Genomic DNA, 57,671 nt, shown 5'->3' with positions numbered 1-57,671 from the left:
GCCCTGACGCTGCCCAGCACGCCCAGCGCCCAGGCCGACCTGCTCCTGATCTCCTGGTCCCTGTCCTCCAAGGCCTGGATGAGCGGCTCTACCGCCGCCTCACCCAGCTCCGTCACCTTGTTCCACTCCCGCTGAGCGATGTAAAGGGCCGCTTTTTCCTCCTCTTCGTCGAGCCTCGGCCCTGCGCCGCCGGGCGCCATGATTGTGAGCTCGATCTCCCCGGACGCTGACGTCGTTCCCGGGAGCACGCGAGCCTCCAGCTCTTCCTCGCCGCCGGTCACCGCCGCCGGGGCCTCCTCCTCGACGTAAGCCGCCGGCGGTCTCTCCCCCTCTTCTCCCGACGCGATCTTCGCCAGGATCTCCTCCACCGCCTCGCGGATCTCCTCATCCGCCAGGGCCGCGTTGAGCGCCTCCGAAGCCGCCTCTCCGATCTCCGCCAGCGCCCAGGCGGCGCCGCGGCGCACCTCTTCGTCCCCGTCCTTGAGGGCGGCTACAAGCGGGCTTATGGCCTCCCTGTCCCCGATGACGCCCAGCGCCCAAGCCGCACCGCGGCGCACCTCCGCTTCGGCGGATGAGAGCTCGCGCAATAGCGGGGTGACGGCAGGTTCGCCGATCCTGCCCAGCGCCCAGGCGGCAACGCGCCTCACGTCTTCGTCCTCGTCCTTGAGGGCTCCCACCAGGGGCTCTACGGCCCTTGCGCCCCCGACTTCCCCCAGTGCGAGGGCGGCGTTCCTGCGCACGAACCAGTCCTTGTTCTCGAGTGCCCGCAGCAACACGTCCACCGCCCGGGCATCTGCGTATTCCTTGAGCAGCAGCACCGCTTCCCGGCGCACGTCCTCGTCCTCGTCATCCAGCAGGTGGAAGATGGCCTCCGGAGCCACCTTGCCCTTTTCCCTTAACGCAGCCGCCACCTGCCTCCTTACCTCCCAGCCCTCTCCCTTGAGCGCCGCAAGCAGCGGGCGCAGGGCCTCCTTGCCCAGGGCGGCGATCTCCTCCCAGCGCCGATTGGCCAGGAAGAATTGCATCTTCTCGGAATCCTCCTCGGGTCTCCACCCCAGCCTGTCCAGGACCAGGGCGGCGATCCTCCGCAGCCCTTCGTCGCCCTCCTTGAGATATCTGCGCAATCCGTAGACGGCCTTCTTGCTGCCGATGCTGACCAAGGCAGCTCCGATGTCCCGCCGCAGGCCCTCATCCGCCTCCTCCATGGCGGCCAGCAGCGCATCGACTGCGGCCTCGTCCTTGATGATCCCCAGCGCCGTGGCTGCGTCCCTGCGCGCCCCCGGATCTTCCTCCGAAAGTGAATTGATGAGCATCCTGACCGCGGAGGGGCCGATCTTCTCCAGCGCCCAGGCGGCTCCCCAGCGCACGTTGTCATCCTCGTCCCTGAGCGCCTGCACCAGCGGCCTTACCGCCCGGATGTCTCCGATGGACCCGAGCACCAACGCCACCTTGGTCTTCGCTTCCCCCGACTCCGTCCTCAAGGCCTGGATGAGGGAATCCACCACCGTCTTTCCCATCTTCTCCAGCGCCCAGGCGGCCTTCCAGCGCACATCACCGTCCTCGTCGTTGAGGACCTGTATGAGGGGGCGGGCGGCGGGTTTACCGATCTCTCCCAGCGCCCAGGCGGCACCCCAGCGCACATCCTCGTCCTCATCCCGCAAGGCCTCTATCAATGCGGCTACCGCGCGTGCCCGCTTCAGCTTACCCAGGGCAAGGGCGGCATTGACGCGCAGGTTGACGTTCTCGTTCTTCAGCGCGTGGATGAGGCCGTTGACATCTTTCTTGGCCTCCATCTTCTCGATGTTCGGCTTTCCGAATCTCGACTTCGACAACCTAAAGGCGCCCAACTGTGCTCTCCCCTCTTCTTCACGCCGCCGCGGAATCCTGCAACCCCGCGTGCTGAACGGCATACCGCCTCAACGTACCGTAACTGAGCATGTCGATTCCGTCCGGAATCGCCCGGTCCCTGAGTGTGATTCCCGCGTTTTAGCAGTTAAAACCCTGTATAACGCATCTATACTACTCTCTATTATATATCCAGGCGTGTCAAGCCTGCCCCGGGCGCGCCACGCTCTCGACGGGAGGCCTCGCTGGAGCCGTTTTCTCAACAAAGGCGGGCCACGGTGGATTCCCCGCGAGCAGGGGAGCGCCGCCTCCGCTCGCACACGGCCTCCGGCGCAACAAAGGAAGAGGGACCGAAGGGGTAGAAATAGTTGAAAAGTCCAGGTACGTCCCGGCTGCGGGACATCCGTTCCCGCGGTATCGCAAAGAGGCAAAAAAGCTGCTATAGTAGCAGAAAAATGCAGAAGGCAGTAGTATTTGATGGGTGAGGTGGAGAGAGGCTGCCCGCAACGTGGACTGGGCTTGTAACTGAAGGAGGAGATGGCAATGGCGATAAGCCCGATGGACATTCATCTTAAGGAGTTCGGCACCGTGGGCTCCGGGGGCTACGACAAGGAAGAGGTCGACGCCTTTCTGGACGTTATCGCCGACGACTTGGAGAAGCTGATCAACAGGAACAAGCAGCTCGAGGAGGCCGTGGCAGGGATGGAGCGCAAGGTCGCCCAGTTCGATGAGATGCAGAAGACACTGCAGACGGCCTTGATGAACGCCCAGAAGAGCGCGGGCAACATCCTCCAGGAAGCACGCAGCCAGGCGGCGGCGATCATCAAGAAAGCCCAGGAAAGAAGCGACCGCATCCTCGAGGACCTCGAGCGCGAGAAATCCCACATCCTCTCCTCCTTCTCCACCATCAGGGATCAGATCGTGCAGCAGATAGCCCCCATGCGGGAACTGCTGCTCAAGAGCCAGAGCCTGCTCATCGAATACGAGGAATATGCCACTAAGGCCGACCTTGCGGCGGCCGCGGAATCATCCGAGGGCGAGAAAGAGGCCGCCGCGGAGGAGGTTCCGGCATCCGAGCCGGCGGTCAAGGCGGAAGAACCTGCGGCGGTAGAGGAAGCTGCAGGGGAGGAGGAGGCGCCCGCCGAAGAGGCGGTGGCCGAGGCGCCGGCGGAGGAAAAAGGAAAGTACGTCTGGGAATAGAGGCCTCTGTGAAGGCGGGCGCGGGAGATGCGCCCGCCTTTTTCTATTTGCGCATGAGGCTGCAAGGAGGGCACGGCGAGACCGCCGGGGCCGGCGTGAGGCGGCGTTACACGGGGAGATATCATCTTCCGCCATCTCGGCGGACACCAGAGCTACGAAGCGCTGCGACCCCTTACCCCCGTGATAAGGGGTCGAGTCTGCCGCTTCTAGACCCCGGCCGAACTCCTGGCTCCCTGAGGGCGGGCGGACCGGTGAGGCCGCCGGTCCTGGACCTGAACGATGAAGGTCGGGGGTAATCGCAGACACACCCTCACCTCACCCCACCGGCATCGTACGCGGCACCTGAGCTCGATGGCCTACGGACCTGCCTGAGCCATATCCCGCCGAACCTCGGCATGCTTGTCCCGCCCGTTGCATTCACACGGGATAAGGCAAAGAAGAACGTGGGGTCGGGCTTGCGGGCGAGCCCTGGAAGACGATGAGGCCTACAGGTATTTCAAGAACATCTTCACCGCGCGCGCGAAGAGGGCATCGTTGATCCGGCGGTTGAGGCGGTGCAGCCAGTCCCCGAGATAGGTCTCGGGACAGACGGGGACCACGCCCCGGTTCTTCTCCACGGCCTTCACCGCCGCCGCCGCCACCCGGTCCGGGGTGTAATGGCGGCGCCGGTAGATGCGGACGATCTTCTCCTGGAGCTCTCGGGGCGCGGAGCGTTCGGTCCTCGATACCAGCTTCGCGGCCCGGGTGATGGGGGTATCGACCACGCCGGGGCAGACGGTCGAGACCCCGATGCCGTGCAGGGCCGCCTCCGCGCGCAGGGTCTCCGAGAACCCCACCACGGCGTACTTGGTGCAGCAATAAGCGGTCAGGAAGGGAAGCGGGGCAAGACCAGCCCCGGAGGCGGTGTTGACGATATGCCCACCCCCGCCCTGGGCGATCATGCGCGGGTAGAAGAAGTGGCAGCCGTGGATGACGCCCCAGAGGTTGACCCCCACTATCCAACGCCAGTCGTCGAGGGTGACGTCCTCGAAAAGCCCTCCCACCGCCACCCCGGCGTTGTTGCAGAGCACGTCCACCCGGCCGAACTCTGCGTAGACCTCCTCACACCAGCTTTCCACCTGCCCCGGGTCCGAGACGTCCACCACTCGGTGGTGCACATCCGCTCCCATCCTCTCGAGTTCCCCCCGCAAGTCCAGCAGACCCTTTTCGTCGATGTCCGCGACGGCCAGGCGTGCCCCCCTCCTCGCGAATGCCAGCGCCATCTCTTTACCTATGCCGCTGGCCGCCCCGGTGACCACCACCGCCTTGCCGCGTAGATCGCGCATTCCAACCGCCTCCCCGTTTTCCCTTCCGTGCCTTGCACTCCATGATAACCCGATCGCCCCCTGCCGCCCACTGGGGGGTGATAAAACCACCGGGTTCCATTAAAATCGCCCTATGGGCCACCGGGAGGGGGTGAAGCCGTCGGGCACGCACCCCTTATCCTGCTCGAGTAGGGGCCGACGCGGCTTGATGCGCAGGCGGCAAATGAAGAGAGGGAGTGAGCGGGAGATGAAAGTGAAAGGACCGTCGCTTGTTTCGTTGTTTGTGCTGCTCCTGGCCAGCCTGTTAATGGGCTTCCATCTCTTTCCGGGGAGCGCGCACGCTGCGCCCCTTCCCGAGGTCTACAAGGCGGCCGTGGACGCCAACGGGGGGGACGTGGCGCCGGGAGACATCATCAACTACTTCATCACCATGGTAAACCTCGGCGACACCGCCATCGCCGACACCGCGGGCAACGAGCTCGAGGACCCCATACCCGCCAACACCCTCTATGTGCCGATCTCCGCCCGGGTGGTCCAGGGAGGAGGAACCGTTGCCTACGATTTTGCCAACACCAGGGTGACCTGGAATGGAAGTATCCAGCCGGGCGCCGCGAACGCGGTGGTGATCTCCTTCAGCGTGGCGCTGTCCGACACCCTCTCTCCGGGGTCGGAGGTGGCCAACCAGGGGGACTTGCACTGGGACGCCGACGGCGACGGCGTCAAGGAGAGCGTCGAGCCCTCCGACGACCCGCGTACCCTCCAGGTAGATGACGACCCCACGCGGGTGGTGGTGGGACAGTCGTTGGGCAATGTGTCCGCCTGGAAGACGGCCGCGGACCCCAACGGAGGCTCGCTCCTGCCGGGAGAGGACATCCGCTACGACCTCATACTGGGGAACGCCAATCCGGCGGCTCTGCAGGCGCGCCTGCAGGACCCCATACCCGCGCACACCTCCTACGTAGCGGACAGCGCACGGGCGCTGGACATCAACGGGGAACCCGTGGGCGAGATCTCCTACCAGGCCGCCACCGGGCTCCTGTCCTGGAACGGGGAGATGGCCGCCACCAGCTTCGTCTTCATCTCCTTCCGGGTCAGGGTGGACGCCGGGATACCGGGAGGCACGGTCATCTCCAACCAGGGTACTTTGCGATATGATTCCGACGGCGACGGCAGCCCGGACAAGGAGATGGTCACCGACGACCCCAGGACGGCAGACCCCGACGACCCCACCCTGATCACCGTCGCCTCGCAGACCTTGCAGACGTGGTACCTCGCTGAGGGCTCCACGGACGGAGGCATGGAGACCTGGCTGCTGGTGCAGAACCCCGGACAGCAGGCGGTGCACGTGAATATCGTGCTGCAGACGGGAGGGGGACCGGTGGTGAAACCGGACCTCACCAACGTGGAGATCCCGGCCGCCTCCAGGCGCAGCTTCAATCTCGGGAGCTTCACCACCGATTACGACCTCTCCACGCGGGTGGACTGCCTGGACGGCGAGGTGATCTGCGAGAGGGCCATGTACGGAAACGGCAGGACCTGGGCTCACGACTCCATCGGGGTAACCTCGCCCTCCGCCACCTGGTACCTGGCCGAGGGCTCCACCGGCGGGGACATGGAGACCTTCGTGCTCATCCAGAACCCGGGCACGGAGGCGGCCACGGTGAACGTGAGCTTCCAGACCGACAGCGCGGAGGTCGAGCCCGCCGAGCTGCAGGGAGTGGGCATCGCTGCGGGGACCCGGCGCACCTTCAAGGTCAACGATTTCGTGCCCGACAGCTACAACGTCTCCACCCGGGTGGAGGCCACCAGCGGCGAGGTGATCTGCGAGAGGGCCATGTACGGAAACGGCAGGACCTGGGCTCACGACTCCATCGGGGTAACCTCGCCCTCCGCCACCTGGTACCTGGCCGAGGGCTCCACCGGCGGGGACATGGAGACCTTCGTGCTCATCCAGAACCCGGGCACGGAGGCGGCCACGGTGAACGTGAGCTTCCAGACCGACAGCGCGGAGGTCGAGCCCGCCGAGCTGCAGGGAGTGGGCATCGCTGCGGGGACCCGGCGCACCTTCAAGGTCAACGATTTCGTGCCCGACAGCTACAACGTCTCCACCCGGGTGGAGGCCACCAGCGGCGAGGTGATCTGCGAGAGGGCCATGTACGGAAACGGCAGGACCTGGGCTCACGACTCCATCGGTCATACGCGGTGAGCGCTCGTGCATGCGACCGCGCGGCAGGTTTCCGCTTTTACCGGAAGGGCCGAGAAGGCGGTGCCCGCCTGAGCCTGTGACCGAGGCTTCAGCGAGGGATCGCGGAAACATGCGTGTGTCGGATCCCGACCCGGGGCAATAACCCCTCGCCGCTCGCCGCGGAGCCGGCAGGTCGACCCGCGCCTCACGGGTACCGGATGAGTGATGATCGCGAAGGCGCCGCCGCGGGATGAGCGGGGTTCCCGTCTCCAGGCTCGAGATCAGCCCTGCTTCAGTCGCTCGTCCACAGGATCCCTGGCGTCGCGCACCTGGTTCACGCCGCGCCGGATTACGAAGGTGGTGGTCATGCCCGCCGCCACCAGGTTGCCCTCCTCGTCCCTGACCTCCGCCTGGCCCACGCCCGTGAAGCGCCCTTTGTGCAAGGCCCTCCCCTCACCGTAGAGCACTCCCTCCTTGACGTTGGAGATGTAGTTGATGCGCTGGTCGAGGGTGACCGCCGCCTCGTCCGGCTCCAGGAGGGTGCCCACGGCTATGGAGCAGGAGGAGTCCAGGAGCGCCGCGATCACTCCGCCGTGCAGGATGCCGTAGAGGTTCTTCAGCTCGTCCTTCACCGGGAGCCGAAGTCTCGCCCGGCCCTCGCCCGCTTCCACCACCTCCATGCCCAGATGGCGGTAGAAGGGGGATTCGTTGAGCAGCTTGAATATCCTCTCCTTTATCTCCTCCCGGCTCAGTTCCTCGCCCATGTGAAGCGACCCTCCTTGGTTCCCGGCCCGTTATTACCAAAATATGCTATTGTACTGTCTTTTTTCTTTCTTTCCTTCCCATACAGACCTCTGCGGTTCGGGCCTCTCCCGACCCGCTGGACCCGGCTCGCCTCCTTCGATGGCGCCGGCACCGATTCCCGGCGAAAGCCGCACCTCGATCATCTCCAGGTTGTCGAAACTCAGCGGATACCTGCCCGCCTCTATGCCCCGGATGATCTCTGTCACCCTGTTGTTCACCGGGGTGGGGACTCCCGCCTCCGTCAGATTATCTCCTGCAGGGGGCGCACCTCGATCATCTCCAGGTTGTCGAAACTCAGCGGGTACCTGCCCGCCTCTATGCCCCGGATGATCTCTGTCACCCTGTTGTTCACCGGGGTGGGGACTCCCGCCTCCGTCAGATTATCTCCTGCAGGGGGCGCACCTCGATCATCTCCAGGTTGTCGAAACTCAGCGGGTACCTGCCCGCCTCTATGCCCCGGATGATCTCTGTCACCCTGTTGTTCACCGGGGTGGGGACTCCCGCCTCCGCCGCCTTCGCCTCGAGGTACCCGTTGAGGGTCTCCACCTCGCAGGGGACGCCCTTCCTCAGGTCCTGGAGCATGGAAGCCACCTGCTCGCGTGAGCGCTCGTAGACCATGCGGATGACGTTCACGGCGTTCTCCTCGCTCTCCCGGATCACGTCGATGATGAAGTTCGGGTCCACGCCCTTGATGGGCTGCATGGTGATCCCCAACGCCCTGGCGGTGAGCAGGGTCTCCACCATGATGGATATGGCCGCCACCGTGGCTTTGTCGTTGTCCAGGATGTCCCCGTAGGTACAGTTGAGGGCGCTGCTCAGTCCGCTCATGGAAACGTTGACCATGAGCTTGGTCCAGCGCGTTCCCACCAGGTTGTCGGTGATCTCCGCCTTGCCCGCGTGGTCCAGTATCCTTTTCACCGCCCGGATGCGATCGGTCATGGATCCGTCCATCTCCCCGATATCGTAGGTCATCTCCTCGGGCGCGTAAGTGAGCTCGGAGACGCCGGGACCGATGAATGTCGCGCCCCATCCGATGGCGCCCCCAAGGGTCCTCTCCCTGCCCACCACCGACGCCACCTTCTCCTCAGGCACCCCGTTCTGCAGGGTGATGACCATGCTGTCCTTGCCGAGATGGGGAACGATCTCCGGCAACGCGCTGTCATCATACACCGTCTTGACCAGGTAGATCACCAGGTCGTAGGTCCCCTCCATGCCCCCTGGAGTGACGGCGCGGACGGGCACGGTGAGGTCCATGTGCCCGACGATCCTGGCTCCCTTCTCGTTCAGGGCCTCGACATGGGGCTCGTTGACGTCCACCAGCACGATGTCCTCGCCCGCTCTGGCGATCAGGGCCCCGATGATGGTGCCCATGGCTCCGGCCCCCACCAGTGCTATCCTCATCTTTTTACCTCCTGCTCTCCTGAAAAAGGCGGCTCTCTCCGCCCCGTCTTCAGCTGCCCTGCCGCGGGCTCTCTTCCCCGCATATCACCCTCCTCCGACATTATAACCCCCACCGTCCCCCGCGGGCGGCACGGGACCGCACGGCGGCACGAGATTGACCCCCGGACGGCGCTTGCCCGAGAATAGGTAGAACGCGCCGATCTCCGCGCCCGGGTCCCCGGTGCGCCGTTGTGGGGTGCGGCCTGGAGAGGAAAAAGCGTGAGGGGAAGGGAATAGAGCATGACAAGCAATACCGCCCGCGCGGACGAGAGGCTCTTCAGACGGGATTTCGTGGCCGTCTGCCTCGTCAACATGCTGGCATTTTTTTCTATCTATCTCGTCATCCCCATCCTCCCCGTGTTCTTGGAGGAACGCGGCTACTCCAACGCCCTGGTGGGCGCGATAATGTCCATGGCCACCGTAGCCGCACTCCTTCGCCCCCTCTTCGGACGCATCGCGGACCTGAAGGGACGAAAGGCCGCCCTGCTCTCCGGGACCTTCGTACTGGGTGCCTCCACCTTCCTCTACGCCGCCTTCTCCACCGCCCTCCCGCTCCTCGTCATCCGCTTTCTGAACGGCCTGGGGCTGGCGGCCTTCCACACTGCGGCCTACGCCGTGGTCAGCGACCTCGCGCCCGCCACGCGGCGCCTGCAGGCCATCGCCTTCTTCTACATCTCCGTGGACGTGACCATCGCCGCAGCCCCCGTGGTCGCCAGGACCATGGAGAGTGCCCTGGGGTTCACGCCTGTTTACATCCTCGCGTCATGCCTGGCCGTCCTGGCCTTTTTCTCCTCCCTTCTGTTGCGTGAGACCCGCGGCGCGGAGGAGCGCGCTGCGCGGGAAAAGCACCGCGTCAGGCTCACCCCGCTGCAGAGGACCGTCTTCCTCACCACCATGGGGTTCACCCTCACCTTCGGGACCCTCCAGACCTTTATCGTCCTCTCCTCGCAGAAAAAAGGCCTGGAGCAGGGAGAGCTCTTTTTCACCGTGTTCGCGGTGACCCTCATCGTCTTCCGGCTCGGGGTGGGAAGGCGCGCCGACTACTGGGAGCGGAGGAGCCTCATCCTGGCCTCCGCGGCGGTCACTCTCGCCGGCCTGGCAATACTTTCCTTTGCAGGCAGCATGTTCCATCTATTGTTGGGAAGCTTCCTCTATGCTCTGGGCTTCGCGTACCTACCCACCACCCTCTCGGCCCTCCTGCTCGACCACACCGACGCCGCGGATCGCGGGGCGGCCCTGGGGATCTTCATGGCGGTGTTCGATCTGGGCATCGGGTTGGGAGGCATAGCCCTCGGACCCCTCGCGGATCTCTGGGGATATACCGCCATGTACCTCAGCGGGGGCGCGCTGGCCTGCGTATGCCTGGCTCTCTTCGCGGCACGCACCGCCTCGTTGCGTGAGAGGATGCCGCGTTGAAAGGGACTCATCGCCATTGCGACCCGGCGCGTGGCACGGCCGGGAGGCCGCGGGAAGGATATCGCCGGTCGCGAAAGGGTATGAACGGCAGCCCGGTGGTATCCTCTTTAGTATGGGGTTTGTACGGTACGAAACGGGAAAAAGCCGTGGGGGATCTCCCCAGTCCCGGAGTGAAAGCGAGGTGAAATGCATTACCGAGAGGATTTCGCGAAGGTCAACGGCACCGACATATACTACCGTGAATACGGCGAGGGTGAGCCCCTGCTCCTGATAATGGGCCTCAGCGCCAATGATCATCACCGGCAGCGAGGACGTCCTCATACCCCCCGAGAACTCGCGCATCCTCGCCGAGGCCATCCCCGAATGCAGGCTGGTGATCATCGAGGGCGCGGGCCACGCCCTCCAGTTGATGTTCCCCCGCGAGGTGGCAAAGGAAGTGGTGGACTTCCTCTCCTGAGCGAAGACCCGGCCGATACTCCACCCGCTTCAGGCAGCCTTAAGGGCTATTTCAAAGATGACGCCCACCGGCTTCCTGGTCGCACCGCCCTCACTCCTCGCGCCTGTCCTGTACAAAACGCAGGGTGGCCGCCTCCTCCCAGGAAAGCATGGCCTCGAGGCGAGAGGCCCGGTCAGGTCCAAGCTTTCCGCTCCCCAGGAGGGAACCGAGCCTGCGGGGATTGATCGCGCTCGCCTCCTCCCAGGCCCCCCATTCCCGCAGCAGGCCTTCGATTTCGTCCCTCGCGGCGCTCCCGGCAGGCGGCAGCTTGGGCTGCCTGGAACGCGTTATCTTGAGCACGCCGGAACTGCCGCGCAGGTTGTCCGCCCCGTGAAAGGTCGCGAACTCCAGGATCTCCCCCCGAAGGGCCGCCAGCTTCCCCTCCGCCTCCCTTTTCCTCTCCGCCCAGAAAGCGAACTCGTCCACCAACTGCACGCCGTGGTCCGTTCCCAGCTCCCTGGCGGGCATTTCCGCGACCATGAAGATGTGTTTCCTCTTGGGGCAGTGTTCCTGGAACTCACACCAGTCGCATAGTACGCTCTCCCGGGGCGGGAACTCCTCCTCCGCCTCGATCCTGCGCACCAGCTCGGCGGCCTCCGCGGCTATCCTCTCCAGGTCGGCTCTCTCCCTGCGCAGGCGCAGCTCACGGTCGAAGACCAGGTAGTGCCATACGAGCTCTACCTCCACCGCGTCAGGAAAAGCTTCCTCCACCGCCAGCTGGTAGAGGCTGAGCTGGCGGTCCTCCTCTATCTCCCGGGCGATTGGGAGGGTACCGGAGGTCTTGTAATCATGGATCTCGTACCTGCCGCCCTCCAGGCTGTCCAGGCGGTCCAGAACCCCGGTGAAGGAGATGGTCGCGCCTTCCCTGTCGCGGATGGGGATGTTCACCTTGCGCTCCAGCCACACCGCGACCCCTGCGCGGAAGGGATGATAACGGCGGTAGTAATCGCGCAGGCAGCGCAGGCCTGTTTCGCGGTAGTCCTCGGCGCCGTATTCCCCGCTGACCACGAAGATCCCCTTATCGTATCCGGCATCCCAGCGCTCCAGGTAATAACGGATGAGCTCATCCTCGCCGGGAAGGCGCGACATCCTGAGGTCGCGGTAGAGCTTTTCCAACGCGGCATGCACCGTGGACCCCATGAAAGCCTCGATGCTCCTCCGACCCGTCTTCACCCTCTCGATATACTGCAGGCGGTATTTATACGGACACTTCTCGAAGGTCTCCAGCTGGCTGTGGGAGTAAACGGTCATTGTCCATCACCACCTCTCTATCTTTGGAACCAGATTACCAGTTGGCGGTGACAGATGCTCCGGTTGTGAACCAGGCGCGCCGGCAACGCCCCGAGAAAGCAAATATATAAACATAAAGTATACATTAATATTAGAAAAAGGGGTCACACCTCTCTCAAACCGGTTTATAAACCGGCTTAGCCTGGCGGAACCGGGGGCCTTCAGGGCGGCCTTTCGCCTCCGGCTTGAATGGCCATGATTATAAGCATTAATCTAAAGTATAGCTATATATTTGAACAGGGAGCTTTCTTCCTTAACCGTCGAACATACCCGGCATACAGCGAAAAGGCCGGTTTCCCGGCCTTTTCGACGCTCTCCCCGGGTATCTATGCCTCGGCAAGCGACTCCAGCTTTGCCAGCTTCCTCGCCCTGTGGATCTTGATCGCCTTCCTGGTCATCCCTTTGATCACCCGGTAACCTACATAAGCCCCGACAACGTATGGAGCATATTTCATGGCCTCTTGCAACAGCTCCTGGGCCTGCTTCTGGCGTTCCCTGGCCTCCTGCAGCGCGGCCTCCTGCAGCTCTTCTACCGCCGTCTTTATCTCCTCGCCGGTCTCTTTGAGCGGCTGCACCACCTCCGTACCCATCCTGGGGAGCTCCTTCGCTCCCTTGCGCGCGATGCCCACGCCGATAGCGGCGATGACCCCTCCCAGGAACAGCGAGCCCGCGACCACGATGAGCGCGGAAAGCCAGAGGCGGTCCAGCGCGATGTTCACCAGGAGTATCACCACGGCGATGATGTAGACGGAGGCCACGGCGATCACCGTCAACCCGAAAAGGGTGATCCCCACGCCGATGCCCACGCGCGTCCCGGCTTCCTTGGCCCTGTCGCGTAAAGCCGCCCCTTCCGGTCCGCGGAGCCGTTCTAGCTGTTCGCGTATCCTTCCGCTCACCTCCACCATGCTCTGCAGCCGCTGCCTCATCTCTTGGAGCTTACTCACCCAACCATCCTCCTTTCTCCCCCGGGAAGCCGTGGAAACCGTAGTTTCCCACCGGAGAAGACCGCGCAACAGCTTCCCGCAAAGCCCCTCCCGTAGAATCGATAGCCGCCAGATGCCGTAGTCGCGCTCATTATATACCAGACGTTTCCGCTCGTACCAAGCATTTCTTCTCCACCGCCACCGGCCTTACCTCCCCCGTTCCGGCTCCGACACCTCCACGCCTCTCTTCACGCCCGCGGGAGTGCTCGAGGGGCAAGCCGGAATGGGGATCTCGGCTTTTCTCTTCACGCCCGCGGGGGACGCAGGTCGACCGATAGCCCCGCGGGCCGGAGGTAGTCTCTCTCTATCTCTTCGCGCCCGCGGGGGACGCAGCCTTCCCCGACGGCGGGGACGCCGATGAGGCTTGTCGCTCCAGACATTGATGAGGGCGTGGACGGCGAAAAAGCCGGCGGCGGGGATACCGCCGGGCAAAGCCGAGGTTGCTCCGGGACGCCGTCGCGCGGTCCGGTTTGCCTTGCCCTCCTTTAGGAGTATACTTTGCTTATGCCACAGGCCAACTGGATAATCTTTCTGCACTTTCTGTTGTTGTGGGGCAGCGTGATAACCGGTCTAGCCTCGCAATGGCGCATCCCCCTGCCCCTTGCCGCGGCCCTGCCCCTGGGATCCATGATCTGGTTGCTGGGGGTCCTCTATAACCTGAGTACGCTGCGGCGGCACCGCCTGAGGCCGGAATCCCACCGCACCGCCTTACAGAAGCGCATCTACCAGAGGATCGCCGCGCGGACGTTTATGAACCTGGGGGTGACCGTGGCCTCCCGGTCCTGGCTGACCCTGATGGTGACCGCGCTGCTCATACCCCTGTACGCCAACGCGGCGCGGCGGAGGCAGCAATACCTCGACTACCTGCGCACCGGCATGATGAGCGACGCCTTTCCTCACCGCATATCGCGGCGTTGAAAAACCCGGCACCGCCCCGCTCCCGGACCCCTCACGCTCCGCACGCGTCCGCGGCCTGCGGCCAGAAACGCGCCATCATCTCCAGGGCCAGCGCCGGCCAGCAGAAATCACGTATCCTCCTGCCCTCGCCGCTGCGGGAGTCGTAATATTCGTAGAAACCCTCCCGCAACACCATGCGCACCACGCGGCGCGTGAGTTCCCTGGCCTCGTCGAGATAACCGTATTCCGCCAGGCCTATGGAGAGCATCCAGGAGAAGTTCACCCACACGCAGTGCCCGGACCACAGGTGACGGTCCACCCACGGGCCGGCACCGGCGATCTCTGCCTCGGGGTTGAAGGGGACCGGGTACGGCGTCCAGAAACCCTCCTCGTCCAGCAGGTGGCCCTCGATCATCCTCCGCGCGCGTTCACGCGTGCACAGGCCGGTGAAGAGGGGGAGGAGCGAGGCCGCGGTGCGCCGGCTGGCCTTGCGCGGGCGCCGATAGCCGAAACGGGGAAAATAGCAACCCCTGCGCTCGTCCCAGCATAAGGCGTCCAGCGCCCGCATGATCTCGCCGGCTCTCCTGCCGTACTCGCCCTCCTCCCGCCTCCTGCCCAGTTCTCCCGCCAGGAAGGCCATGCTGCGGCATGCCCGTGCGGCGATGGAGTTAACGGTGAGGTCCTCGCAAACGAAACGGTCCGCGGCCGCCAGCCTGCGCGGCTTCCAGCCCAGGGTACGGTTGAAGACATAGAGCAGGGTGGGGCACAACTCGGCGCGCATGGCGCTGGTGTGGCCGCGGTCCCTCAACCCCAAGGCCTGGAAGAACTGCGGCGAGAGGTCGGTGCCCGTCTCCCAGGGGTGGAAAACGGCGACGAGGCCGTCTCCCCGCAGTCTCCGTGACCGCAGGAGGTAGTCCAAACATCGCCGCAGCGGATGCCATATGCGCTTCAGCCAGGCGGTGTCGCCACACCGCCGATAGACCATCTCCACGGCGTAATGGTAGATGGGGGGATCGATCATGAAGGAAGCGCCCCTGCCGTCGAACTCCCACTTCACCAGGCGCGTCTCGAGCCCCCTCAGCCAGCGGTGTGACCCGCGGTTGGGGAGCAGGACCTCGTGGGGGAGGTGCCCGTCGGAGCTCACCTGGCGCATGAGGGTCTCCAGCTCGCGCCGCGCCCTGGAAGAGTCGAGGACGGACATGGCGGCGGCATGGAAACCGCTGTCCCAGGCGAAAAGGGAGGGGTAATGGAGATGGGAGGGCATGTGGTAATAGATATCTCCCTGCTCCACCTCGTTTAAGGCGAAGACGCGCCGCGATTCCCTTTCCAGCTCTTCCCAGTCACGGCGCTCGAGGAGGCCGCCGTCCCGCGGCTTCGCATCATGTCCCGTAGTCGCCTTCTCCATCGCTTCCTCTCGCCGCGCCGTGATCCTCCGTGGCGGTCCGCTATCGCATCCTCTCCCGGTTATTGATTCGGCGCGTCTGGGGACGAGGTAAAGCGCCGGCGGCGCCAAGGCGCGGCGCGGCATTACGACGCGGGGGACAGGCGGGAACGAAAACACGCCTCCTGGTCGACGGCGGGCGGTCGCGGGCGGCATGCCGGATCGGGACGCGCCTTGTAGGGCGGGGGCGAGGACGGCGCTGCGGCGCGGCACGGGCTCTTCAGGTCTTGAGGCTCCCGAGGAGCTCCCCGTGACAGGCCGCTTACCCGCAGAACGCCCGGCGCGAAGGAATCCCAGGCCGGATCACGCCAGCGGGGTATCGGCGCTCACGAGACCTCGGAGTCCATGCCCCCGCCGGTTCCTCATGCGTGCGGCGGCTTCTGGTAGGCTGGTACCCCGTACACCTTCTCGTAGGCCCGGCACCAGGGGCACACCTTCAGCCTGGACTCCATCTTCACCATCCAGTAGAAGAAGCCCCGGCCTTTCTCCCTGCCCAGTTTGCATACCGTGCACTTGTTCATGCACATGTCCGCCCGCTTGCGCGTCTTCTCGTCCACCTGCGGGTTCTGCGATGACGCCTTCTCGACCATCGTCGCTCCTTTCCCATCTCGCGCGTCAACCGCTCACGGGCACCGGCACCGGCCGCGCCCCGCCCTCGTCAGGAGCGCACGTCCCCTCGCCCTTCCGGAGGGGACGGTGCGGCTCCGCGTGATCACGGGCACGCATGGCCTCTTCTTGTCCGGCATCCCCGGCCTTACCCCGCGGAAGCCGCGGCGGCCCCATCTCTTCTCCAGCACACCGCTCCGGGGGGATGAGGGCGTCCCCTCACGAAGAGACCTCCAACCTCACCAGCACCGTCCCCTTCTCCGGGACCTCCCAGGTGAAACGCCTGCCCTCCCCCCTGTAGGCCGCCGCCACCATTCCGGCGACCATGGGGGCGTTGAAGGCGTTCCGCACCAGGATTCCGCTCCTCAGCTCCTCCTCTCCGGGGTCCTCCCGCTCGGGGACCCCGAAACCCCGCAGCTTCATGAAGGCGAGGTCGGAGAGGAAGGAGCCGGGATGCTCGGATGCCAGGCGGGAGTAGAAATCGGCGGTGAACTCGTGGACCAGGCGGGGGATCTCCTCCCCGATCTCCCTCTCCAGCTCCCGCAGCACGGAGTTGACCCCCTCCACGTTGATGTAGATGACCCACTCTCCCGTCCTGCGGTCGATGATCTTCCCCTGCTCAAGGTCCCAGCGGAAATCCCCTATGCCGCGCGGCACCCCGCATCTCGCGCAGCGCTCGTGACCGGCCTGCGCCGGCACCTCCGGGGTCTTCTCCAGCTCCAGGCGCTCCTCCACGGGAAGGCTCTCGTCCACGTAGAGCTCGCAATACCATGCCTCGCCTATGTTCCCGTAAACCGGACGGGCGCGCTTTCTCTCCAGGCTCTCGAAGGCCCCGCAAACGTCCCCCACGAAGAGGACGGGGTGATAGACGGGCAATGCCCTGCCGATGAACCTCTTCCCCGTCCGGTAGGCGAGGAGCTGCGCCTTGGCCAGCCCGATGGTGGCCGCCTGGCGTATCATCACCAGGTAACCCAGCCTGCGCAGGGGCCCCATCCTCACCACCCGGCCGGCGAAGCCCGCCAGCACGTCGTCCACGTAGAGCTTGGCGTCTCGCCGCTTGGCGTCGATGAGGATGTGGTCTATGGGGATGCCCAGGGCCTCCTCGATCCTTTCCAGCACCCCCGCGAAAGCGTCCCGCTCGATCATGATCGCCCTCGCCGCGCCCATACGGCTTTCCAGGATGCCGTCCTCCCTCCAGCGATGCACGAAAGCGATGCGCCTGGGAACCCCGCAAGCCGGACAACCCTTGAATGAAGCAAACATCCTCGCACCCCCTCGGTCACCGACCCACCGTAAGTATCGCCCAGAAAGCGAAGATGATGAGGGAGCCGGCCTGTAAGCCGGATTCTGTACCCGGGACGAGCCGGGCGGTGGTCATCCATCTAGGACCGCCGTTGCCGGCGGCCTCCAGCGGCCTACCCGAGCCTCAAGCGCCGCGGGCCACGGCATCGGCTCCTATTTGGCCTTGCTCCGGGAGGGGTTTACCAAGCCAGTCCCGTCACCGGGGCTGCTGGTGGGCTCTTACCCCACCTTTTCACCCTTGCCTGCCGGCGCCGCATGCGTCCAAGCGCCGGCCGGCGGTCTCCCTTTCTGTGGCACTTTCCGTCGGGTCACCCCGCCTGGGCGTTACCCAGCTCCCTGCCCTGTGGAGTCCGGACTTTCCTCGTGCGCGCCCCGGGGCGCGCCCGCGACCACCCGGCCGACTCCCTCTAGAGGATTATCCCGTGATACCGGCGGCACCGTCAACTTCCGTGCGCCCCGCCAAGGAAGCCGGCCCTCGTGCCGGCGTCCCTCGCCCTGCGGCCTTCCACGCGGGAGCGGGCCATGAAAGCCGGCTGAACCCCCCTCAGGCGTCCCCGCAGCCCCGGCGCGGGGGAAAGGCCGTTCCCCGCCCGCACGGGATCAGCCGCGCTGTTTCCTCTCCTCCTCCTCGGCCATCTCGATGAACTGGGCCCAGTTCTCGCTCATCCTGGCCTCGCTCTCGAAACGGCCCATGGGGGTGATGACCGGACGCGGACCGTTTCCGTCCCATTCCTTTTCCGCGGGCTCGAAGGAATGTCCCGTGACCTTGCCCTCCTCGTCGAAATGGAACCATACCTTCTGGGCGGGGTTCTCGTCCGGGGAGAGGAAGGCCTTCATGGTGAACAGGTGCTGGGTCTTGAGGTAATCGCGTACCGCCGACATCGCTCACCTCCTTACACGACATGGACTACAGCAACACCTCCAGGGCACCAGGAAAAATATATCATAGCGGGAGGAAGGGGACTTTCCGGAGGTAAGGGGCGCGCGCTCCCGACCTTGCTCTTCTCCGCGGACGATGCCGGGGATAAGCGGTCCGCCTTCGCAGGGAAAGCGGGGACATGCAAAATGCGAGTGGCCGCGATGTTTCTCCTCCCGGCCTCTCCCCGGGAAAGATCCCTTCCCCCGAGGCGGCTTCTTCCTTTCTTCGCCTCCCCAGGATCCCCTTCTCCCGGGGATCGCCCCCGAGCTGGGTCCGGCACGCCGCTCACCGCGGCCTCGAGGTCAGCCCGTGGTCCCCGGGAGGCGCGCCGCAAGGTCGGGCCCACCGCAGAGGGAGACGAGGCGGCAGACGGTCCCGAAGAGCAGCTGCTCCTCCACCCGGCGCGGAAAGGAGAAGAAACGCAGGTCCTCCAGAAGCGCGGGATGATAGCCGAAGCCCGCGGGGAAGTCCGTGCCGTACATGATGCGCTCTGGGAAGTCCTCGAAAAGCCGGTAGAAAAAGGCGTGGTTCTTCTCCACCGCTTCCACCTCGAGGCTGGAGGCCAAGGGGGGCAGATCCTCGCGGCCTCCGCGCAGCTCCTCGTACATGCGCATGCAGGAGATGGTGTTGGTCATGTCCAGCCAGAAATTAGGATATTCTTCCAACCACCTGTAGGCGAGCTCGAAACGCGGGAAGAGCGAGTGCACCGCCACCACCTGCATGCGGGGGAAGTCGCGTATGGTCTTTTCCATGGCCTCCAGGTCCATGTACATGCCGTAGAAATCGTCGAAGCCGGTGTGCACCAGCAAGGGTTTTCCATGCTCTTCCAGCACCTCGAAGAGGGGACGCATCTCGGGAACGAAGGCCGGGAACCTCTGGGCGAAGGGGTGCAGCTTCATGCCCAGAAACCCGTATTCCTCGAGACAGCGGCGGGTCTCCCTCTCCTTGTCGGGGGTGTCGATGTGCAGAGAACCGAAGGGGATGGCCTCCTCTATGCCCGCGCACAGATCGCGGTTGAAGCGGTTGAGATCGGCGGTCTCCTCCTCCCAGAGGGGAAAGATAAGGTTGAAGAAGAAGGGGATCTCGGAAGCGCGCAGGTCCGACAGGATCTCCTCCCCGGAGATGTCCTCGCTGACGGGAAACCCCGGCGTGAAGCCCTTCACCCAGCGTATGAGTCCGCGCATGCGCCGCGGCGGCAGGATATGCACGTGGGGGTCCACCCAGGGGATGCCGTCCCCATTCTTCCTCGTCTTGCCGCTCTCCCATCTCATGCGGGTTCTCCTTCCTTTCTCCCGCCACCTGACCACACGGCCCCGGCTTCCGTAAGCAAGATTATATCCCAGGACCGTTTTCGCCCGTATTCCCGCCGTTTCCCTGTTTACACGCATGGCCTCTCTGCTAGGATAGGCATAGACGGGCGAGGGGAAGCTCGCCCCGCCTCACATAGGAGGTCTAGAGCGGAGGATGGGCCGTGGTGAAGCGGTGGACCACGGCGAGGAGGCGCTCTCGGTCTCGCGGTATCCGGTCGTCGCGGGTACGCTGAGGCCTGCCCCCGGCATCCCGCGCGCGGCCCGCGGCCGTCCCGGGGTCGGGAACCCCGGCTCCCTCCCGGAGCTCAACATGGGCAGGGCGGCTCAGGGCCGGGGAGAAGAAGGCGGCGGGCACGGGAGCGTGACGCTCCCGGGGACACGGGCCGCATGCGCATGAGCGCGTGGCGGAGCGGCTGCCTCGACCTGCCGGGTTGCGGAGCCGCCGCGAAAGCGCAGGGTCTGCATCGAGCGAGGAGTTGTTCATGAAGGCAGGGAAAACCGGTGGGGACACGGATCTGAACCGGACGCCCCGCCACTCGCGGAGATCGTCGAGACGGTCTCTCCGCGCGGCGCAGGCGCTGTCCGCCGCCGCGCTGCTGGCCGCCCTGCTGGCCGCCCTGCTCGCCGCAGGCTGCGGCGGACAGGGGGGGCCCCGCGACCTTGAGGAGATGCTTTTATCAAGGGCGGGAGCCATTGACACCCTCCGCTACACCTGCGTGACCGAGGACGGCGAGCGTCTCTACCGCGAGGAGTTCGAGCTGGCCTTCCCCGACCGCTACCGATACCGCCTCTACGAGCAGGCCGAAGGTTCGCCCCGGCTGGTGAGGGTCGCGGAGCAGCGCGGCGATGCCTTCTTCAGCGCGCGCGCCGCCTACGGCGATTCGGGAGAGCTGGAGAAGGTGGAAAGCGAGGCCGTAACGTGCGTACCTGCCCTGCGCAACGGCGGCCGGTACCTCGGTCTCTACCACCTGGTGGGGAACGCCGACTTCTTCTATTCCCTTCTCTCGCTCCTGGAGGGGGGCAGCCTGGAGGCGGCGGGCGGGGAGGACCTCGACGGCGCTCCCGCCTGGCGCCTGGATTCCGCCTCCGGGCTTACCCCGCGCATGCAACTATGGCTCGATGCCGGCACCGGCCTTCCGCTGCGGAAAGACCTCTACCTCGGCCAGGAACGCAAGGTGGTCTTCCGCTTCCAGGGATACGAGGAGGGTTTCGATTACCGGGATTCGCCCTTCCCGCCCGATATGCGATCGCTGTTCGGGTACAGCGGCGATGCCGCCCACTCGGTCGCGAGCGACGGGGGTTGCCGGCAGCTCGACCTCCCGGATGCCGCGGCGGTGGTCGGCTTCGAGCCTCTCGTCCCCGTACTGGAGGGCTTCGAGCTTGCGGGCGCGCGGTGGCGCGACCCCACGGTTTCCCTTTCCTCCCAGGAAGGGCAGTCCATCCGATTCCCGGAGGGCTTTCGCGAGCTGTACCTGCTCTACCGGGCCGGGACACGCCAGGTGGAGGTGAGAGAAAGCCCTTACGACCCGGAATTCGGATACTACACCATGGGCCTGGGCACGCTCACCGGGGCCTACCTGGCCCAGCAGGAGGTGTTCGAGGAGGAGGAAGGGAGCGCCCTCTACACCGCGGCCCTCGACTGCCAGGAGATGCACCTCGTGGCCGGAAACCTGGAGATAACCGTGACCGGGGACCTCTCCCGCGACGGCTTCGCCGCCCTCGCGGCCCAGCTGACCGAGCTCGCTTCACCCTGACGTCCGCGGCACCTCCCGGGGGTTCCGGCACGCGGCGACGCGGCCCCGAATCACCGCCGGGCATCGCCTGCGAAGACCGGTCTCCGCGACGTCATCCTTAGCGCCATATCCGGTCGCGCCTGGGGCCATCGCTCCCCTTTGCCGCCGCCGCGGGTCGCCGGCGGTGGGCTTGCCGGCACGGCTTCTCCGTCAGCGGCTGGGCTCGATGGCGCGCAACGACCATCCCAGGGGGGTATGGTAGGGACGTTCCCCGCGCAGCGCCGCCTCCACCCTCTCCACCGCCTCGTCGCTGAAAGCGTCCAGCATACGCTCGCCCGCTTCCGGCGTGGCAGCACGGGGCTCGCCGATGTAGTTGGAGGGGTGCTTCTCCGTGACCCAGGAGAGCATGAGCCCCACATAGGCCACGTCGTCCCCCATCTCTCCCAGGCCCAAGGCGCGCAGGGCTTTCCCCAAGGCTCCCAGCAGGAGGTAGGGCCACCTGCGGGTATTGATGGACACTCGTGGCAGTTCTTTCCAAGAAGGCCGTACCCTGTCGGGATAAGAGCTCAGCATGAGGGAGGTCTCATTGAGGCCGGCGTGGCTGTCCTGGGGGTCTCCGCATGCCCCCTCGCCCGCCCCCAGCCGGGCCAGGAGGGCCGGGTCCAGCTCCACCATACGGCGGAAAAAGGAGAGAAAGGGGGCGACGATGTGGAATCCGCGCCTTTCGTACATGCGTCGCACCGCCTTGGCGGTGGCTATCTGGTGGCGCGGGCCGCCGTGGTTGTCGGTGACCAGGAGATATTTGAACCCCCGGTCCGCGAGGAAGGTCGCGACCCCCCGTAACATGAGGTTTACGGCCCTGCTGTCGATCTCCATCGAACCCGGGATGGTGTCGCTTCCCAGGTAGCAGGAGGGCAGGATGACGAAATCCAGCTCCGGGCGCCTTTCCGCCAGCTTGCGCAGGGCGCGTTCCCTCACCTCCTCCGCCATCCACACGTCGGTTCCCAGGGGAAGGTGTGGCCCATGCACCTCCAGGGGGCTCAGGGCCAGGACGAACAGGGTCTTCCCGGGATCGAGGGCATCGACCTCGGGTCCCGTCATCTCGGCCAGCTCAAAACGCTTTCCGCCCATGGGACGATTATAGCACCGCTTCAGGTCCGGGTCGGGCAATACGCGCAGGACCGGCGTATCAACCGCGCCGGATCACCGGCATCTCCATGCGCGACCCCTCGGCGCCGCCCCTGTAGACCTTCCAGACCGGAGGGGGCGCCAGCTCCGGCGTCCTGAAATTGTCCCTATCGGCGCCGGCGAGGGAGACGCGAATCCTGTGTCCCTTCTTGAAGACGTGCGAGACCGGAAACAGCGTTATGGCGAGCTCGGTCCTCTCCCCCGGCACCAGCGGCTGCGCGTCCGCCTGCATGCAGGGGTGGTAGGGCAGGTCGGGAAGCCAGGGGCGTTTCCCCGTCTTCCGCAGCGAGGCCCTCAGCTGGCCCTCGGACTTGTACTGCGCGTGGCCGTCCTCCGCCAGGTCCTCCAGGTAGACGAAGAAATCGCCGTCGGTGGCGGTGCTGGCGACCTGCAGGCGCAGGACCGGATGGCCGGTGACCTCGAGGTCCTCCTCCAGGGGCGCGCTGGTGTAGGTGAGGCATTTCAGGTCCTCTTCGGAGCGGTCTTCGTAAACGCTCGGTCTGCCGGTCATGGCCAGCCAGCGGGAGTTCTTCCCGCTGGTGGCGGTGTAATCGACGACGTACTCGTCCACCCCCTCGGCGGCGGTCATGCCATCCACCAGCCCGCCGCCGGCATCGAAATACCATTCCGCCGCCGTCTGGCCTTCGGGCGGCCACTCCTCGAGGAAGCTCCACACTCCGCTTCCGGTGGTGTAGATGTAATACGGCGGCTCCCTGTCTATCCCGTTATCGATGCCTTTAAGGTAGCGGTCGAAGAAGCGCACGCATTCGGTTGCGAAAGCGTCGAAGCCCTGGGTGTGGTCGTAATCTCCGATGAGGGTCTTGCTCTCGTTACGGAGGGTTTCCTGGAAGGAGATGGTATCGGTGCTGTAACAGTCGAGCCAACCCCCCATGTTGTATATCGCCACCCCCGAGGCCTCGATCTCCTCGAGGTGCCCGGAGGGGCTGGCGACGGGGTATCCCACGGGCTCTCCCCAGGGCGCCTCCACCACGCTGTCGCGGAAGGGCATGCGGCCTGCCAGCTCGACGAGGTCGGTATTGGCCTCATGCTCCCTGGTGGCCTCCGCCAGCATGCTCCCGTCCGTGTCCTCGTCCACCGGCTTGCTGGGATATACCCCCAGCGCCGGTGCGCTGCGGTTGCCGTTGAGGAGCTTCATGGCCACGTCATAGACCTCGACGAAGTTGAAATCCAGTATGCCGCCGGGATACACGAAGTCGTAGAGGTCAAGGGCCGCGTAGCGCGGAATGATGCACTTGAGGTGGGGATTGCGATTGGAGGCGTTCATGAACTGGATGATGGCCAGGTACGACTGCCCCATCATGCCCACGTTGCCGTCGCACCAGTCCTGCTCTGCGATCCAGTCCACGAGGTCGCTCCCATCCTGGACCTCGATGGGCGAGAAGATCCCGAAACGGGTCCCGTAGGAGGCGCCAGTGCCCCGGATGTCCGCGCACACCACCACGTACCCGTAGGAGAGGAGGGTGCGAAAAGGGGAATCCAGTTTGCTCGTGAGATCCATGACCTCGCCGTTGTTCACGCTGGCCCGGTGGTAAGGGGTCATGACCAGAACGGCCGGCAGTTTCTCCTGCGGGCCGTCCGCGGGGCGGTAAACGTCCACCGCGATCCTGGTGCCGTCCCGCACGGGCACGTACAGGCTGGTGGTATCCCACGAGGCGTACAGGGGTTCCGAGAATCCCGAGTACTCTCCCGGCCTGCTCACCTTTTCGGGCTCCGCAGCCTTGCCGCACCCGGCGACCGCGGAAAGCAGCAAGAGCGCCACCGCCAGGCAGGCGAAAGCAACCCGCCGCCTCGACCGGATTTCCATCATCTCCCCCTCCCTTCGGGCTCGACCGACAACAGAACTACTATATCAGTCAATGGAAACGGTTTATGCTCTTTTCGTCCCTGCCGCTTTGCGAGAGCTCCCGTCCACCCCTGCCGCGCCATCCCTTTCCTATGGAACGCTCGGCCCAAGGTGTGATATATCCGATACGCGCGGCCCTTAAACCCATCCCGGCACCGGCCACGCACAGACGGGCGCTCGATCCGGGCCTCCCGGGTTCTTTCGTCACGGGTCTTTCATCGCGTCGCGCCCACGGGTTATCCTTTATCGTGACCAAATGGCCCGCCTGAACGTCACCGGGCGAACAGCACGGGGGCGACGCCCCGACCACAGCAAAGGATGTGATAACGGTGGGATTCGACTTCGAGGAGATAGACGCCATCATCAACGCCCGCTCCCTGGCCATCGTGGGCGCTTCCGCCAAACCGGTGAAGTTCGGCTCCCTCTTCACCGCCACCCAGCTCACCTTCGGGTTCAAGGGCCCGGTGTGGCTGGTCAACCCCGGGGAGAAGGAGATACTGGGGCGGCCGGTCTATCCCGACCTGAGGTCCCTCCCGGAGGTGCCGGACCTCGTCTACCTCACCATCCCCGCCCACCGCTCCATGGACATCCTCGAGGACTGCGCGGACCTGGGGGTGAAGGGGGTCATCATCATGGCGGCGGGCTTCCGCGAGGCGGGCGGCGAGGGAGCGGCGCTGGAGGCGAAGGCGCTGCGCCTGGCACGGGAGGGGGGATTCCGCATCGTGGGGCCCAACTGCTTCGGCATCTACAATCCGCGCAACCGCCTGGCGCTGCTGCCGGGACACGATTTCTCTGACAGGCCGGGCGACGTCGCCTATATCTCCCAGAGCGGAGGTTTCTCGGTGCACGTCGGTCGCCAGTGCAAGAGCCTGGGTATCGACTTCAGCGCCATCGTCAGCTACGGGAACGGGGCCGACCTCAACGAGATCGAGCTCCTGCGCTACTTCGCGGCCGACCCGCAGACCTCCATCATCGGCGCCTACCTGGAGGGGACCACGGACGGCAGGCTCTTCGCCGCGGCACTGGCCGAGGCCGCCTCCCGCAAGACGGTGGTGATCTGGAAGGTGGGCAAGAGCGAGTCCTCCTCGCGCGCCGTGACATCTCATACAGGTTCCATGGCGGGTTCTTCCATGATATGGGAAGGCCTGCTGCGCCAGTGCGACGCCATAGAGGTCTCCGGGGTGGACGAGACCTGCGACGTGCTCCTCGCCCTCAAGCACCTGGGAAGGAGACCGGGGCGCAGGCTCTTCATCACCGGCGGCGGCGGAGGCCTGGGCACATATGCCGCGGACCTCGCGGAGGAAGAGGGTCTCGAAGTGCCGCCGCTCCTGGAGGAGACCGCCTCCCGCCTGCGCGCGGTGCTCGCCGCACCCGGGGCCGCGGTGGGAAACCCCACCGACATCGGCACCCCCCTGGTGCCCCTGCCCGTCTTCGAGGCGGTCATGGAGACGGCCGCTTCCGATCCCGGCACGGACATCCTCATCTTCGACCTCGCCCTCAACTTCGGCTACGGGCTGGGCGGGGAGGAGGGGCTCATCGCAGCCGCCGACGTCCTGGTCCGCGCGAGGCGGAAGAGCGGCAAGCCGGTGGTGCTGGTCCTCTATTCGCGAGCCAACGGCCTCGAGGACCTGCATTTCGAGGAGATCCTGCGGCGCCTGCGCTCGCGCCTGCTGCAGGAGGGTGTGCTGGTATTTCCTTCCATGCAGCGCGCCATGCGCGCCCTGGCGCTGATCAACGGCTGAACGACGCGCTCCCCCGGCCGGCTAAAAGGTTACGACGCCGGAGCCGGCGTGCTTCCATACGGAGCCCCGTGCCTCTGCGCACCCGCTGTCCTCCTGGTTGGTAGAGCGGATGGAGGAACGTGCTTCCATGCGGAGCTCCTTGCCTCTGCGCGCCCTGGGCCGAGGTCCCGGCCGCCGCGTCCGCGCAAGCCCCAACCATCGTTACGCTCCTCTCTCGCCTTCCGCGGGAGGCCCGGAGCCCGCCGCGGCCATGAGATGGCAAGGCCGGGAGCGGGGTCCACAGGGGCGGGAGGAGCGCCCTCCGGCACGGCGTTTTTCCAAGGATATGTCCGGGATTAATACAACTTGACATATATCTAACATATATGCTACACAATATCACACAACATCAAACAACGTAAATGGGTTATAAAAGCAAGGGAGAGAGTCCTGGAGGCGGAGTTGCGTAACTACATGAACACCGTGCACGTCGCCAAGACGCTGGGGGTCAACGTGCAGACGGTGCGGCACTATATCCGCAAGGGCGAACTGAGAGCGGCCAGGGTCGGCAAACGCTACGTAGTGACCCAGGAGGACATCGACGCCTTCTTGGAGAGGCGAAAGGAGAAGCGCGCCCTTGAGAGCCTGGAGCTGACCGAGAAAGGCAGAGAGGCGGTGCGCAGGATAAGGTCCGACGCCGAGAGGATCCTCCTCTACCTCAGGGAATGTCCCGGGGCCGACGCCGGCGAGATCGCCTCCTCCCTGGGCATGGAGACGGCGGAGGTCGGGAGGGCCCTGCGACGCCTGGAGGAAAGGGGTCAGGCCTTCTGCGAACCGAACGGGGAAGAGATCGACCGCCTGCGGGATCCCTGGTACGCGGGCTCCCGCGGCGGATAGGCATAGACACGGGTCCGCCTCGTGCGAGCGGGTTGTGGAGTCGGACCGTTCACGCAGTCGGGAAGAAGAAAGGGGGAAGAGAGATGGCGGATAACACCGTCGGCATCCAGGAGTTCCTGGAGTCCTACATCCCGTCCTTGGTGGGGAAGCGCCTGGCGGAAAAGCCGCTGCCGGACATGGAGGGCACGCTTTTCACGCTGCAGATCACCTTCAAGGGGGAGAAGAGCCTGGTCTATGGCATATCCATCAAGGACGCCAGGGAGATCAGCGTCACTCCTGGAGGGGTGGAGAATCCCATGCTCCACGTGATCATCGGCGAGGATTTCATCCGTCCCCTGGTGGACATGGCCTCCTCCCTCACGGGTCGGAAGCAGTACGACGCCGTCAGCCAGGCCAAGGGCACGGTGGAACTGGAGGTTACCATGCCCGGCGACTGGGTGATGCCCGTCACCGCCGTCTTCAACGGCGCCTCCCAGCCCAGCCTGAAGATCATGGGCAAGTCCAACGACCTCGCCGAAGTGGCCACGGGTAAGATCAACGGGCCCATGGCCTTCATGCAGGGCAAGATAAAGCTCGAGGGGGACATGGCCTTCGGGCTCTCGCTGGCCAACCTGATGCCCTGAGCGTCGGCCTCGACCGCCGCATGCACCGCGGGGGCGGGCGCATCACGACACGAGACGAAGCCGCACCCGCCCCCACCAGCGAGGTAACCGTTCCGGGGCAGCGGAAGACCTCGAGACCGGGCGCCCACATCCGGCCCCTTCCGGCATCATGCCCTCCATCGCTCGCCTCGTGCAACGGCCTGCCCCTTCCTGTGCCGGCGACGGTTTGTTGACCCGATGGCTATCGAGAACGCTGATATCCGACAACGACCTGCCTCTTCCGGGACCGGCGATAGGAGGGGGACGGCCGCGGCGCCGACGGGGAATGATGCCGCCCCCCGCTCCGGCCTGCCCGGCTAGACACCGCGGCGAGAGATCGGCTTACGGGGATGGGCTCCCGGGCATCCCCGCTAGGCCTCCCGCAGGCGGTCCTTCATGATCTTGCCCCCGGGGTTCATGGGCAGCGGCGCCTCGGAGATGACCACGTAATCCGGGACCTTGTAATCCGCGATCTTCCCGCGGCAGAAATCCAGCACCTCCTCGGGGGTCAGGCTGTGTCCCGGCATGGGGAACACCACCGCCTTTATCTTCTCCCCCAGCACCTGGTCGGGAACCCCCACCACCGCCGCCTGGAGGACCTTGGGGTTCATGAGGATGAGGTTCTCCACCTCCACGGAATAGACGTTCTCGCCGCCGCGCAGGATCATGTCCTTCTTGCGGTCCACGATGGTATAGAATCCCTCTTCGTCCACCACCACCACGTCGCCCGAGCGGTGCCACCGCCTGCCGTCCTCGTCCACGATGAAGCTCTCGCGCGTCTTTTCGGGAAGGTTCCAGTAGCCGCGGCAGACCCCCGAGCCGCTGATCAGCAGCTCTCCCGGCTCACCCACCGGGACCTCGCGCAGGTTCTCGTCCACCGCCTTGAACAAGGTGGGAGGAGTGGGCCAGCCGATGGACGAGCCCCGCCTCACGACCTCCTCCGGCGGGAGCAGTGAGCCCGCCCCGATGGAGGTGGTCTCGGTCATCCCGAAGCCGTTGCCGATCTTGGCGTGGGGGAAATCCCTGAGCATGAGCTCCCCCAGCTCCGGGGGCATGGGGGACCCCCCCTGGAACATGACCTCCACTTTGCCCGCCTCCACCAGTTTCTGGTAGTTGGGTTGCATGCGCAGCAGCCAGAACATGGCCGTGACCCCCACGAAGAAATTGACCTCCTCCTCGATCATGGACTCGATGACCTGGTCGGCCTGGAACACGGGCAACACCACCGCGCCCGCTCCCAGCAGGCAGAGGTTGAAAAGTGTGTGCAGGGCGGTGACGTGAAAGAGCGGCACCGAGATCATCTGCTTTATGCGGTGGACGTCCTCCATGGTATATTTTTCCGGGATGAGGTATGGCATGCAGCTCAACAGGGCCATGGCGTTGGCGACCACATTGCGGTGGGTGATGATGCTTCCCTTCGGCTTTCCCGTGGTGCCGGAGGTGTAGCAGATACTGCAGATGTCCCTCTCGCTCACCTCCACCCTGATGTGACCCGGGGCTTCCCGCGCCAGGAGGCTGGTGAAGGGCGGGTTGCCGTCAACGCCTTCGCTTCCGCTGACCACGATGTCGGCGAGGCTCTCCAGCTGACCCTTGAGGGGCTGTACCCTCTCATAGAGGTCCCTCTCCACGATGAGCAGGCGCGCCCCGGAATCGCGCAGCTGGTAGGCGATCTCCTCTGTCTCCAGCCTGGCGTTTATCACCACCGATATCGCCCCCGCGGCGGCGATGGCCAGGTAGCTGATGCAGAACTCGGGGTTGTTCAGGAGGATCATGGCCACGCGGTCGCCCTTGGCGATGCCGTAGTCGTCGATGAGGGAGGCGGCCGTCCTCCGCACCAGTTCGTCCAGGTGTCTGCGCGTGTACCTCTCGCCCAGGGTGGGGAAGACGAAGATCTCCTCGTCGGGGTATTTCTGTAGCCCGTCGAGGAATACGGCATAGAGGTTCTGGTACCTTCGCGCGTAAACGCTCTCCAGCGCGCCCTCGTACCATTCGTCGATAACGCCGTCGCGCGGCCAGCCTTTCAAGGCCATCACCCCCAATGACTCCGCGATATCTGTGACACGGCAATAACCCGTAACCTGATCGGCGAACCCCCCTGCCGGCAACCTGCGCTCGAAACGGACTCGCATCCCGCGTCTATCCTAACAGCACGCCGGCCGCCCCATCAAGCGAGCCCGCCCTTCGAGGATCCGGGTCTTCCCGTGACCTCGGCCCGGCCCCGCGAGTCCGTCGTAACGGCACCGGAGGTGCCGGCATCCCTGAGACCCGGCGCGGACGCGGTGGGTGCGACGGATGTCGCCGCCTTCACCATGAGCCACGTCGGCGCGGGAAGCCCCGGAAGCGGGGTATCGGTCGCCCGGCCCGCCGCGCCGCCGATCTCCGGGTATAAGGTTCCGGTCCCGGGGCGCGGAACCCATAGCGCTTTCCGTGCCGCGGGCGTTATATTTACGAAAGCTCCCGGTGCAGTCGCGGAAAAACGCGGAAAAGAGGAGGTAGGAGCGGGGATGAAGGAGAAGGTGCTGGTGCTCGAGGCGGGCTACGACGAGGGCCTGCTGCGTGAGCGCATGCGGCAGATACTGGAGGAGTTCCCACTCGCCCTGGACGGGAAAGAGGTCCTTGTAAAACCGAACCTGCTCGGCCCGTGGCCGGGGGAGAGCGGCATCATCACCCACCCCCTGGTGGTGAAGGCCATGGTGGAGGTCCTGAAGGAGAGGGGATGCCGGGTACGGGTGGGCGATAATCCCGGCCTGCGGGGTTACGGCTGCATAGGCAGGGTGTGCAGGGAAACCGGGATGGAGGAAGCGGTGGGTGGGGAATGGACGAACATGGCCGCCTCACCGCGCACCGTGCCCCTGCGCTCGCGCTTCGTGAGTGAGGTCTCCATCTCCTCCCAGGTGCTCGACTGCGAGGTGCTCATCTCCATGCCCAAGTTCAAGACCCACGTCAGCACCCTCATCACCGGCGCGGTGAAGAACAGCTTCGGCTTTCTGGTGGGTGCGGACAAGGCGCGCATGCACGCCGCCGCGCCGCGTTTCCGCGACTTCGACGAGCTGCTGGTGGACATCTACCAGATACGCGTGCCCGACCTGGTGGTCATGGACGCGGTGACGGCCATGGAGGGCAATGGTCCCTCGTGCGAGGACGTCCGCGAGCTGGGGAAGATCCTCGCCTCCCGCAACGGCGTGGCCCTGGACGCGGTGATGGCCGCCATGATGGGCCTGGACCCCGCGCGGGTGCCCACCCTGGTGGTCGCCGCGGAGCGCGGGCTGGGTCCCGCATCCCTGGAGGACATAGAGGTGTCCGGCCTCCTAGAGGTCATCCCGGGCTTCAAGCGCCCCTCCACCGTGCCGCGCATGTCCTGGACGGCGCCCTTCCAGCGCCTGGTGTTCGCCCTTCTCTCCCACCGCGCCCTGGAGGTGGACCGCAGCCGCTGTACCGGCTGCCGCACCTGCGAGGAGGGCTGCCCCGTGGGGGCGATAAAGGTGGAACGGTATCCCCGCTTCGATCCCTCGAGGTGCATCAACTGCTACTGCTGCTACGAGCTGTGTCCCGAGCACGCCGTGAAGCTCAACCGCCTGCTGCGTCTCGTCCAGGGGCGGGCATAGGCGCGCTTGCGGACCCGCGCCGCCTCGTAAAGGCCTGCAAACCCCCGGAAGGCGCGGACGCGCTGAAAAGGGGCCGTCGCTCCAGGGGCGGGTACGTCGGCGCTCGCGGGATTCCTGTCCGTCCGTGCGTCTTCGGAAGCGCCGTACACCAGGGCTCCGCCATGCGGCGACGAGCTCACGGCATATGTTGCCGGAACCGGAAAGGCGCCCGCCTGCCCGTCATCCGCCTTCGCCTTGACCTCGTCGTACAGGAGCTGGGAGAAGGCCTCGGAAATCTCTCCCGCCGGCAGGGTGAACTCCGCCGCGGCCTCGACGGCGACGGCCGGCTCCTTATCCCCGGGTGTCCGCCTTCCGCCGCGGTATTCCAGGCCTGTCTGCACCATAGCCCGGAGGTTCTCGGGTTTGACGTCCACGGGGCATTCGCATCCCGTGGTGAGCATGAAGCCTCCCCCCTCGCCCACCTCGTCTATGAGCCGCCGGCAGTAAGCCGCGACGTCGTCCGGGCTGCCCAGGGTGAGGAGGGCAGCGGGGACATCGCCGCTTATGCACATGTGTCCTCCCAGGATCTCCTTGGCGCGGAAGATATCCGTCATCCCGTCAAGGTCGCACACGCACTTCCCACGGGGGAGCCTGCGGAGATGGGGCAGGTCGATGCCCCAATCGGTGTCGAAATGCAGCCAGGGCAGTATGCCCTCGGCGATGAAGGCGTCCACGTAGCGCTGTAGGAAGGGCCGCTATGCGGTCGTAGTCCTCGCGGGGGAAGAGGACGCGCTCGTCTATCTGGTAGAGGGCGTCCTCGGGAAGCTGGCGGCCGGGGATGAGATTGCGCACCGGCGCCCCGCAGAACCTGCCGGGGATCATGGGATAGTAGTAATTGGGCTTGGAGATGACGTCGTAGCCGAATTCCCTCCAGCACCAGAGCAGCGCTTCCCGCGCCTTTTCGTGGTCGCGCCAGGCCTCGCCCTGGGTGATGCCGCGCAGACGCGGCGCCGCGGTGACCAGGATGGGGAACACGGGGTGCCGGTCCACCGGCTCCAGGGAGACCGCCGCCAGTATCCTCTCTTCCACGTTCATGCTGCCGATGCTCACGGTGAATCTACCCCCTCATCTCTTTCCCGAAGACTTGATACAGGCCCTTGGAACGGGTTACAGCATGGAGCGATGGCGGCCGACCGACGGGCTAGGATTTATCCCCGGCGGAAAGCTCGCCTCACGTATGCCGGGTCGCCGGCCTAGTCCTCGATGCCCGCCAGGCGCTTGGCGATCTCCTTCTTCTCCTGGATGTCGTAGGTGCCCAGGATGGCGATGTCCTCCATGATGGGGGAGCCGCCGCCGTGCACGCCGGCGTACTGCATGACCCCGGCCATGGAGGAGCAGGAGAAGTCGCTGATCCAGGCGAAGCACTTGTAGACGTTCTCGGCGCTCACGCCGTCCGCGCGCATGATGTACTTCTTCACCAGCTCGCCCACCTCGGGGCTGGCATATTCCTCGCTGTAGGGCAGGGTGGCGGGAAGGCCGCCCGCGATCTGGGCCAGGATGTCGTACTCGTGGTAGAGGTTCACTCCCGCGTGCTTGCGGGCCACGTTGCAGAAGACCACGTCCGGGATCTGGGTCCCGGAGGGCGCCTTGCTGGACTTCACCGCCGCGGCGATGCCGCATCCATATACGAGTTCGGCCACGCTTATGAGCTCCGCCAGGGCGTGTCGCACGTGTCCCTCGCGCTCGATGCCGTTGTACTCCGCCGCCAGGGCGGTGGACCCCATGATCACGTCGGACATGGCCGGCTTGCAGCCGGTGTAGGAGTGGCGGTGGTAGAGGGAGAAGAGCAGGGCGAGCTGTCCGCCGAACTCCGTCTCGCCGTTGAGGAAGACCCGCTCCCAGGGGACGAAGACGTCGTCGAAGACGGTCAGGGACTCGATCTCCCCCTTGCCCGAGAGCGCCGTCGCCACCTCGGGAACGCGGTCGCGGTACCTGGCGCCTCGGCAGATCAGCTTCACCCCCGGCCAGTCGCCGGGCACCGCGAATGCCACCGCCCAGTCACCCTCATCGGGGGTGAGAAAACGGGTGGGGGTCACGATGATCTCGTCGGCCAGGGGCGCGAAGGAGTTATGGGCCTTGGCCCCCCGCACCACTATGCCGTCGCTGCGCCTCTCCACCACCCGCAGGTAGAGATCGGGGTCCGCCTGCTCGTGGGGCCTCCGCTTGCGGTGGCCCTTGACGTCGGTCTGGGCGCAGCAGCCCACGATGTCGTTTGCTTGCCAGTACTTCAGGTACTCCAGGAAGCGCTGGTGATACTCGGTGCCGTGGGCCTGGTCGCACTGGTAGGTGATGACCGAGAGGGCGTTCATGGCATCGATGCCCATGCAGCGGGCGATGCATCCTCCCACCAAGCGGCAGGACATGCGGGTCATCTCCTGCTTGGCCAGCAGGTCCTCGGGGCTCTGGTGAATGTGGCAGAAGCGGCTGATGGTCTCCCCGGTGAGGTGGGACTTGGCGGTGGTGAGGTGCTGTACCTCCTTTGCGTGGGCCAGCTCGATGGTCAGGTCCATGATGTCCGTGCCCGGAAGGTTTTCCCTTCCCAGCACCTCTCCGCCCATATACACGTTGGGTTTCATGGCCTTGAGGCTTTCGTGGTACTCGTCGACGGTGCGGATCATCGCCATCCCCTCCAAGATACTCGTTTCAGATATTGCGTTATTATTATAGGATGACTATAATGATAATGTCAATTTCAGAATATCTCTAGGATATTGAGGATTTTCAATGGGGAACGACTACAGATCAAGGGATAAATTCTCGAGCATCATTGAAGCTGCCCTGGAGGTCTTCGGGGAGAAGGGGTACTACAACGCCACCATATCCGAGATCGCCCGCGCCGCCGGCGTCTCCGAGGCCACCATCTACGAGTATTTCGGGAGCAAGGAGGACCTCCTCTTCGCCATCCCCAAGGAGATCACCACCCGGGCGGTGGAGTTCCTGGAGGCCGTAGGCCCTTATATAAGGGGCGCGGAGAACAAGATCAGGACCATCGCCTACGGCTATTTCAACCTCTACCGCGACAACCCCCACTACTCTTCCCTGGTGCTGCTGGACCTCAAGCACAACCGCAAGTTCATGGAGACCGAGGGCTACCAGGCCGTGAAGAGGTCGGCGGGATTCCTCCTGTCATGTATAAAGGAGGGTATTGCCTCCGGGGAGTTCAAAAGGGACATCGACCCCTACCTGGTGCGCTCCATGATCCTGGGAACCATCGAGCACGTGTTCTTCCGCTGGCACCTGCGAGGCCGCAAGGATGGACTCGCCGATTTCGTGGAGCCCATGCTGGACATGCTCTTCGAGGGGATCAGGAGCGAGCCGGAGCCGCGCTCCTACCATATCAACATCACCCTGCCCCCCGCCTCCGCTCCGGGGGACTGACTTCATGGCAAACGCCGGGGTGGTCCCGGTGATGGCGATCACCGGCGCCAGGAAGGCAGCCATTACCACCAGTATGAACTTGCGGTTCTCCCCTTTCATCCCCTTCTCCTCGCACCCTCGTCCCCAGGCGCACTCCCCGATCGCCGTTTCCGGCAATGATATCATCAAGAACCGCGATTGCCTGAATATCCCATCCTCTTACATATCGGCGGTTTGAATATGAACGGGTGAATCTGCTCGCGATGCCGTGCTGCCTTTCGAGCCATTGCCCTATGCAGCGGGGCATATAAATGAGAAGATAGGCTCGTGGAATACCGTTCTTGACAGGCGCGGCAAACGAAAGGGAGGAAGATCGATGAGAAGGAGCTTGATCCTGTTGATGTCCCTGTGTCTCTGCGCGGCCGTCCTCGCGGTGGTCGGGTGCGGGGGAGGGGGCGACAAGTCGGCCTCGCCCGAACAGGTGGTGGAGAAGTTCGTAAAGGCGGCCCTCGCCGGCGACGCCGATACCGCATATTCCCTCATCACGGAGGGCAGCAAGGGCGAGGTGGAGAACAAAGAAGACCTCGTGGAAGGGGTCAGCGAGGGGGTGTCCGAGCACTCCGTCGGCAAGTCCAGCATATCCGGAGACACCGCCAGGGTGCAGACCAGCCTTACCCTCAAGGACCTCGATTTCAAGATGGAATTCGAGATGGTCCTGGTAAAGGAGGGCGGCGCCTGGAAGATCGACCTGAAGCAGACGCAAACGGAGATGGAGAAGGCCGTCGAGGAATACATGAAGCAGTTCGAGACCTCGGAGTGACGCACCAGGCGTTTCTTTTATCCGGCAAGCCCGCGGCCCGGCCGCGGGCTTTGGCGATCTTATGCTCTGTGCGCCCGGGTATGCGTGGAGCATGCCGGGAAGAGCGGGGTTCTCCCGTCTCTACCAGACGGCGGCCATCCCCGAATACCGTGAGGAGTCATGACTCGACATCACGGCGGGCACCGGCTGTCTCCTTGCCGGCGGTCCCGTCCTTCCTGGCGCTCTCGGCGATCCTGAGGCGGCGGCCGGTCATCGGTTGATGCGGGACGGCCGCTGCCGGGTCCCGCTCCCGTGCTCATCTATCTTCACGGGCGCGCGCGGTGCCGTGATCCAGCAGGGAGCGCAGGGCGCGGGCGCAGCGGGAGGCGGAGGGATATACCGGCACCCCGTGTTCCACCAGGGTGCGTATGGAAGCGCTCTGAGTCCCCAAGAAAGACATCACCACCAGGGGCTTCCCGTGGGCCATCGGCACCTCCGCCAGCTCCGCCAGGAAGGCGCGGTATCCCTCGTCCCAGGCGTCCTCCACAGCCTGGAGGTCGGGAAAGCGCTTTTTCAGGTTGACCATGAAATCCGGCGCGCCGAAGATGCCGTAGATGACCGCCGCGTCCACCTCGCCCGACTCGAAGACCATCTCCAGGAGCTGCTTGAAGATGAAGATGTTGGTCTCGAAGGTGAGGTCGACGGGATTGCCGGTATAGGTGAGGGGCCCGGTCACGGCGTCGAGGCGCGCCCGCAACGCGGGGGAGAACGCCGGCACCCTCATCCCCGCCTTTTCCAGGTGGTAGGCGAGGGAGGAACCGGGCCCGCCGGAATTGGTGATCACCGCCACCCTCTCCCCCGCCGCCGCCGGCTGCATGGAGAGCGCCCACAGGAGGTCCAGCATCTGGTCTATGTCCTCGGCGCGCATCACCCCCGCCTGGCGGAAGAGCCCGTCGTACAGCTCGTCGGGTCCCGAGACGGCCCCGGTGTGGGAGAGGGAGGAGCGCGAGCCCGCCTCCGTCCCGCCCACATAGATGGCCACTACCGGCTTCATGTCCGCCAGCGCGCGGGCGGCGGCGATGAACTCGCGGGGTCGACGCACGGTTTCCACGTAGAGCCCCACCGCACTGATGTCCTCCTCTTCCCTAAAATATTCCAGGCAGTCCACCAGGTCCAGGTCCGCCTCGTTGCCCACGCTGATGGTCTGACCCATCCTTATGCCCTGGGAGCGCAGGTAGGGGTTGATCATGGCGGTATAGGCCCCGGACTGGGAGGCGAAGGCGATGCTGCCCCCCATGGGCGGGTTGACGATGGTGGTGGTGTTGAGGGAACATGCGCTGTTCATGATCCCTACGCAGTTGGGACCGAGGAAGCGCATGCCGTACCTGGCGGCGATCTCCCTGATCTCCTGCTCCCGCCGCTTTCCCTCCTCGCCCGGGACCTCCTTGAAGCCGCCGGAGATGATGATGGCGCGCCGCACCCCTGCCCTGCCGCATTCTTCCAGCGCCTCCGGCACCACCTCCGTGGGCAGCACCAGCTGCACGAGGTCCACGGGCTTTCCCACCTCCGCGATGCTGCGGTAGGCCGGTACGCCCATCACCTCCGCCTCGCTGCGGTGGATGGGATAGACCTCGCCCCCGTACCCGGTCTCCAAGATGTTGGCGAGCTGTATGGAGCCCATCTTCATGGGGTTGTTGGAGGCACCGTAGATGGCGATGGATGAGGGGTTCATCAACTGCTTCAAGGGATGCATCATAGAGACCTCCGTTCCCTGCGACCTCCGGCGTTCTGGAGGAGATGCCGCCTTTCCTCCCTTACCCGCCTTGACCTGCGACTATGATCCAACGCTTTCCCCTGCCTGAAAGATACCGGCAGGTGCTCTGCCGGTCAGTCTCCCGCCGCGGACAGCGCGCTCTCCACCGCCTTCAAAGACACCTTCTTGCTCACCGAGGCGCCGCTCTCCAGGTCCACGTCCAGCGACTGGGCGGAGACCACCCGCTCGAAGATGCCTTCGATGTCCTCCCGGGTCTCCTCCGCCATCCTCCCGGCGTCGATGAGGGCGATGGCCTTGACGCGACCGCCCTCCACCTCCACCTCCACCGCCGCCTTGACGTGAAAGAAGCTGTATGACCCCGTGTAGACGCCGTCCGGCAACCCCGAGGGGTCGATGTCCCCCACCGTGAGCTCCCGTGCCGCCGCTAGGAAACGCCAGGCGTAGATCCCGCTTATCAGCCCCGCCACGACCACCAGCACCGCCAGCGCCAGCGACATCCACAGCACAGCCCGCCTCCGGCCTCCCGTGCCTGGGTTCCGCGGCGGGCCCTCCCGCCTTCCCTCGCTCTCCATGCCGCCGTCGCTCTCCTCCATGCGCTCGCCTCTCCCTCCGTTCGATCGTCCGCGGGCCAGCTCTATTATATCCTCCATATCTTCCGGCCATGTCACGCGCGGTCCAATGCGGGATCCTCAACCGTGAGGATATGCTCACTGCCGCGGCCTGCCTCCTCCGGACCAGCCGGCGCATCCCCGAAGGCCATGCCGCGCGATCCGTACATGCCGCCGGATCTCTCGCGGTCGCGAACCTTCGTCTCCCCTTCTTCGGCGGCTTCCCGATCCGGCGAAGGCGAGCGGCATCGGATCTCCCGCCCGCCCGGCCGCCTTCCCGTCCGAGACATCTGCGCCCGCCCTTCCCCCGCGCGATAACGTGATAGAATCTACCCGCAAGGCAGGTCGAGCAGGAGGTGAGAAGATGAAGGTGCTGGTGGCCTATTTCAGCCAGACGGGCAAGACCAGAAAGGTCGCGGAGGCCATCTACGAGAGCATCGAGGGGGAAAAGGAGCTCAAGGAATTGGGCGAGGTGGAGAGCCTGGAGGGATACGACCTCTCCTTCATCGGCTTCCCCATCATCGCCTTCGGTCCCGCCAAGGAGGGCAGGGAGTTCCTGGAGCAAAAGGCCGCGGGAAAGAAAGTGGCCCTCTTCGTCACCCACGCCGCCCCCGAGGACCAGGAGGGCATCGAGGCCTGGCTGGAGAAGTGCCGCGAGGCCGCCGCCTTGTCCGATCTGGTGGGCTTCTTCGACTGTCAGGGAGAGCTCTCCCAGGCCATAGCGGACGCGCTGCTCAAGAGCGACGACCCCAGGATGAGGTCCTTCGGGGAGCGCCGGGGAGAGACCGTCGGACAGCCGGACGAGACCAGGCTGCAGCGCGCCCGCGACTTCGCCCGCGAGGTCATGGCAAAGGTCGCGGGCCGGTAAGCGCCGACTCCCCGACCTCCTCTGCCGTCCGGCGGGGAGGAGTTGCCGCTCTCGCCATGTGCGCGGTCTGCGGCACCGGGATTTAAGCTGTGAACGGAACGCTGCATCCCGCATCAGCGCTTGGTAGGATATTCCATGGATATGGTGATGCGAGATGCGCGACCCGCCTCCTCACTCCCGGCGGCTCACGCCCATCAGGGGTACTGGCCGGGCGAGCAGGTGCCGCCGCCGCGCTGCGACCAGTAGGTGGCGCGTTCGCAACATATGGGCTCGTCCGCCAACACGCGCATGGAGAGGGAGCCCTGATAGAGGTCCGCCACCCGTACGGTGGAGCGGCCGCGGGCGGCCACCTCCACCTTCCCTATCTCCCTTTCCCCGCTCTCCGTCATGGCATACACGGTGGCGACGGCGTCTACGGCACCCGGGTTATAGAGCAGCAGCCAGGTATCGAAGCCGTAGGCGGTGCATCCTTCGGCGAGGAACACCTCACGCGCGGGCGCCGGGTTCCCCTGGCACTCGTGTCCCGCCCTGCCCCCCGAAACCTCCCAGTACACAGACCGCGAAGCCACCACCGGCACCTGTGATCTCACCGTCATGGAGAGGTCGCGTCCGGGCAGCAGCTCGTTGAGGTGCAGGGTCCCGCGGGCGCGCGGCGCCACCTCTATGACCAGCGGCTCGAGCCCGCCCCCGGGGGCGTCCACCCTCACCTCGACCTCGGCCTTTTCCGCCCCCGGGTTCATGAGAAGCAGCCAGGTGTGGAAACCGGAATGGGTGGCTCCCTCCGCGAGATACCATTCTTTACCAGGAGCCGTAACCCCCATGGAGCAGGTCCCGGAGCGGCGCCCCGGCCCATACATGGATATCTCGGCCACCACCGGCTCATCCGCGCTGATCACGGTGGAGACGTTGTCCGCCCCCACCCAGTCGTTTACCTTCACGTTCATGCGCGTGTAGGGGGGCACCGTCACCGCGCCCCGTCTCTCCCCCGTCTTCTCGCCCAGGAAGCGCAGCTCGGCCACGCTTTCCTTTGCGCCGGGGTTGAGCAGCGTCACCCAGGTCTCGAATCCGTGGTCGGTGCAGCCCTCGGCCAGGTGCCATTCAAGCGACCCCTCCGACACGCCCGCCGCGCTATGTCCCTCCCGGCGGCCGTTCCAGTACATAGCCCTCTCTACGAACACGGGCAGGTCGGAGCCCACCCGCACGCCGGAGCTCTTGGCCCAGATGGTGGCGGAGGCGTTCAGAGTGAGGCGGGAATGCGCGGGCACGGTCACGGGCGCGGCGTTGCGGCATCCCTCCTCGGTGTAGTAAGACACCCTTACCTCCGCATCCCGGTCGTGGGGGTTGGCCACCAGCACCCAGGTCTCGAAACCGTAATCGGTGCAGCCTTCCGCCAGGAAGGACTCGCAGGGCATGGGCGGAGGGACGTCGGGCGCCGAGCCTTTATAAACGTTCATCTCGCCCTCGTCCATGGTCGCCTGCTTTCCGCCCGCCGCCAGCACGTCCCGGCTCGATGCCAGCATCTGGTGGAACTGGTTGTCGCCGTCGGGATCGTGGCGGGGGTTGCCGGATATGGGCATGAGCACGTATTTCCCGCAGTAATAGTCCAGCGCCACGGGGTCCCGGCTCGCCAGCAGGCGGTCCACCCTCACCGCGCGGTCGTAGGGCGCGTTGGGACCTCCCGCCGGGCAGACCCATATGGCGTCGCAGATGTTCAGGTCCGGGTAGCGCGCCACCAGCATGAGTTTGGCCAGGATGCCCTCGCTCACCATGGGGCCGTGGGGAGGATTCTGGGTGCCCTGGTAGAGGTCCTGAACCCCCATGAAATGCTTGAGGGCGTTGGTGACCCCGGGCCCTCCGTGGTCCTTGAGCACCGGGAGGTTTATGAACTTGACCTTTCCGTTGTCGTAGCCCGTTCCCGTCCACTCTCCGTAGCGCAGGGAGATGCGCGTGCCGTAAACGGTGGTGAACTTGGGGTAGCCGAGCTGGATCTCCGGAACGTACACGTAACCGTCACGCATGTCGCCGGAGGCGAACTCCCCCACCGCCAGGGTCTGGATGGCCGTCCAGTCGTAGACGGATACGCGGTGATCGGCGGCGAACATCATGGCCACGTCGTTGAAGGACTGGCCCCTGTCCTCGGCGTTGCAGGCGTCGGGGTTGCGGTTATCGGGCCGGTTGTCCATATAGGAATCCCACTGCCCGTTCTCCACGATCACCACTTCCCCCCTGAACCCGTCCGGGTGGTGCACGATGGCGTTCACCAGGCCCTTGACCACGTCGGTATTGGTCCCGCCGCGGTAGCGCCATTCTCCGTTCACCTTGATGAGCACGATGTCGTCGCTTCCGATGATCCCCTGGGGGCCGGAGGCCGCGTGCGCGCTCGCGCTGCGGAAGAGATCCAGGCCGTTGCGGGCCATGACGTCGATGAGCGTGTCCACCCCGCGCTCGGAGTTGGCGGGAATGCCCTCCGCCACGTAGATGGCCGAGGCGCGGGGGGAATCGGAGCGCAGCTCGGGCAGGTCGAGCCCGACGGCGGCGGCCTTCATGGCGACGGTGAGGCGCGGACCGCCCGGGCTCCCGAGGAGCGAGGCCGCCAGAAGCCCGGCCAGCAGGAACAGCGAGGCCGCCTCCAGGACGCGAAGGCAGCGCATCCGGGTATCGGGATCCCCTTCCGCGCTCGCGGCGCTTTCGGCATGCAGGGCGCGGCCGAGGCGCGCCGCCAGGGGCACCACCCCTCCCCCGAAGAGCAAGGAGGTGTTGGTCAGTGCCGCTTGCTGGCAGGGATAGGCCAGCCGCGAAGGCTTGCGCCCTGAGCGCAACAGCAGCCACACGAGGGACACCACGCCGAGGATGAAGACGTTGCCGAACAGTACCCGCCGGGCCCGTCCCCGCAGCCGCAGGAAGCGCGGAATGCGATGCTCTCTAGCCGGTCTTCTCGCCTCCATCTCCCGCCCCCTGCCGATCCATGAGATCCTTGACCCGACTACCGACATGCCGGCGCGGTCATCGGGAACCGCGCCAACCTCCCGGAGCACGCATACGGAACGCCGGTCGACCCCGTCCCTCGCGCGGCCGCATAAGGCCCTCGTTTGGTCCCTCTGCTCCCATCGCAAGACATGTTCAAACAGATTATCGACATAAAATCCCTTTCCAAAAAGGCCATCGATCATTGACAAGCGAGGTTTTCCGTCCACAGGCGGCGAACGCAGGAAAACCCCGCCGGATCATGCCGCTCCGCCGGAACGCAGTAACTACGTACCTCCCGTCTCCCGTCCACCGACCTTCCGTGGAACCGGATACCTTTCGGAGCCCCCGGCGCATCGCAAGGTCTCTTTCCGCGAAGACAGGCATGGGGACCCTGGGACTACGCCGGTTTATGAAAGGCTGGCGATCAGGGATTTGGGCGCGAAGCGCCGGCCACGAGAGCGGCACTCATTTCTTTGCGGAAGCAAAAAGACATCCGTGAAACGCCGGGGTTCTCCTAAACCCGGCGACAGGAGATGCCCCTCCGCATGGCTTTATGCCGCCCGCTGTGAGGCAGAAGAAAAGCCTCTCGAGACCCTCAATCCCCGGGAACGTATTTGATGGTAAGTTTTACCAGGACAACGTTTCCGGGCATGGCGGCGTCGCGGAACTGCACGAACACCTGCCGCCTGCCCGCTCCCCCCTCCGCCAACACCCAGGGCATGTTTATCTGCTGACCGTCCCGGCAGGGGATCCACCGCGCCCCCGCGAAGTCCCTGCTGTTGGAGACGCGGAAGTCCATGAGGCCGGCCCCGTCGTCGTGGGCGCGCAGGCTCAGCGTAACCTCCAGGTCGGGAGTGGCGGCGGCCCCGCCGTCGATGCGCGCCTCGTCCACCACCGGCTTCACCCTGTCGGTCCCCGCCACGTGAACGCGCACCGGCACCACGGTGCCGCCGGGGACATCCGCCTTCACCACCACCATGCGCAGGCCGGCGTCGGTGTCGTACTGCTCCATGATCCTGCCGTTCTGCACCGCGTAGTACCTGCCTCCGGCCAGCCTCTTCATGGGGAACTCGATGCGACAGCCGAAGAGGTCCAGCACCGCACCCGGCTGATCCAGGGCGTTCACCACCTTGCAGGTGAGGTCGTTATACGGACCGGTGGCGTCCAGGGGCAGAGGCCTGCTGAAGGTCCCCGCCCCGTCGGTGATGTGCGGGCGCCGGTATGCGGGCGATGAAGAGTCGTCCTGCTCCATCCACTGCAGCACCGGGCGGTTGGTGCGGTAGATGGTATAGTCATTCACCGCTCCCGCCCCCACCTGCAGGCCCGACCAGCCGGGTATGGACCACCTGCCCTGGGGGTCGCCGGAGGCCCCGGGAAAGCCCCAGTCCTTAAGCTCGCCGCCGCTGCAGGCGATGAGGCGGTAACCCGCGTAATCCTCGGAGGTCTTGCCCAGCAGCACGGACTTACCGTCCACGGGGGGCTCGGCCCCGCAGGTGTTGATGGAGACCAGCTGTCCGGGCGACCCCCCGTAGGGAGCCCAGTCGATCCGGTTTATGGCGTCGTTATGGGTATGGCCGGAGGCCACGAAGTCCACCTCGTGCCTGCGCAGCAGGTACATGAGGGCCTGCGAGCCCTCGCCCTGGCCCGCCGGCATGGGCAGCAGCCCGAACTGCTCGGCATGGTCGAAGGCCTCGGGGGGAGACCCTGCGGGACGCAGGGGGTCGTGGTGGATGAAGGCGCCCTTTAGCTCCTTCCCCTCCGCGTCGGCCCGTGCCAGCTCCGCCTCCACCCAGGCCAGCTGGCCCGTGAAGCCGTCGCCCCCGGGGTCGGGCCCCCACGGCCACGGCTGCCAAGCCCAGGTATCCCCGCCGCCGCGCAGCTGGCCGTGCCATTTATGGGGGAAGATGACCTTGACGGGCAGGAATATTTTGGTCAGATCCACCAGGAAGCCGTTGCGGTCGCGGTAATCCCAGGCCATCTCCGGAAAGAGCCCGGTGGCGATGCCCCATATGATGGGATTTACCCCCTGGGGGTTGAAGGGGTCCGGACCGTCCAGGTCGGCCTTGTCCCAGTCCATGCTGTTGAGGGCCAGGAAGGCGGCATCGCCGTACTCCCAGGAATAGTAGAGCGGCCCGAAGAGGTCCTGCCATATCTCCTGGCCGTCGTCATGCGCCAGGGCGTGTCCGTCCCAGCAGTAGCTGTCGTGATTGCCGGGGACGCAGAACACGGGCACGTTGAGGGCCAGGAGCTCGTCGTACCACCAGGTGTATTCGAAGCGATACTCGCTTCCCGGGTCCCCGTTGACGCTTCCCCATATCCAGGTGTCCTTGGGATAGGTGTTGAAGTTCTTCTGGGCGTAGACGCAGTCTCCCGTGAAGACCACGAAATCCGGATCGATGAGGTTGATGGCCTGCAGCTCCTCCTGGAGGTAGATGGCCCCCTCGTTGGTCTTCCCGTCGCCGTCCAGGTCCATGGGGAAGCCGGGATAGCCCACGAAGGAGAGGTCCAGACGGGCTGGGGTGCCGGGGCGGGGCTCCCGCAGCTCGAAGGAGTTGTAGTCGAGATTGAGGCCGTTCTTTATCTCCGGACCGTAGACGTGGGTGTCGGTGATGTGCACGATCCTCAGCTCTTCACCGAAATCCTCGATCACCTGCAGGGCGTGGGGCTGCATGTCCTCCACGCGGAAGGAGGGGTCGGCTCCGGCAGCCGTGCAGCGCACGTGCAGGTCGTAGAGGTCCAGGGGCACGTCGGGTGGGATCTCCACCGTTATATGGTCCACCTCGAAGCCGGCCTGCCCGAAGATCTCCGGCCAGCGGCGGCTGGGCCCCCTGGTAATCTCCTTCACGGACAGCGAGCGGGTGTTCACCACGCGGTGGACGGGATTGGCGTAGGTGCCGTAGGAAGGCCCGTTGTAGCGGTACCAAGAGGCCGGGGGGTCCTCCGCCGTTCCTGGCTCGCCGCTGCGGTAGTTCTGCACGTTGGCGGCCACCGAGGTGGTGACCCACACCTCCCAACCGGCGGGGTCCTCCACCTGCGCGAGGTCGGGACGAGGGGCTCCCGCCACGCTCTTGCGCCAGTCCCACTCGATGGTCATCTCCGACCCCCTGGCCGCTATGGCGGGGAAGCCGAGGGTGGGGTAGATGAGCTGGTTGATGCGCTTGGCTACCTCGGGTAGTGAGCCCATGGGGTTGAACCCCTGGGCCTGCCCCTGCGCCTGCGAGGGCGCGGGAGCCCACAACGCCGGGCCGCCCAATGCCAGGGCCAGGGAAAGAATAGCCGCGGCCAGAGCTCTCCACACGGGGGACGCCGGGTCGGCGCCCGGCCGTTTCCCGTTGAGGTTACCGTGCAGGCGTCCCGTGCCTTCCTTCCCGCTGTCTCCCGGCCGGCCCGTTCTCACCGCGCGCCTGTACCCCGGGCTCGCTCCTCCCGGGTTCTTCGTACCGCTTTCCATGCCATGCTCGCGCGGCATAGAGCCATTCCCAGACGGCGTGGCTGTCGTAGAGCCGGCGAGAATCACGGAATCTGCGGAACGGACATCATCGTCGGCGGGGCCGGAACCCGCCCTCCCCCCAGGACGCATCCCCCATCCCTCCTTTGTCTCAAGGCAACATCCCTTAAGGCCAAGTATAAACCCTCTTATTTCGGCGACAAAGCCCCGGGGGTTCCTTTCTCCCAGGCCTTACGGGCACTCCCGCGACAACCCGCCGGGATGATGGTAGAATCCATACGCGGTAAGCGCATCCTGTACGCCCGCGAAGCGGCAAGCCGGTGGTGTTTGAGCGCTCACGCCGCGCGCGAGGGAGGGAGGCATCCGTCAACTCACGGCACAGAGGCGCTCACGCCGCGCGAGAGGAAGGGTGTTTGCCGACTTTTTAGCCGCACTGTCCGCTGACGCGCTCACGCCGCGCGAGAGGAAGGAGGGTTTGAGATGGCGGAAAAGGATATCCCCGCGACCCTGGATGAAGTGATGCGCCGGCTGGATGGGATTCCATTCCGACCCCGGCCCCTGGGGGGGCGGGCCAGCACCGCGGCAGGCTTCGCCGCCGACGCCCTCCCCATGCTCCTGGACACCCGTCGCGCCACCGCCTGCAGACTGTACCCCTATCCCCGCTCCTTCCGCTCCGTGACCTTCCCCTCCCTCGACGGCACACCGCTGGCAGGAAGGATGGCCCTTCACGCCGACGGGAGACCCCGGCCGGGGCTGGTCTTCTGCCACGGTCTCTTCGGGAGCAAGAACCACAACTACATCCGCAGCGTGGCGGTTAAGGCACACCGGGACTGGGGATACAACGTCCTGGCCCTGGACACTCGCGGCTTCGGGGAGAGCCGCTACCTCAGCGAGGCCATGGTCACCGGCGGCTGGAAGGAGGGCGAGGACGTGGTGGCCGCGGCACGCTATCTTGGGAGTTTCTCCCAGGTGACCTCGGTGGGCGTCTCCGGCTACAGCATGGGCGCGGCGGCGGCCATGATCGCCGCCGGCATGGACGGCGGCGAACACATCACCGGCGGGGTGCTGGCCTGGAACGGCACCTCCGACACCCGCGGCATGATCGCCTTCATCTCCAGGGCACCCAAACCCTGGGAGCCCTTCTTCGTCGCCTACCCGCTCTTCAAGGCCTGCCTGGTTCTCAAGCTCTCGGGCTGGAGGGGCTACGAGAACATCAGGGATTTCACCTCCATGTTATCCGCCGCCTGTGAATATTACCGCCTGGACGAGGAAGAGGCTTACCGCAAGGCCTCGCCGGGAAGCTACGTGGCCGGCATCCGCATCCCCACCGTGCACATCCACGCCCAGGACGACCCCATCGTCCCGGTACGCGAGGCGGAGATGAACCGGGAGGCCGCGGGAGACAATCCCTGTTTCCGGGTATGGATACTCCCGCGCGGCGGCCACTGCGCCTTCATGGCGGTGGACAACGCCTGGTACGAAGGGGTGCTGCGGGAGTTCTTCGGCGCCTGGGGGTCGTAGCTTCGTTCTTCGACCTGCATTCTCCCGCACGCCGATTCTCCCGCACGCGAAGAGGGAGCCTCGTTTAACCCTCCGCGCGGCGAGGATCATGCGGACACCTACTTCCCGCCGTCGTGCTTCATGCATATCCGCCATGCGGCGGGGAATAATGAGAGCGGGCTCTGGGGTCGCAGCTTCGTTCTTCGACCTGCATTCTCCCGCACGCCGATTCTCCCGCACGCGAAGAGGGAGCCTCGTTTAACCCTCCGCGCGGCGAGGATCATGCGGACACCTACTTCCCGCCGTCGTGCTTCATGCATATCCGCCATGCGGCGGGGAATAATGAGAGCGGGCTCTGGGGTCGCAGCTTCGTTCTTCGACCTGCATTCTCCCGCACGCCGATTCTCCCGCACGCGAAGAGGGAGCCTCGTTTAACCCTCCGCGCGGCGAGGATCATGCGGACACCTACTTCCCGCCGTCGTGCTTCATGCATATCCGCCATGCGGCGGGGAATAATAGGAGCGTGTTACGCGAAGGCAGTCCTGAGAGCCTGTTTTCGGGAGGTGCTCCATGTCGAGGGAGAGCAAGATCCTCAAGGTGGGGGACAGAGCCCCGGACTTCACGCTTCCGGACGCCGCCACGGGCGAGGAGGTCACCCTGTCCGGCCTGCTCGACCGGCCCCTGATGATCTACTTCGGACGGGGTACCTGGTGACCGCACTGCCGGGAGTATATGGGCCATATACAAGACATATATCCTGAGATCGAGAGGCGCGGCGCCGGGGCGGTGGTGATCCTCGCCGAGAAGCTGGAGCGCATCGGCGCCTACCTCGCCCGCCGCTCCTACCCCTTCCCCGTGCTCTCCGACGCGGGGCGCAGGGTGGTGAAGGAATACGGCGTCTACGTGCGGGTGAACTTCGAGTCCGTGCACATAGCGCGCCCCGCCAATTTCGTCCTCGACCGCGAGGGGATCATCAGGTACATCTTCATCTCCAGCATCCAGACCGAGTACCCTCCCGACGGGGACATCCTCTCCGCCCTCGAGGACGCCGCGGGGGAACCCCTTTGACGCCGCAGCGTACGGGGGTTATATTCATGCCATACATTGCCGGGGGAAGCGTCTGGCCGTGAGCTCTTCCTCGCCGCAGTACGGCACGTGCGGCCGGAAGCTTCCAGTGCAACGGGGGAAAGCCGTATGCAAAAGGGGGGATGACGATGTTTTCGCGCCGCAGGACTTTCGCCTGTACCCTGGTGACCGCCGCATGCCTGGCCTCACTCCTCGTGCTCATCCCGCTCGCGGGATGCTACCGCCCGGGCGGGCCGGTGCCCGAGGGAGCGCACCCCGGGATGCCGCGGGCCTGGACGCAGGAGGAGGTGGACGCCGTGGTGACGGTGGAGGAGCGTGTCATAAGCGCCCCCCTGCCCGCGGAGTGGGGCGCTCCCGCGGCCTGTGATGAGATACGCTTCCTCCGCTTCCGCCCCGCCGACGGCTCGACCCTCGACCCGGAGGACCCCGCGCGCGTGAACCCCGAGACCACCGACGCCATGCTGGTGATGCTGCCGGGCATCCTGGAGGGGGCCAACGGCTTCGAGTACCTCGGTCGCCAGATGGTCTATATGGCCAGGGAGCAGGACGGCCTCGACCTGGAGATATGGGCGGTGGAGCGCCGCCCCAACCGCCTCGAGGACCTCTCGGTGGCCAACTACCTCGAGGCCGAGCTGGACGCCGGCAACCTCGGCGCCATGGAAGCAGCCCGCATGGCCATCGACTATTATTATCTGGGCAAGGAGGTGAACGGCCGCACCTTCCAGGGATGGCTCAAGGACCCCGACGTCCCCTTCCTGGCCGAGTTCGGGCTGGCGCTGGCCACCGAGGACGTCTTCAAGGTCATCGAGACCATGGTGCCCGACCCCGCGGTGAGGAAGCAGAAGGTCTTCGTGGGCGGCCATTCCCTGGGGGGCATCATGACCTCCATGTTCGCGGGCTGGGACCGCGACGGCGACCCCTCCACCCTGGAGGACGCCGGCTTCAACAACTGCGCTGGCCTCTTCGGCTTCGACACCACCGTGACCCCGGTGAGCGCCATGCTGGACCCCATCCTGAGCCAACTTCCCCGGGGCATACAGGACCTGATCGGCGATATCTCCGCGGATAACTACGCCACGCTGGTCAGAGCGCTGCGGGAGGATCCTGACTCCAACCGTATCCTGCCTTTCCCGATGATCGATGCCGAGGCCATGAGCCTGCTGGAAGCTGTTGCCATGCTTGCATACTACGACCCGGAATCCGAGTGCACGGTGATGCGGGAGGTGCCCTTCTCGGACTCCGCCCACATCCTGCTGCGCTTCCTGCATTCGCGTGATTTCCAGACCTTCATGGACGGGGTGCCCCAGATCACCGACTTCCGCTACACCAACGAGGCCATGTTGGGGATCGTCTTCGACGACGACTTCGCTCCCCTGGGGATGATCCAGAACAGCATGGGGTTTTTGGAGGGGGGCACGGTGGTGAAGAAGTCCTTCCCCCAGAGCGACCTCCTCATGAGCATTCCCCTGCTCTCCGACCTGGTGGGCTCCATGCTCGGGAAGGGTCCTTACTTCATCGCCAACGACGCCGGTCCCTCCCCCTTTAAGCTGGGCAGGGGACCCCTCTACCGCTGGGTCAACTTCGACGAGACGGGAGACGCGACCGACCCGCTCTACCAGGACGGGGAAGGTACGGTCACCTATACCTCCGTGGAGAACGAGGTGAGCGACATCCATGACGTGGCGCGGGTCATCTTCAAGGGACCTCTCAACCTCACCGAGTGGTACTTCTCCACCCGGTTGATGGCGGATATCGTGGCCGCCCTCTTCCCCTTCGGGAGAGACTACGGCATCGACTTCCTGCACGGCGAGATGATCGAGGAGCTGCCCAGGATAGAGTTCATCGCCGAGGAGGGGGTGCTGAGCGGCGGCACCTTCATGTTCCTGCCCATCCCCGGCGAGCGCGAGCTCATCAAGGGCTACAACCACATGGACGTCCTCACCGCCTGTGCCAGCGCGCCGCAGCGCAGGGAAAACGAGGTCATCCGCCCCCTGATCGATTTCGTGAAGGAGAACCTCTAGAATAGCGGAGAGAACAGCAGGAGGAGGCGGGAGGGCCCCGGCACGAGCCGTCGGTCGCCCGCGGCCGGGGCCTCGCGACATCGCCGCCCAAGAGACGGCCCGTGTTCCGACGAGGAGGAGTCATGCTTGACCTGATGATCAGGGGCGGACGTGTGGTGGACGGCACGGGGGCCGCGGCCAGGAAAGCGGACGTGGCGGTGAAGGACGGCCGGATCGTGGAGGTAGGAGGTCTCGCGGAGGCCGAGGCCTCCAGGGTCTTAGACGCCGCCGGCCGGGTGGTGGCCCCCGGGTTCATCGACATCCATTCCCACAACGACCTCTATGTCGTCCGCGACGACTTCCGGGAGCTCTTCGAGCCCTACATCCGTCAGGGTATCACCACCAGCGTGGTCTCCAACTGCGGGTGGTCCCTCGCGCCCTGGCCGCGCGAGAACGGCGCGCTGCTGAGATCCACCCTACAGACCATGGGTGTTTCCAGGGAATTCCATCCAGAGTGGGAGACCTCGGGGGAGTTCTTCGCCTGGCTCGAGAGGCGCGGCCTCCCCGTCAACTTCGTGCCCCTCTCCGCCCACGGTCCCATCCGCATCGCGGTTATGGGAGATAACGCCCGCTTCTGCAGCGAGGAGGAGCTCGCGCGCATGAAGGAACTCGTGCGCAGGGACATGGAGGACGGCTGCCGCGGTTTCTCCACCGGCCTCACCTACTTCCCGGGCATGTACGCCCACACCGACGAGCTGGTGGAGCTGGCGAGGGTATGCGGCGAGTTCGGGGGGCGCTACGTCACCCACGTGCGCAGCCTAACCGCCGCCTTCGCCCGCACCGTGGAGGAGGCGGTGGAGATAGCCCGGAGCAGCGGCTCCTCCCTGCAGGTCAGCCATTTCATGGCCGTGCCCGACCTGGGACGCCTCGGCGACCTCCTCTACGAGGTGGTGGGAGTGCTGGAGAAGGTCAACCGGGTGATGCCCCTGCCCGGCGTCCCCAACACGCAACTTAAAAAGGGGTACCGTGCGGTGAACCGCGCCCTGGAGGAGGGATTGGAGGTGGGTCTCGACTTCATCCCCTACGTCATGGGCAACACCACCGTGACCCAGCTCTATCCGCCCTGGGCGCTGGCGGGCGGAACGGAGGCGCTGCTGCGCCGCCTTTCGGACCCGGCGGAGCGCGCCCGCATCAGACACGAGGTGGAGACGGTCAAGGACCGCTGGCCGCAATGGGAGCCGGGTTCCTGGGCCACCAATTACCTCAAGTGCCTGAGCTACAAGATGCTCTCCATCCTCTCCGTGGGCAGCGAGAGGAACCGTGGCATGGAGGGGAGGCGGGTGGTGGACCTCGCGAAGGAGGCCGGGAAACATCCCTTCGATTTCCTCGCCGACCTCACCATCGAGGAGGAGGGCGCGGTGGTCTTCATCATGGGCATCTCCCCCGAGCCCTGGTCGGAGAAGGTGTTCCTGCAGGGACAGGACCATCCCCAGCTCTCGGTAGGGGCGGACGTCCTCTTCCCGGAAAAGGGCGCCCCGCCCCAGACCGCCTACGGGACCTTCCCGCGTATCTTCCAGCACTACGTGCGCGAGCTGGGCCTCTATACCCTGGAGAACGCCGTGCACCGCTGCACCGGCATGGCGGCCTCGCGTTTCGGGCTGGCGGACCGCGGGGTGATCAGGAAGGGCGCCGCCGCGGACCTGGTGGTCTTCGATCCCGAGACCATCCGGGACAACTCCACCTTCCAGGAGCCGCGCCGCTATCCCTCCGGCATCCACTGCGTGATCATCAACGGCACCGTGGTTATGGAGGACGGGGCCTGCCGCCTCGACGCACTGGCCGGCAGGGTGCTGAAGGCGGGATAAGACGCCTCCGGCGCCTCACGCCGCTCAGATCTCCAGCTCCTGTGCCAGGTCCCGCAGCTCGCGCCGGAGCACCTTGCCGGCCTGGCTGGCCGGCACCGCATCCACGATACGCAGCGCCCTTATCTTCTTGTACGCCGCCAGCTCGGCGTTGGCGTACTCCAGCAGCTCCGCCTCGCTCACCGCGGCGCCCGGCACCAGTTGTACGAAGGCCACGGGGAGCTCCCCGTAGCGGTCGTCCTTCTTTCCCACCACCGCCGACTGGGCCACCGCGGGATGGGAATTTAGGACCTCCTCCAGGTCGCGGGGATAGACGTTGTAGCCCTTGTAGATGAGCATGTCCTTCTTGCGGTCCACGATGTAGAGATAGCCGTCCTCGTCTATCCTTCCCATGTCCCCCGTGAGCAGCCAGCCGTCCTCCTTGAACATGAGGGCGGTCTCCTCGGGCCGGTTCCAGAAACCCCTGGTGACCTGGGGCCCGCGCACGCAGATCTCCCCCACCTCCCCAAGCTCCAGCTCCCGCCGATGGTCCTCGGGGTCCACGATCCTGACCTTGGTGTCCGCCACCGGCAGCCCCACCGACCCCACCTTCAGGGCTTCTCTCTCGGGCGGGGTGATGGTGACGATGGCCGTGGCCTCCGAGAGTCCGTAGGCCTCGCATACCACACCGGGAAATTTATCCAGCAACCTGCGCATGAGGCTGAGGGGGATGGGCGCCCCGCCCGAGGCCACCAGGCGTATCTCGGACATGTCCGTCCCCTCGTAAAGGGGGTGGTCCACCATGGGCACGAAGAGCTGGGGGGCGCCCCCGAAGAGGGTGACGCGGTACTTGTTGATGGCGCGCAGGAACTCCTCGGGATCGAAGCGCGGGAAGACCACCAGGGTGTTGCCCGCCATGAGTAGCATGTTCAGATACCCGAAGGCGCCCATGGCGTGGAACCACGGCGGAACCACCAGGGACATCTCCATGCCCCGACGAAAGGGATGATCCTCGTCGCGGTCTCCCTCCGCGCGGCGAAGCCCTATTATGCCGTCCTCGTAGGAGACCTGGCCCCCGGAGAACCAGTAGGAGAGCTGGCAGGAATTGACCATGGCGTTGTAATGGGTCACCATGATGCCCTTGGGGGTGCCGGTGGTGCCCCCGGTGTAGGAGATGTGGGCGAGGTTTTCCCGCACCTCGAACGCGATCTCGGGGGCTCCGCGGGATGGTCGGCGACCAGGGCGGTGAAGTCCATGACCCCCTCGCCGAAAGCGCCCTTGGAGAGCTGCTTGACCGGGGCGCTCAGGGTCGGATAGCAGTCCGCCAGGCTTACCTCTATCGCCCTCTTCACCCCCGTCTGCGGCAGCACGCGGTTGGAGACGGCCCAGAAGAGGTCGAGGCCGATGAAGGTCTCCACCCCCGCGTCGTTTAGCTGGAAGGCGAGTTCCCGTTCCGAGAGCAGGGGGCTCACGGGCACGAAGACGGCGCCCGCCTTGAGCAGCCCATAATAGGCGATGGCGAACTGGGGTGAGTTGGCGAGGTGCAGGGCTACCCGGTCTCCTTTCCCGACCCCCATGCCCGCCAGGGCGGCGGCGAAACGGTCGGAGAGCTGGTCCAGCTCCCGGTAGGTCATCTCCATACCGGCGAAGATGATGGCGTTGCGCTCCGGCCACTGCCGGGCCGCGGAACGCAGGATCTGGAAGACCGGAGCCTCCGGATAATCCAGGTTGCGGGCGACGCCCCTGGGCCAGCGCGTGAAGTTCTTCTCCATCCTCCCCCTCCCTTGCGGACCTGGCTGCGAAGAGAGCTGCGGCGATCTGAATATCCCGGCAGGATTAATGTCCCACGGGGAAGCCGCTTAATGCCAGTTGAATCTTTCCCGCCCCGGTGGCCCGCCAGGGGCTCGAGGGCTCATCCTGGTCCTCCGTGGGACTCGCGAAAAAGGGCAGGGGCGATATGAGACCCGTGGTCTCCCGGGATGGATATCCATCCGGCGCGACTGCTGGCCGCGCGCGGCCTCGTGGATGGAAACCGCGTGGCGTATCGGACGAGATGAGATGCGCGCGCGTTCAAGGCCCGTGCGTGGGCCATGGCCGACGTGGTTTTGAGCGCTTCTTTTCGCGCGCATCGAGCAAGGTGCGGAAGCCCTGCGCCATCGCCTCCCGAGGGCAGCAGGCGGTTATTGTCCCATGTCCGGGGCTGACCCCATTGTGGTTCAGGTCACGTCCTGGATGGTCACCTCGAAGCGCAGGTTTACGCCCGCCAAGGGATGGTTGAGGTCGATCTCCACGTTGTCCTTGTCCATGGAGAGGACCTTGAAGTTGATGAGACCCCCAGAGTCCGTCCTTCCCATGTAGGTCATGCCCACCTCGAGGTCGGCCGAGCCCTCGAAGCGCTCGCGCGGCACGCTGTGCACCAGGCCGGGGTCCCGCAATCCATAGGCGTCCTCGGGCTTGACCAGCACTTCCTTGCTCTCCCCCGGCTCCATGCCCTCCATCTCCCGCTCCAGTCCCGGGATGATGCTTCCTTCGCCGAAGACGAAGCTCATGGGATCGTTCTCCGCGCTGGCGTCGATGAGCGTGCCCGCCTCGTCGTAAAGCCGGTAGTGAAAGGTCACCGTTCTTCCCAGACCGACCTGCATGACATGACTCCTTTCCTCTCTCCAACCGCAGAAACAAAAGGCCCAGGCCTTTCGGGCTTGGGCCTCGCGTTGTTTCCTCGTGCAAACCTCAAACGACCTTGCTACAAATATAACATATGCCGCGCAAGGGGGGCGAGTCGCGCAGTCGGCACCCCGGCTTTTTCAAACACACGGAGATCATGCTTAAAGGTCGCCATGTTGTGTATTTAGCCATATTTTTCCATAATCATGAACGGGAACACTCCCCTGGATCTATGCGCATCGGTTATGGCCTATATTCGACAAGGGATCGACCGGAGCATTTTTGCGGACATCCCGGGACTTGAGCCTTTTCCGCTCATCTCCAACAAATATGGGTAACCTGCAGGCCATGAATTAGTCCATAGCGATCAATCCCCTTTTAGCTGCCGTTATGGGTATCGGGCTTGTGTCGTTGCTCCATCGCTACCCACACTCCTGGGAGATGAACCACCGTTTCCAGGCCATAAAGCAGGCTTGAGCCTCCAGGCACCTGCAACCCCGTTCCGGATATCGAACACTGCGGTCACCCCGCATATGACTAACGGCGTTAAGTGGTGATAAGGTAGGGGACAGGGGGAAGGAGAGAGGCCGGGAGAGGGAACGCGCCGGCGTGAGAGCGCGGCGGCATCGACGAGGGAGGTAAGAGATGAGCAAGTGGGAGGACATGTACAAGGCCAAGCTCACCACCCCCGAGGACATCGCCGGGGAGATAAGGAGCGGCGATCACGTCTTCGCCAGCGGCGCCTCGTCCACGCCGGTGGCCATCCTGGACGCCCTCTTCGACCGCGCGGTGGCGGGGGAGATCGAGGACGTGCAGCTGGGGAGCTTCATCATGCTCGCCAACGTCTTCAAGGTGCTCCGTCCCGAGCTGCAGCGCAACATCCTCATCGACAACTACTACGCCTCCCCCCTGGACCGCAAGGCCCTGGCGGACGGCCTCATGACCCATACCCCCTACCACTTCCACCGCGTCACCCGCCAGGCGGTGGACGACTCAGGGTACCGCAAGCTCATCGTGCAGGCGGGGCCCATGGACAGGCAGGGTTACCTCAATCTGGGGTTGTTTGCCAATTATATCGACGTGGTGGACGAGCTTGACGCGCTGTACGTAGAGGTGAACCACCAGCAGCCCATCGTGCACGGCCCCAACTGGGTGCACATCTCCCAGGTGGACAAGTTGACGGAGAACAGCCATCCCGTGTTCGCGCTGCCCCCCGACCCCATCACCGACAAGGACCGGGCCATCGCGGAGAACATCATCGACCTCATCGAGGATGGCTCCACCATCCAGCTGGGCATCGGGGGGACCACCAACGCCATCGGCGAGCTGCTCACGCGCAAGAAGCACCTGGGATGCCACACGGAGATGATCGGGGACGCCTACATGAAGCTCTTCGAGGAAGGGGTGCTGGACAACACCAGGAAGAACTTCCATCCCCACCAGATGCTCTGCCACTTCGTGCTTGGCTCCCAGGACCTCTACGACTGGGTGAACGACAACCCCATGATCTACCTCTCCCCCATCAGCTACAACAACGACCCCTGGATCATCGGCAGGAACGACGACCTGGTGTCCATAAACACCACCCTGGAAGTGGACATCACCGGGCAGTGCGCCTCGGAGTCCTTCGGGCCCATCCAGTACACCGCCACCGGGGGACAGGTGGACTTCACGCGCGGGGCCTGGATCTCCCGGGGCGGCAAGGCCTTCATCGTCACCCACAGCGCGGTGGAGGACAAGGAGACGGGAGAGCTGGTCTCCAAGATCGTGCCCCAGCTTCGCCCGGGGGCGGTGGTCACCCTCACCCGCACCGACGTCATGTACGTGGCCACCGAATACGGGGTGGTGAACCTGCGCGGCAAGAGCCTGCGGGAAAGAGCACGGGCGCTCATCGGCATCGCCCATCCCGATTTCCGCCGCGAGCTCAGCAACTACGCCAAAGAGGTCAGGTACTTCATCCTGCCCGAGCACGACCCCCTGGGGTGAGGGGTTGCCGGGCCTTTTGCCCATGACCTTGAGCGGTCGCAAGGGCCGGAGAGGCGAGGACGGGTTCAGGTATGGGGATGGTCCCTGAGGTGGGTCACGAGCTTCAGGGTCTCGAACCACATCACGGAGAGGACGCCCGCCCCCACGCATATCGCGACGTCCAGGGCACTCAGGTAGGCCAGATCGAAGAGCCGGCGCATGAAGGGCGCGTAGAGCACGAAGGCCGTGAGCGCCGCCGCCCCCAGCACCACCCACCATAACGCCGGATTGGGGCGCCTCCTCACGTGCCAGAAGGTATGTTCCCAGGAGCGGTTGGCGAGGATCAGCCCCAGGTTCGCCGTCACCAGGGTGAGGAAGGTGAGCGCCCTCACCTCCATCTCCCCCATGCCCCTCAGGTGGGCGAGGGAGAACATGAGGGCCACGAAGCCCAGCACGCTCAACCCCTGCAGCAGGCTGACGGAGACGTTGCCGCGGTTGAAGATGCGCTCCCCGGGACGGCGCGGCGGCCTCCGCATGATATCTCCCTCCTCGGGCTCCGCCTCGAAGGCCAGGGAGCAGGCGGGATCTATGATGATCTCCAGGAAGGCGATGAGCATGGGAGAGAATACCAGGGGCATCTTGAAGAGCACGGGGATGACGGACATGCCGGCGATGGGCACATGGACGGCGATGATGTAGGACATGGCCTTTTTCAGGTTGTCATAGACGCGCCTTCCGGACCTCACGGCGGAGACGATGGAGGAGAAATCGTCGTCCAGCAGGACCATGTCGGCGGACTCTCGGGCCACGTCGGTGCCCCTCGCGCCCATGGCCACCCCGATGTCCGCCGCCCGCAGCGCCGGCGCGTCGTTCACCCCGTCGCCGGTCATGGCCACCACCTCGCCGCCCGCCTTCAGCGCCCTCACGATGCGCAGCTTGTGCGCCGGGACGGCGCGGGCGAATATGTTCACCCCGCGGATGATCTCCTTCAACTCGCGGTCGTCCATGGCCTCCAGCTCCGGGCCGGTGACGATCCCCTCCCCCTCCTCCAGCCCTATCTCCCGCGCCACGTGCCGCGCGGTGGCCGGGTGGTCGCCGGTGATCATGATCACCCTGATCCCCGCCTCGCGGCACTCGCATATGGAGGCCCTCACGGTGGGGCGCACCGGGTCCTCCAGGCCCACCAGGCCGAGGAAGCGGAAGGAGAAGTCGTGCTGGTCGCCCGGCAGTTCCTGCATGGAGAAGGAAGCCCCGGCGACACCCAGCACCCGGAGGCCTTCTCCCGCCAGTTCCTCCACCCGGCAGCGTAGCGCCTCCCTCTCCGCCTCCCCGAGATGGCAGAGGTCGGCCACGGCCTCCGGAGCCCCCTTGGCCGCGATGACGTATTCCTGGCCGTCCGGCGACCTCCAGACATGGGAAAGGGCGAGGAGCTCGGGCGAGAGCGGGTATTCTCGCTCCAGCCGCCAGTCCGCGTGCAGGTGCTCGGTGTTGTTCAGCGCCTCCTCCCCGAGCCGCGCGATGGCCGTCTCAACCGGGTCCAGCGGATCCCTCTGGGAGGCCAGCACGCTGAACTCCACCAGCTCGTGGAACTCCTCCGGCAGTTCGCCGCGGGCGCCGTCGCCGATCTCGTGGTACCGCTCTCCGGCTATGATCTTCGCCACTCTCATG

Annotated in this window: 44 protein-coding genes and 1 other RNA gene (2 of these 45 cut by a window edge); 19 read left to right on the top strand and 26 right to left on the bottom strand. The window is 65.4% G+C overall.

The window, feature by feature from the left end; all coding sequences use genetic code 11:
• Positions 1-1,847: the start of a HEAT repeat domain-containing protein gene (locus H5T74_11400; GenBank protein MBC7230979.1), read on the bottom strand. Its footprint begins 2,647 nt before the window's first position; 1,847 of the gene's 4,494 nt are visible here — the first part of the coding sequence; it begins with the start codon at positions 1,845-1,847; its stop codon lies off the left edge, out of view.
• A 541-nt stretch (positions 1,848-2,388) separates the two neighbouring features.
• On the opposite strand from H5T74_11400, the gene H5T74_11395 reads away from it, so the two are divergent.
• Positions 2,389-3,045, top strand: coding sequence for a DivIVA domain-containing protein (locus H5T74_11395; protein MBC7230978.1), 657 nt, complete (start codon positions 2,389-2,391; stop codon positions 3,043-3,045).
• Positions 3,046-3,530: 485 nt separating this feature from the next.
• Here the strand turns inward: H5T74_11395 and H5T74_11390 are convergent, their stop codons facing one another.
• On the bottom strand, positions 3,531-4,370 hold the full coding sequence (locus tag H5T74_11390) for an SDR family NAD(P)-dependent oxidoreductase (GenBank protein ID MBC7230977.1): 840 nt from the start codon (positions 4,368-4,370) through the stop codon (positions 3,531-3,533).
• A gap of 226 nt (positions 4,371-4,596) precedes the next feature.
• Between H5T74_11390 and H5T74_11385 the strand changes: the two genes are divergently transcribed.
• On the top strand, positions 4,597-6,555 hold the full coding sequence (locus H5T74_11385; protein ID MBC7230976.1) for a hypothetical protein: 1,959 nt from the start codon (positions 4,597-4,599) through the stop codon (positions 6,553-6,555).
• Positions 6,556-6,815: 260 nt separating this feature from the next.
• On the opposite strand, the gene H5T74_11380 is transcribed toward H5T74_11385, so the two are convergent.
• Together H5T74_11380 and H5T74_11375 are read right to left on the bottom strand one after the other, a co-directional pair.
• A complete protein-coding gene (locus H5T74_11380) occupies positions 6,816-7,298 on the bottom strand; it encodes a PaaI family thioesterase (protein ID MBC7230975.1) in 483 nt (160 codons plus the stop codon).
• Between the two features lie 415 nt (positions 7,299-7,713).
• Complete coding sequence (locus tag H5T74_11375; GenBank protein MBC7230974.1) at positions 7,714-8,739, bottom strand: ketopantoate reductase family protein; 1,026 nt, start codon at positions 8,737-8,739, stop codon at positions 7,714-7,716.
• 279 nt (positions 8,740-9,018) lie between these two features.
• Between H5T74_11375 and H5T74_11370 the strand changes: the two genes are divergently transcribed.
• Together H5T74_11370 and H5T74_11365 are read left to right on the top strand one after the other, a co-directional pair.
• Positions 9,019-10,194, top strand: coding sequence for an MFS transporter (locus H5T74_11370; GenBank protein ID MBC7230973.1), 1,176 nt, complete (start codon positions 9,019-9,021; stop codon positions 10,192-10,194).
• Between the two features lie 289 nt (positions 10,195-10,483).
• On the top strand, positions 10,484-10,651 hold the full coding sequence (locus tag H5T74_11365; protein ID MBC7230972.1) for an alpha/beta hydrolase: 168 nt from the start codon (positions 10,484-10,486) through the stop codon (positions 10,649-10,651).
• A gap of 90 nt (positions 10,652-10,741) precedes the next feature.
• Here H5T74_11365 and H5T74_11360 read toward each other — a convergent pair whose 3' ends face one another.
• Positions 10,742-11,941 carry a PD-(D/E)XK nuclease family protein gene (locus H5T74_11360; protein ID MBC7230971.1) on the bottom strand — a complete coding sequence of 400 codons (1,200 nt, stop codon included), beginning with the start codon at positions 11,939-11,941 and terminating at the stop codon, positions 10,742-10,744.
• A 365-nt stretch (positions 11,942-12,306) separates the two neighbouring features.
• Positions 12,307-12,924, bottom strand: a complete 618-nt coding sequence (locus H5T74_11355) for a phage holin family protein (protein MBC7230970.1) — start codon at positions 12,922-12,924, stop codon at positions 12,307-12,309.
• A gap of 537 nt (positions 12,925-13,461) precedes the next feature.
• Between H5T74_11355 and H5T74_11350 the strand changes: the two genes are divergently transcribed.
• Complete coding sequence (locus tag H5T74_11350; protein ID MBC7230969.1) at positions 13,462-13,881, top strand: hypothetical protein; 420 nt, start codon at positions 13,462-13,464, stop codon at positions 13,879-13,881.
• Positions 13,882-13,912: 31 nt separating this feature from the next.
• On the opposite strand, the gene H5T74_11345 is transcribed toward H5T74_11350, so the two are convergent.
• From H5T74_11345 to H5T74_11320, 6 genes are all read right to left on the bottom strand, one after another.
• Positions 13,913-15,265, bottom strand: coding sequence for a hypothetical protein (locus H5T74_11345; protein ID MBC7230968.1), 1,353 nt, complete (start codon positions 15,263-15,265; stop codon positions 13,913-13,915).
• Between the two features lie 398 nt (positions 15,266-15,663).
• A complete protein-coding gene (locus H5T74_11340; GenBank protein MBC7230967.1) occupies positions 15,664-15,891 on the bottom strand; it encodes a hypothetical protein in 228 nt (75 codons plus the stop codon).
• Between the two features lie 235 nt (positions 15,892-16,126).
• Positions 16,127-17,170, bottom strand: a complete 1,044-nt coding sequence (locus H5T74_11335; protein ID MBC7230966.1) for a hypothetical protein — start codon at positions 17,168-17,170, stop codon at positions 16,127-16,129.
• Positions 17,171-17,227: 57 nt separating this feature from the next.
• Positions 17,228-17,614, bottom strand: an RNA gene (gene rnpB / locus H5T74_11330) — RNase P RNA component class A.
• 195 nt (positions 17,615-17,809) lie between these two features.
• A complete protein-coding gene (locus tag H5T74_11325; GenBank protein ID MBC7230965.1) occupies positions 17,810-18,091 on the bottom strand; it encodes a hypothetical protein in 282 nt (93 codons plus the stop codon).
• 339 nt (positions 18,092-18,430) lie between these two features.
• Complete coding sequence (locus H5T74_11320; GenBank protein MBC7230964.1) at positions 18,431-19,399, bottom strand: amidohydrolase; 969 nt, start codon at positions 19,397-19,399, stop codon at positions 18,431-18,433.
• 521 nt (positions 19,400-19,920) lie between these two features.
• On the opposite strand from H5T74_11320, the gene H5T74_11315 reads away from it, so the two are divergent.
• The gene (locus H5T74_11315; GenBank protein MBC7230963.1) at positions 19,921-21,192 is read left to right on the top strand and encodes a hypothetical protein; all 1,272 of its coding nucleotides are present in this window, start codon (positions 19,921-19,923) and stop codon (positions 21,190-21,192) included.
• A gap of 189 nt (positions 21,193-21,381) precedes the next feature.
• On the opposite strand, the gene H5T74_11310 is transcribed toward H5T74_11315, so the two are convergent.
• Positions 21,382-22,302, bottom strand: a complete 921-nt coding sequence (locus H5T74_11310) for a creatininase family protein (protein MBC7230962.1) — start codon at positions 22,300-22,302, stop codon at positions 21,382-21,384.
• Positions 22,303-22,360: 58 nt separating this feature from the next.
• A complete protein-coding gene (locus H5T74_11305) occupies positions 22,361-24,187 on the bottom strand; it encodes a CocE/NonD family hydrolase (protein MBC7230961.1) in 1,827 nt (608 codons plus the stop codon).
• A gap of 356 nt (positions 24,188-24,543) precedes the next feature.
• Here H5T74_11305 and H5T74_11300 point away from each other — a divergent pair, with 356 nt between their 5' ends.
• The 3 genes from H5T74_11300 (at position 24,544) to H5T74_11290 (ending at position 27,464) form a co-directional block, all read left to right on the top strand.
• A complete protein-coding gene (locus H5T74_11300) occupies positions 24,544-25,965 on the top strand; it encodes a CoA-binding protein (GenBank protein MBC7230960.1) in 1,422 nt (473 codons plus the stop codon).
• A 441-nt stretch (positions 25,966-26,406) separates the two neighbouring features.
• A complete protein-coding gene (locus H5T74_11295) occupies positions 26,407-26,841 on the top strand; it encodes a helix-turn-helix domain-containing protein (protein ID MBC7230959.1) in 435 nt (144 codons plus the stop codon).
• A gap of 83 nt (positions 26,842-26,924) precedes the next feature.
• Complete coding sequence (locus tag H5T74_11290; protein MBC7230958.1) at positions 26,925-27,464, top strand: SCP2 sterol-binding domain-containing protein; 540 nt, start codon at positions 26,925-26,927, stop codon at positions 27,462-27,464.
• A gap of 389 nt (positions 27,465-27,853) precedes the next feature.
• Here H5T74_11290 and H5T74_11285 read toward each other — a convergent pair whose 3' ends face one another.
• The gene (locus tag H5T74_11285) at positions 27,854-29,512 is read right to left on the bottom strand and encodes an acyl--CoA ligase (protein MBC7230957.1); all 1,659 of its coding nucleotides are present in this window, start codon (positions 29,510-29,512) and stop codon (positions 27,854-27,856) included.
• A gap of 474 nt (positions 29,513-29,986) precedes the next feature.
• Here H5T74_11285 and H5T74_11280 point away from each other — a divergent pair, with 474 nt between their 5' ends.
• Positions 29,987-31,087 (top strand): DUF362 domain-containing protein, encoded by a 1,101-nt coding sequence (locus H5T74_11280; protein MBC7230956.1) that lies wholly within the window; start codon positions 29,987-29,989, stop codon positions 31,085-31,087.
• Here the strand turns inward: H5T74_11280 and H5T74_11275 are convergent.
• The 3 genes from H5T74_11275 to H5T74_11265 all read right to left on the bottom strand — a co-directional run bounded on the left by H5T74_11275 (position 31,018) and on the right by H5T74_11265 (position 33,741).
• Entirely contained in the window at positions 31,018-31,800 is a 783-nt protein-coding gene (locus H5T74_11275; protein MBC7230955.1) for a hypothetical protein, read from the bottom strand. The genes H5T74_11280 and H5T74_11275 overlap by 70 nt on opposite strands.
• Positions 31,685-32,176 (bottom strand): hypothetical protein, encoded by a 492-nt coding sequence (locus H5T74_11270; GenBank protein ID MBC7230954.1) that lies wholly within the window; start codon positions 32,174-32,176, stop codon positions 31,685-31,687. The genes H5T74_11275 and H5T74_11270 overlap by 116 nt, the downstream gene beginning before the upstream one ends.
• 143 nt (positions 32,177-32,319) lie before the next feature.
• Complete coding sequence (locus tag H5T74_11265; GenBank protein MBC7230953.1) at positions 32,320-33,741, bottom strand: aromatic ring hydroxylase; 1,422 nt, start codon at positions 33,739-33,741, stop codon at positions 32,320-32,322.
• Positions 33,742-33,850: 109 nt separating this feature from the next.
• On the opposite strand from H5T74_11265, the gene H5T74_11260 reads away from it, so the two are divergent.
• Both H5T74_11260 and H5T74_11255 read left to right on the top strand, forming a co-directional pair.
• Positions 33,851-34,504, top strand: coding sequence for a TetR/AcrR family transcriptional regulator (locus tag H5T74_11260; protein ID MBC7230952.1), 654 nt, complete (start codon positions 33,851-33,853; stop codon positions 34,502-34,504).
• A 355-nt stretch (positions 34,505-34,859) separates the two neighbouring features.
• Positions 34,860-35,303 (top strand): DUF4878 domain-containing protein, encoded by a 444-nt coding sequence (locus H5T74_11255; protein MBC7230951.1) that lies wholly within the window; start codon positions 34,860-34,862, stop codon positions 35,301-35,303.
• 295 nt (positions 35,304-35,598) lie between these two features.
• On the opposite strand, the gene H5T74_11250 is transcribed toward H5T74_11255, so the two are convergent.
• Together H5T74_11250 and H5T74_11245 are read right to left on the bottom strand one after the other, a co-directional pair.
• Positions 35,599-37,038, bottom strand: a complete 1,440-nt coding sequence (locus tag H5T74_11250; GenBank protein MBC7230950.1) for a CoA-binding protein — start codon at positions 37,036-37,038, stop codon at positions 35,599-35,601.
• Between the two features lie 131 nt (positions 37,039-37,169).
• Positions 37,170-37,649, bottom strand: a complete 480-nt coding sequence (locus H5T74_11245; protein MBC7230949.1) for an FMN-binding protein — start codon at positions 37,647-37,649, stop codon at positions 37,170-37,172.
• A gap of 379 nt (positions 37,650-38,028) precedes the next feature.
• On the opposite strand from H5T74_11245, the gene H5T74_11240 reads away from it, so the two are divergent.
• Entirely contained in the window at positions 38,029-38,532 is a 504-nt protein-coding gene (locus H5T74_11240) for a flavodoxin (protein ID MBC7230948.1), read from the top strand.
• A 194-nt stretch (positions 38,533-38,726) separates the two neighbouring features.
• Here H5T74_11240 and H5T74_11235 read toward each other — a convergent pair whose 3' ends face one another.
• Together H5T74_11235 and H5T74_11230 are read right to left on the bottom strand one after the other, a co-directional pair.
• On the bottom strand, positions 38,727-41,477 hold the full coding sequence (locus H5T74_11235; protein MBC7230947.1) for a DUF362 domain-containing protein: 2,751 nt from the start codon (positions 41,475-41,477) through the stop codon (positions 38,727-38,729).
• Positions 41,478-42,094: 617 nt separating this feature from the next.
• Positions 42,095-44,950, bottom strand: coding sequence for a metallophosphoesterase (locus H5T74_11230; GenBank protein MBC7230946.1), 2,856 nt, complete (start codon positions 44,948-44,950; stop codon positions 42,095-42,097).
• A 477-nt stretch (positions 44,951-45,427) separates the two neighbouring features.
• Here H5T74_11230 and H5T74_11225 point away from each other — a divergent pair, with 477 nt between their 5' ends.
• The 5 genes from H5T74_11225 (at position 45,428) to H5T74_11205 (ending at position 51,398) form a co-directional block, all read left to right on the top strand.
• Complete coding sequence (locus H5T74_11225) at positions 45,428-46,468, top strand: alpha/beta fold hydrolase (protein MBC7230945.1); 1,041 nt, start codon at positions 45,428-45,430, stop codon at positions 46,466-46,468.
• A gap of 549 nt (positions 46,469-47,017) precedes the next feature.
• Positions 47,018-47,161: a redoxin domain-containing protein gene (locus tag H5T74_11220; GenBank protein ID MBC7230944.1), complete on the top strand. Its 144-nt coding sequence runs from the start codon at positions 47,018-47,020 to the stop codon at positions 47,159-47,161.
• Between the two features lie 18 nt (positions 47,162-47,179).
• A complete protein-coding gene (locus tag H5T74_11215; protein MBC7230943.1) occupies positions 47,180-47,515 on the top strand; it encodes a redoxin domain-containing protein in 336 nt (111 codons plus the stop codon).
• A gap of 140 nt (positions 47,516-47,655) precedes the next feature.
• Positions 47,656-49,554 (top strand): hypothetical protein, encoded by a 1,899-nt coding sequence (locus H5T74_11210; protein MBC7230942.1) that lies wholly within the window; start codon positions 47,656-47,658, stop codon positions 49,552-49,554.
• A 122-nt stretch (positions 49,555-49,676) separates the two neighbouring features.
• Positions 49,677-51,398, top strand: coding sequence for a D-aminoacylase (locus tag H5T74_11205; protein ID MBC7230941.1), 1,722 nt, complete (start codon positions 49,677-49,679; stop codon positions 51,396-51,398).
• A 24-nt stretch (positions 51,399-51,422) separates the two neighbouring features.
• Here the strand turns inward: H5T74_11205 and H5T74_11200 are convergent, their stop codons facing one another.
• The 3 genes from H5T74_11200 to H5T74_11190 all read right to left on the bottom strand — a co-directional run bounded on the left by H5T74_11200 (position 51,423) and on the right by H5T74_11190 (position 54,016).
• Positions 51,423-52,571, bottom strand: coding sequence for an AMP-binding protein (locus H5T74_11200; GenBank protein ID MBC7230940.1), 1,149 nt, complete (start codon positions 52,569-52,571; stop codon positions 51,423-51,425).
• Positions 52,502-53,146, bottom strand: coding sequence for an AMP-binding protein (locus tag H5T74_11195; GenBank protein MBC7230939.1), 645 nt, complete (start codon positions 53,144-53,146; stop codon positions 52,502-52,504). Before H5T74_11195 ends, H5T74_11200 begins: the two co-directional genes overlap by 70 nt.
• Positions 53,147-53,590: 444 nt before the next feature.
• Entirely contained in the window at positions 53,591-54,016 is a 426-nt protein-coding gene (locus H5T74_11190) for a peptidylprolyl isomerase (GenBank protein ID MBC7230938.1), read from the bottom strand.
• Between the two features lie 667 nt (positions 54,017-54,683).
• Between H5T74_11190 and H5T74_11185 the strand changes: the two genes are divergently transcribed.
• On the top strand, positions 54,684-56,024 hold the full coding sequence (locus H5T74_11185) for an acetyl-CoA hydrolase/transferase family protein (GenBank protein MBC7230937.1): 1,341 nt from the start codon (positions 54,684-54,686) through the stop codon (positions 56,022-56,024).
• Between the two features lie 65 nt (positions 56,025-56,089).
• Here H5T74_11185 and H5T74_11180 read toward each other — a convergent pair whose 3' ends face one another.
• Positions 56,090-57,671, bottom strand: partial view of a cation-translocating P-type ATPase gene (locus H5T74_11180; GenBank protein MBC7230936.1) — the 3' portion only. The gene runs 977 nt beyond the window's last position; 1,582 of the gene's 2,559 nt are visible here — the last part of the coding sequence; the start codon falls outside the window, past its right edge; the stop codon is at positions 56,090-56,092.

The organism is Actinomycetota bacterium (assembly GCA_014360645.1).
Lineage (GTDB): Bacteria > Actinomycetota > Geothermincolia > Geothermincolales > RBG-13-55-18 > Solincola_B.
This window is presented reverse-complemented; position numbering and strand designations above follow the sequence as displayed.

Excerpts from the sequence above, each read along its gene's own strand:
- H5T74_11210 (MBC7230942.1), top strand. The coding sequence starts at position 47,656 with ATGACGATGTTTTCGCGCCGCAGGACTTTCGCCTGTACCCTGGTGACC.
- H5T74_11395 (MBC7230978.1), top strand. The coding sequence starts at position 2,389 with ATGGCGATAAGCCCGATGGACATTCATCTTAAGGAGTTCGGCACCGTG.
- H5T74_11380 (MBC7230975.1), bottom strand. The coding sequence starts at position 7,298 with ATGGGCGAGGAACTGAGCCGGGAGGAGATAAAGGAGAGGATATTCAAG.
- H5T74_11325 (MBC7230965.1), bottom strand. The coding sequence starts at position 18,091 with ATGTCGGCGGTACGCGATTACCTCAAGACCCAGCACCTGTTCACCATG.
- H5T74_11190 (MBC7230938.1), bottom strand. The coding sequence starts at position 54,016 with ATGCAGGTCGGTCTGGGAAGAACGGTGACCTTTCACTACCGGCTTTAC.
- H5T74_11345 (MBC7230968.1), bottom strand. The coding sequence starts at position 15,265 with ATGGAGAAGGCGACTACGGGACATGATGCGAAGCCGCGGGACGGCGGC.
- H5T74_11205 (MBC7230941.1), top strand. The coding sequence starts at position 49,677 with ATGCTTGACCTGATGATCAGGGGCGGACGTGTGGTGGACGGCACGGGG.
- H5T74_11335 (MBC7230966.1), bottom strand. The coding sequence starts at position 17,170 with ATGTTTGCTTCATTCAAGGGTTGTCCGGCTTGCGGGGTTCCCAGGCGC.
- H5T74_11365 (MBC7230972.1), top strand. The coding sequence starts at position 10,484 with ATGATCATCACCGGCAGCGAGGACGTCCTCATACCCCCCGAGAACTCG.
- H5T74_11370 (MBC7230973.1), top strand. The coding sequence starts at position 9,019 with ATGACAAGCAATACCGCCCGCGCGGACGAGAGGCTCTTCAGACGGGAT.
- H5T74_11195 (MBC7230939.1), bottom strand. The coding sequence starts at position 53,146 with ATGGAGAAGAACTTCACGCGCTGGCCCAGGGGCGTCGCCCGCAACCTG.
- H5T74_11215 (MBC7230943.1), top strand. The coding sequence starts at position 47,180 with ATGGGCCATATACAAGACATATATCCTGAGATCGAGAGGCGCGGCGCC.
- H5T74_11235 (MBC7230947.1), bottom strand. The coding sequence starts at position 41,477 with ATGGAGGCGAGAAGACCGGCTAGAGAGCATCGCATTCCGCGCTTCCTG.
- H5T74_11230 (MBC7230946.1), bottom strand. The coding sequence starts at position 44,950 with ATGGAAAGCGGTACGAAGAACCCGGGAGGAGCGAGCCCGGGGTACAGG.
- H5T74_11385 (MBC7230976.1), top strand. The coding sequence starts at position 4,597 with ATGAAAGTGAAAGGACCGTCGCTTGTTTCGTTGTTTGTGCTGCTCCTG.
- H5T74_11320 (MBC7230964.1), bottom strand. The coding sequence starts at position 19,399 with ATGAGATGGGAGAGCGGCAAGACGAGGAAGAATGGGGACGGCATCCCC.
- H5T74_11375 (MBC7230974.1), bottom strand. The coding sequence starts at position 8,739 with ATGAGGATAGCACTGGTGGGGGCCGGAGCCATGGGCACCATCATCGGG.
- H5T74_11315 (MBC7230963.1), top strand. The coding sequence starts at position 19,921 with ATGAAGGCAGGGAAAACCGGTGGGGACACGGATCTGAACCGGACGCCC.
- H5T74_11280 (MBC7230956.1), top strand. The coding sequence starts at position 29,987 with ATGAAGGAGAAGGTGCTGGTGCTCGAGGCGGGCTACGACGAGGGCCTG.
- H5T74_11225 (MBC7230945.1), top strand. The coding sequence starts at position 45,428 with ATGGCGGAAAAGGATATCCCCGCGACCCTGGATGAAGTGATGCGCCGG.
- H5T74_11305 (MBC7230961.1), bottom strand. The coding sequence starts at position 24,187 with ATGATGGAAATCCGGTCGAGGCGGCGGGTTGCTTTCGCCTGCCTGGCG.
- H5T74_11220 (MBC7230944.1), top strand. The coding sequence starts at position 47,018 with ATGTCGAGGGAGAGCAAGATCCTCAAGGTGGGGGACAGAGCCCCGGAC.
- H5T74_11310 (MBC7230962.1), bottom strand. The coding sequence starts at position 22,302 with ATGGGCGGAAAGCGTTTTGAGCTGGCCGAGATGACGGGACCCGAGGTC.
- H5T74_11340 (MBC7230967.1), bottom strand. The coding sequence starts at position 15,891 with ATGGTCGAGAAGGCGTCATCGCAGAACCCGCAGGTGGACGAGAAGACG.
- H5T74_11360 (MBC7230971.1), bottom strand. The coding sequence starts at position 11,941 with ATGACCGTTTACTCCCACAGCCAGCTGGAGACCTTCGAGAAGTGTCCG.
- H5T74_11255 (MBC7230951.1), top strand. The coding sequence starts at position 34,860 with ATGAGAAGGAGCTTGATCCTGTTGATGTCCCTGTGTCTCTGCGCGGCC.
- H5T74_11240 (MBC7230948.1), top strand. The coding sequence starts at position 38,029 with ATGAAGGTGCTGGTGGCCTATTTCAGCCAGACGGGCAAGACCAGAAAG.
- H5T74_11390 (MBC7230977.1), bottom strand. The coding sequence starts at position 4,370 with ATGCGCGATCTACGCGGCAAGGCGGTGGTGGTCACCGGGGCGGCCAGC.
- H5T74_11250 (MBC7230950.1), bottom strand. The coding sequence starts at position 37,038 with ATGATGCATCCCTTGAAGCAGTTGATGAACCCCTCATCCATCGCCATC.
- H5T74_11290 (MBC7230958.1), top strand. The coding sequence starts at position 26,925 with ATGGCGGATAACACCGTCGGCATCCAGGAGTTCCTGGAGTCCTACATC.
- H5T74_11245 (MBC7230949.1), bottom strand. The coding sequence starts at position 37,649 with ATGGAGGAGAGCGACGGCGGCATGGAGAGCGAGGGAAGGCGGGAGGGC.
- H5T74_11285 (MBC7230957.1), bottom strand. The coding sequence starts at position 29,512 with ATGGCCTTGAAAGGCTGGCCGCGCGACGGCGTTATCGACGAATGGTAC.
- H5T74_11185 (MBC7230937.1), top strand. The coding sequence starts at position 54,684 with ATGAGCAAGTGGGAGGACATGTACAAGGCCAAGCTCACCACCCCCGAG.
- H5T74_11260 (MBC7230952.1), top strand. The coding sequence starts at position 33,851 with ATGGGGAACGACTACAGATCAAGGGATAAATTCTCGAGCATCATTGAA.